The sequence below is a fragment of the Vibrio rhodolitus genome (genome assembly GCF_003350325.1).
Classification (GTDB): domain Bacteria; phylum Pseudomonadota; class Gammaproteobacteria; order Enterobacterales; family Vibrionaceae; genus Vibrio; species Vibrio rhodolitus.
In genome coordinates this window covers 230,687-288,357 of the sequence record NZ_QLYZ01000001.1, presented here as the reverse complement: position 1 = coordinate 288,357, position 57,671 = coordinate 230,687, and the positions used below count along the sequence as shown (strand labels likewise).

The following is a 57,671-nucleotide window of genomic DNA, read 5'->3' as shown; positions in this document are numbered from 1 at the left end:
GATTTATAAGGCTAAGAATCGCCTCACGGTCACAAATGTTAATTACGATAGGTTTGACATTATCCTTGCCCATAAACGCTTTCGAGAGTACCTCGGCATTCATGTCTAAGGCATAAACCATAGTCGCGCTTTGTGAAGCAAACCTTTCTACAACGGTACGTCCAATTCCTTGAGCTGCGCCTGTCACTACGCAGATTTTGTTGTTAAACATATCTGTTTCCTTGTTGGGCTTTGCAAAATAAATCATATCGATGACAACGAGTCATCGGGGTTAATTACTAGTTCAAATTGTGCTTTGAATATCGCTTCGTCCATCACCTTAAGATTTGGTGAAATATTAGGTGTAAACGACATCTGTTTGAGTACATCCGCTTGCAAGTCTATACCTGGCGCTATCTCGATAAGCTCAAGTCCGTCTAATGTCAGCCTGAATACTGCGCGTTCCGTAATGTAGAGAACTGGCTTGTTTGCTATGAGTGCTTGCTTAGCGCTAAATGTAATTTGTTCAACCGCTTCAATAAATTTGTGTTGTCTGCCTTCTTTGAGAATACGTAATCTTTGCTCTTTGACATCAATAGATAAGCCTTGCGCAGTGAAAGTTCCGCAAAAATATACATGCTTGGCATTTTGGGTAATGTTGATAAAACCACCACACCCCGCAATTTTGCTGCCAAAACGAGAGACATTGATATCCCCAAATTGATCGCATTGCGCGAGACCTAAAAATGCTTGGTCGACGCCACCACCATCGTAGAAGTCGAACATTTGATCCTGACTAATAATAGCCTGTGGTAGACGAGATGCACCGAAATCTAGACCGCTTTGTGGCTCACCACCTACTGCTCCGGGTTCAACGGTGAGCGTAAAGTGTTGCAGAACAGATGCTTGCTGAGCAACTTGAGCAATATATTCTGGTGCACCAATACCTAAATTTAGTATTGAACCCGGAATTAATTCCATTGCAGCTCGGCGCGCAATAATGGTTTTGGCGTCCAATCGTGCCGTTGAAGGCTGACAGCATGTTACCGCGTCACCTGTTGATTCTTTTCTACCGACAAATTCGGGATTCATCTGCGTGGCGAATGTCTGCATATGCTCATGCTCGCTGTCGCATACCACTACCGCATCGACAAAAATGCCTGGGATTTTCACCGCATGAGGGTCAAGCGTTCCCGAGCCGACCACACGCTTAACTTGCACAATGACTTTGCCACCGTTGTTACGAGCAGCTTGAGCCGCCGCGAGGCTTTCGACGATGAGGCACTCATCTTCCATGGTGACATTGCCATTTTCATCGGCAGTTGTGCCGCGCAGTATCGCCACATCAACCGGTAAACGGTGATAAAAGAGGTGTTCTTCGCCCGCAATATTGATAACTTCAACCCAGTCTTTGTCAGTGACTTGATTGATTTTGCCTCCCTCAATGCGAGGGTCGACAAAAGTACCGAGACCAACCTTACTAATTGTGCCCGGTTTACCTGCGGCAGTATCGCGTAATAAGTGAGAGATGATGCCTTGTGGGAGGTTGTAAGCTTGAATCAAGTTATCCACGGCAAGCTGCTGCAATTTTGGCACCAATCCCCAGTGACCACCAATTGCCATCTTAACCAAACCTTGTTGCGCCAAATGATTAATCGCACGAGATTTGCCATCGCCTTGCCCGGCAGCAAACAACAGTGTTAGATCTTTCGGGGCTTGTGTCCGGCTAAATCGCTCGCCAATCGCACGCTCAATCGCTTCAGGGACCACGCTACCAATAAATCCACCGAGCAATACAGCATCGCCATCATTTATCCAAAGTGCAGCTTGTTCTGGTGTAAGTTGCTTAACCACTTTTATCCCTCCATAGAATTCGCGATATGCGCCAATTATCTTAGGAAGAATTCACCGGCTTGTTAATTGCACAAATAGAGATTGTGAATTGCAGATCAGCAATTATCGGCAAGTGACTGAACACGATTAATCAAATACTGCTTAAACTGGCTACACCGCTCCGGCATTGGCGCTCTCGGGCGATAGTACATATCAATGTCAAAACTAGCGCATTGATATTCTGAGAAGATCTGTTTTAGCTCACCACTCGCCAATTGTTTGTGAACCAAAGAATGCGGCAAATAGGCAATACCAGCATGCTCTAAACAGAGATCGAGTAACATTTCGCTGTTGTCACACTCTAACGTGTCGCGAATGGTCACCACTTCTTGTCTACCTTCAATCTCAAAACTCCAGTGATTGCCACCCAGGAGCGTTCTTGCGTAAAGGCAGCGATGATCATTGAGAGATTGTGGTGAGCGAGGTGTGCCTTGCTGCGCTAAATAGGTTGGTGAAGCACATAGATAGAGCGGCTCTTGCAACAAACGACGACTAACTAATAAAGAATCGGGCTTATTTTGATCGTCAAAGTTACCACTGGCGCGAAAAGCAAAATCAATATTGAGTGGATCAAATTCACCCGCTTCAATAAAAATCCTAAAGTTGACGTTAGGATACATTTGAATGTATTCCGCCACCACTTTAGTTAGATACTGCCTAGCAAAAAGCGGCGTTGATGAAAGACGAATCTCACCCATTTGGCGCTCGGAGAGATTTTGTACTTCTTCGCATAAGCTACTGATATCGGGCAGCATGGGAGAGAATCGTTCATACAGCAGCAAGCCAGCCTGAGTCGCCACCAGCTGACGAGTGCTACGCTTGATAAGCTCAACACCCATAATTTCTTCTAGCTCTTTGATCCAGCGACTGCCTGCTGCAGGCGAAATACCCTGCTGGATTGAGGCTTCGCGAAAAGATCCTGTTTGGATCACCGCGCAAAACAAAACGATTTTATCCAATATTGGCTGACGGCTAGAGAGCAAATTATTGGTCATCAGTTTACAAGACCTTTTTGCAGCGCCAATTTGACCAAAGCAGCCGTCGAGGTAGCGCCGAGTTTCTTCTTAATTCTCAAGCGATGAGTCTCAACGGTTCGCACGCTGATGTGTAAGCTGTCAGCGATGTCTTTATTGCAAGCGCCATTAACAATCGCTTTTAGTACATCGGATTCGCGTTTTGACAAGGTATCGTCTTGCGGTTTCGGCTGTTCGGTGAGCTGTTCAAGTAAGCGATCGGATGCCTGAGGACAAAGATAAGAACGCCCCTCTGCCACTTGATTTATCGCCATCACCAACTCTTCAGAGCTAACATCTTTTAGTACATAACCTTTGGCTCCGGCTTTTACAGAGCGCACAACATAATCACGCAAGTCATGCATTGAAAGAATAATGACGGCTGTGTTGCAGCGGCTCTTTTCAAGCTTCTCCAATACTTCGATGCCATTTAAGTTAGGCATATTGATATCAAGGAGCAGCACATCAGGCTTTAGTGTCAGAGTACTTTTCAGCGCTTCTGTTCCGCTACCAACACAGTCCACAATATCGAGGTTATCTTCCATTTCAAGACGAGACTTTAAGCCGTCTTGCATAATCCGATGATCATCGGCCAAAACCAGCCTTATCATATAAACTCCATGTTTAACGTTACGCGCACTTCCGTTCCCTGTCCCTGCTCACTGGTTAAGGTAAATGTTCCACCAATAGCTTGAATGCGCTCTTTCATGTTTTGTAGTCCCATCTTGCCTTGTACCAGCTGATGCGATTTGTTGATACTGTTAGGAAAACCCACGCCATCATCACTAATGGTCAATATCAAGGTGTGTCCTTCTCGCTGCAAGATTACGTCCACGCCTTGCGCGTTAGCATGCTTTTCAACATTGTGAAGAGATTCTTGCACCACACGATATAAGGTTGTTTCCACCTCAGGGATAAACTCCTCACCATCAATATCATGTTCAAAAACCAGCTCTAACTGAGTTCGCTCTCTTAACCCATTAATATAGAAATCAATGGCAGCGACCAAACCAAGATCATCCAATTGTGGTGGTCTTAAATCTTGCGATATTCTTCTTAGCTCGACAATCGCCTGTTCCATCGCATCTCGACTGGCATCAAGTTCTTGCATCTTTTTCGTACTATTTTGTTCTTTCGTCACGTTATCAATACGGTATTTCGCAGCCACTAACAGTTGGTTCACCCCATCATGCAGATCTCGTGACACTCGCTGACGTTCATTTTCCTGTGAATCGATGATCTGCTGATTAAGCTCACTAAGTTGCTGGTTAGCCAGTCGACGTAAATTCAAGTTAAGTGATGCGCCAAGCCCAGCAATCACAGAGACCGCTACAAACATCACACCAAACAGTGCCGTACTGGTTTTTGCGATATTCTGGTCGAACCCTGTTTGCATATGAGAAACTTGCCGTTCAATATCGTCAAGGTATACCCCGGTACCAATCATCCACCGCCATTTATCCAAGGAGATGGCATAACTCAGTTTGGGCAAAGGTTCTTGTGCGGAAGGCTTTTGCCATAAATAATCAACAAATCCACCGCCTTCTCGACTAACGTTGATAAGCTCTTGCAGCAGTTTCTTTCCTTGGACATCTTCCACTTCCCACCAGTTTCTACCGATGCGTTCTTCCTGATATGGCAATACCAGCGCATCGCCTTCCCAAGTATAAGCAAAGAAGTATCCATCTTGCCCATAAGTGAGCTGGCTCAATTTTTGAGCAACAATTTGTTTGGCAAGCTGCGGGGTTAAACTCGGATCACCGTAGTAAGGCTCAATACTTTTGACTGCCATTTCTACGTATTGCTTCAGCTCTTGTTTTTTCACCGCCATGATGTTGTTGCGCGTCAGCGAAACTTGATCGTTAAGCAACTGTTTTGCCTGACTAAATAGAATTGTCGCAACAATGATAACCACAATAATCAGTGGCACGATCGAGAGCAATATGATGTTGATTGTCAGCCGTCTATTGCTTGCAAATCCCATATTCGCTCCCTTTTAACTACGTAGTATTACTGAATGCTGCCTGAGTAAGTTGCACTTACTACCGACACAATTTGCGCACTTATCCCAATAGAGACCAACTTCCCTCGCCTCTAGACTTAACTTCAAATGTAACATCGCATTAACATCAATTACCCTGCGACGTTCACATTTCTTGATATTAAAAAAGGAATCCCCTACAAGGAGTTAATCCAATGAAACTAAAGAAAGTTGTCCTCGCCTCTACCATCGCACTAGCTACGACTCTGTCTGTCTCAGCGCAAGCAGCTGATAAAAAAGTGCTGTTAAAAACCCCAATTGCCTTTGGTAGTCACTTACCAGCACTTGGAACGCCAATCAAATGGTATGCAGACCACATTACGCAAACCTCGGGCGGCACTATTAAGATGAAAATCTATGAGCCGGGTAAGTTGGTCAACCCTGCGGAGATCCTCGATGCGGTTTCTACCGGTAAAGTGAACTCAGGTTATGCGACCGCGGGTTATTGGCAAGGCAAGCTGCCGGCGTCTGCTCTTTTCTCAGCAGTACCTTTTGGTCCGGAAGCTGGCGAATACATGGCGTGGCTATTCTTTGGTAATGGTTTAAAGCTGTATCAAGAAATGTATGACCAAGGCGGTTACAACGTTAAAGTTATCCCTTGTGCCATCATCTCTCCTGAAACATCAGGCTGGTTCCGTAAACCAATTGAAAAGCCGGAAGATCTGAAAGGTCTAAACATGCGCTTCTTTGGCTTAGGCGCATCGGTAATGGAAAAACTGGGCGTGGGTACAGTACAACTGCCAGGCGGTGAAATCTTTGGTGCACTCGAAAAAGGTGCTATTGATGCATCTGAGTTTTCTCAGCCTGCCATTGATGAGCGCTTAGGTTTCCACAAAGTGGCGAAATACAACTACTTCCCTGGTTGGCACCAACAATCCACGGTATTTGAGCTACTGATCAACAAAGATACCTGGGGCAAAATGAGCCAAGCGCAACAATCTGCGGTAACGACTACATGTATGGCGACCATGACTTACTCGATTGCTGAAGGTGAGGCAATGCAGTATTCAGCAATGCAAAAAGCCAAAGAGAATGGTGTAGAGATCCGTTACTGGAACGAAGAAATGCTTAGTCTGTTTGAGAACACTTGGATGGAAGTGGTTGAAGAGAAGAAAAACTCTGATCCGTTCTTCGACAAAGTATGGAGCGACCTAAACGAATTCCGCAATGGTTATGCGCTCTGGGAAGCAAACGCCTTCTTACCTCGCGAAACTCAAAAACAATAATCCACGTCACATTGGAGTGGTCGGCACTGATATAAGTGCCGACCCTTGGCAGTAAGGAGTTGCCAATGAGTAAGGTTTTATATTCAACCCCAAGTACCCCATTCTATGCGCAAATTGATCGTGCCATTATCGGTGCCAGCAAAGCACTGGCATGGACAAATCTGGCATTGGTTGCGGTGATCATCATTCAAGTTGTGTTACGCAAAGTATTTTCTAATGGCCAAATCGCCTTAGAAGAGTTGCAATGGCATCTTTACGCCACCGCAGTGATGTTTGGCACCGCGTATGCGCAAGTTACCAACCTCCACGTGCGTGTCGACCTGTTCTTTCACAAATTTTCTGACCGCACCAAAGCTGCGGTTGACTCGTTTGGGCTGCTGTTCCTCGCCATGCCATTTGTGATAATTGTCATCTTGCACTCTTATGATTTTGCCTATGAATCATGGCGCGTTAACGAAAGCTCCGCATCACCTTCTGGCTTGCCTTTCCGCTGGCTAATAAAAAGTGTCATCCCGATCAGCTTCACCATGTTGCTGTTTTCGATGTTAGCGACACTACTAAAGAACCTAGATACCCTATTTAAAGGAGCAAACCATGGAAGCAAATGAGTGGATTGTCATTGCCATGTTTGGCTCATTTATCGCACTGCTGTTTACCGGTATTCCCGTCGCGTATGTGCTCGGCGGCATCGGCATTGTTTTCGCGGCAGTTGGGTACTTTGCAGATATTTACCTCGATACCTTTACCGGGCTTGATTACACCAGTCTTGGCTTAGTAGTAAACCGAATCTACAAGATCATGGACAACTGGATCTTGGTCGCCCTGCCAATGTTTATCTTTATGGGCAATATGCTCGATAAATCAGGCATCGCAGAAAAGCTAATGGCATCGATGCAGGCACTATTTGGCAAAGTGCATGGCGGTCTTGCCATCACCGTAATGGCAATTGGTATTATCCTCGCTGCATCAACAGGTATTATCGGCGCGTCTGTGGTGTTGCTCACCGTGATGTCGCTACCGAGTATGATGAGACAAGGTTATCACCTGCCTCTAGCACTCGGCACAGTTGCCTCAGCCGGTACACTGGGTATCTTGCTACCGCCGTCAATCATGCTGGTGATCATGGCAGACCAGCTTGGTCTCTCTGTCGGTGATCTATTTATGGGCGCAATTATTCCGGGACTACTACTAGGAAGCCTGTATATTTTGTATATCTTGGTGATTGGTAAAATGAACCCGCACCAAGCCCCTGTCCCTGAAGATGTTGAGCCAGTCGATTGGAATTTGATCCTGCAAGTGTTCAAAGATATCACTCCAACCGTTGTACTTATTTTTAGTGTTCTAGGGTCAATTTTTGCGGGTATTGCTACTCCGACCGAAGCCTCAGGTATTGGCGCGCTAGGGGCGACCTTACTTGCGGCTTACAATAAGAAGCTCAACTTAAAAGTACTGAAAGAAGTGCTGCTCGCCTCATATGGCACCACCGCCTATATCTTTATGATTTTCCTTGGCGCCTCATGTTTTGCATTGGTATTGCGCGAACTGGGTGGCGATGAAATGATTGAGTCGTTCTTAAGTGGCTTACCATTTGGACCTTACGGCATTATCGCCTTTATTCTGTTGATCGTATTCCTACTTGGCTTCTTCCTTGATTGGATTGAGATCACCCTTATTGCCCTACCTCTGCTAGCGCCGGTTATCGCCAGCTTAGGTATTGAGCTTGACGGACACGGTGTGGTGGATAATCCAAGCCTAGTTTGGTTTGTTATGTTGGTTGCAATGGCATTGCAGACCAGCTTCCTTACCCCGCCTGTTGGCTTTGCGCTGTTCTATTTAAAAGGAGTCTGCCCTGACGGTGTGGCGTTAAAAGACATCTACCGTGGTGTTATGCCGTTTATCATTATCCAGTTGGTGGCACTCGTGGCACTGGTGATGTGGCCGCAATTGGTTCTGTGGTTCCCAAGCGTTGCCTATGGCTAAAGCGATGCGCTAACCAATCACGTATCCAACCACGCAACCAACAGCGTCTTAAACACAAAAGGAGCCCAAAGGCTCCTTTTCTATTGTTAGGACTTCACTACTCTAACTTGTGGCCAACTGATATTTGTGTAGCATCGATTGCTGATCACTGGCAATTTGGGATACCTGCTGTGAGCTCTCCACCATAGATTCCAGCTGAGCTTTTGTATCATCACCTTGCTCGGAGACTTGCGATATTGAACGGCTTACATCGGCAGTGGCCCGCTCTTGCTGTTCTGTGGCAACTGATATCTGCTCAAAGCGGCTGCGGATCAGGCTAACCGAACGCTCAATGTCGACAAAGGCATGTTTCACTTGTTCGCTCGATTCCAAGACAAATGCCATTTCCTGTCTGGTATCTTCAACCGCACGGCGCGATTGTTCAGCCGACGCCACCAGCTCATTCATTCTCTCGCGAATATTAGTTGTTTGCTGCGTGGTATCACTAGCAAGCTTGCGGACTTCATCGGCAACCACAGCAAAGCCTCGCCCTTGATCGCCTGCTCGCGCAGCTTCTATCGCAGCATTTAATGCCAGTAAATTAGTGTTGTCAGCAATACCAGAGATCATGTCCACCATCTCACGGATCTGTTTAACGCGACCATCAAGTTCAATCATCGACTGCTCATTGGCATTAAAAGTGGCTTCTAGTGCCTCTAAACGGCTGCGACTTTCATCAACTACAACCACGCCTTGGGTTGACTGCTCCACGGCTTGTTTGGATTCATCAAAGGACTCACTAGTCACTTGCGCAATTTCACGTATCGACGCTTCTAGTTGGTTTATTGTCGTCGCCATATTTTCTAACGCTTGATTTTGCAGATCCAAACTTTCATTGGAGCATTCCGCGGCATCATGACTAATCTCGGCGGTTTGGTATAGGGTTTCACAATTACGCGTCACACTAACCAACGACTCACTGGTTGAGGCAATCAAGCGATTCAACCGCTCAGCGATTTGCTTCATCTCATCCGGACCTTGCAATGGAACGGTCGATGTTAAGTCATGTTCAGTGACGCGATTCAAATTAAGTAAAATTTTCTTCAAGCTCGACTTAATCCAACTGCGTAATACAAACCAAAGAAGCATCACCAATAGCGCGATAATCCCAGTCGCAACAACCAAAGTAGTATTAATCGATGAAATGGTGTTTTTAACCACCAATTCGCTGTGGCTAATTAGTGATTGCGCCGAATCTGACACCTGATTAAGGGTTGCTATCGTCTGATTGGCAAGCAATTGCACTTCTGCAACTTGGCGTTGCTGCTTTTCCATCAACTCCAATTTGGCAAGGATTTGTTTTAAGACGCCATCATCTTTAAAGCCCGCTTTGACCATTTCGTAGGGTGCGGTGAGGCTGGCAAATTCAACGATTTCTGGGTGCCAATGAAGAAAATCGTCGTATGCTAGATTAATACCTGCGATGCGGTTGCGCATCTCTTGATACTCTTGCTGAGCCTTCTCCAGATCATGCTGCATCATGAGCATTAAAAAGGTGCTTTCCATCGAACTTGCGCTGGCACTAAATCGGTTCGCCGCATCGGAAGACTCAGGGTTATCCAGCGAAAGAAATGAGCTAAGACGATTCATTTCCGGACCAATCGAGCTTATGCCATAGCGAAAACCTCCCACTTCAGCATCAATCGATTCTTGCATTTTTAGCAAGCGCGTTTGCGTTGCAAGAACGTGCTCTGTCAGTTGGTTTAGACGCGTTAGGTTCGTGTTTAAAAGCCCTTGCTGCTCCGGTGAAATCGCATCTGAATAATCTTGGGTGATATTCGCAACATCCTGCTGATATCGCTGAGTTTCCTCGATAACTTGTTCAATCTTGTCTACATTGTGCTGTAGCGCTTTGGCGCTGGTTACTTGCGTGGCATAACTTAGCTGCTTGGTCTGTTCTAACAAAGATTGTGTTAACTTGGCATTTGTTGCCGAAAGCGGTAAAGCTTTGTCTGATAAAGTAGTAAACTGCGTTCCTACTTGCTCTAAGCCTCGATTACTGAGCACAGACAGGCCAATCATCAAAATCAAGAAACAGAGAAATACTGCACTGATCGACTGAATAAGTGACACTGACAACTTGGTATTATTTGAATTTATCATGGCATCCTAGCACTGGGTCATACGAAAGTTTATCGCAGGCAGTTTAGGAAGTTTTTATTACAGTAAAATGTCAATAACAGGCAGAAAAATTCTATGATTTATAAGGAAATTCTGGCAAGTGGTTTGAAGACAGCAGCCTGCACAGCTTTGCTTGTTGGGCTTAGCGCCTGCAGCTCAAAACCAAGCACTAATGGCTATCAACAGCCAAAGCCTTTATCGGTTTACGAGCAAGATCAAAGAAATGCCTTTATTGGTTTTTATAACAAGTGGCAAGGCGTGCCTTATCGCTTGGGTGGCACTTCATTTAACGGCATCGACTGCTCAGCACTGGTGCAGATAGCGTACCAAGAAACAACGGCGTTAAATCTTCCGCGTACGACTGCATTACAATCAAACATCGGTTATGAAGTCGATTATGATGAAGCAAATGTCGGCGATCTGTTTTTTTTCAAAACATCACGTACCACCCGTCATGTAGGCATTTACTTAGGTAACAAGCAGTTTATGCACGCGTCTACATCGAAAGGTGTGGTGATTTCTAGAATTGATAACCCATACTGGGCGGATGTATTTTGGCAAATCAGGCGAGTTGATCCTCGCCTGTAATAAAGAACAGACCGAGGTTAATCGTACTTTGCTACCGCGGTGTCAAACAGGTTTTTTACCAGCGCAACATATTCATCAAGAAAGGCGATTTGCTCGTTGGTTGCGTGACGAGTCCACGCTCCAGCAAGAACCTCACCTAAATCGGCGACAACCGAATCTGCTTCTTTGAGCAGTTTAAAACGAACACTAGAATGCATTTCAGGGTTTTGTTCGAAGATCGCCATGATGTTTGAAGCCACCATATCGGTCACTACATCTTCAATACTCTCTTCACCCGTGTCGCCGTCTTCGCTAGAAAATACATCGAGATTGGATGCTAGATACTCGATTAGAGCCAAGTATCCTTCTGTCTCAACAACCATTTTCTCTCCAAATTCAAATGTGTTATTAACGCTATTTATACTAAGGTATTAGAGTCATAAATAACAACGCTTACGTTGGAAACTACCTATTATTGTTGCCTGTCCGACAAATTAACACGATTTTTCGCTCTAAAAGCTCTTCAAAGCACACCGGGTAAGCCGAACTCAGCCTTACGTGCCTACCTATTAGCCACGCGTTAAAACAAAGACGGTGTTCACAAAATCAACGATTATTAATTGTTGATCTAGCAAATGGTTGAAATCTTTGCTGTGACAATCGGAATTACGCTCTGCTATCTCCTACAATGAAATAAGAGTGTGACAACGTGCAAGGGGTTGGTTATGTGGCAAGCAATTACAGAGCAATTGTCAGAGACACTAATGTTCTCTTTCGTTATCCAAGAAAAAACCAAACTCACCGGAGGAGATATAAGCGAAAGCTATATGATCGGCGATGGTGAACAACGCTACTTTGTTAAGGTCAACTCGCGAGATTTCTTAGCTAATTTTGAAATCGAAGCAGAGAATATCCGTACCCTGCGCAACACTGGCACTGTTTTTGTCCCTGAACTCGTCGATATCGGTCATTCCAAGCACAACTCTTTCCTGATTCTTAACTACCTTTCCACCAAACCATTAGAAAATGCGGAAGCCAGTTACACCTTTGGTAGACAATTGGCTGAGCTGCACTTATGGGGTGAGCAGAAAGAGTATGGGTTTGATAACGACAATTTTATTGGTAACACCATTCAACCTAACCAATGGGATAGACGTTGGGGACGTTTTTTTGCTGAACAACGAATTGGCTGGCAACTTCAGTTGATTAAAGAAAAGGGTGTGACGCTAGTTGATATCCCTGAGTTTACCCAACTTATTCAAGAGCTCTTGTCTCACCATCAGCCACGCCCTGCGCTTCTTCATGGCGACCTATGGCATGGCAATGTAGCCAATACTGCATTTGGCCCGATTTGTTACGATCCTTCTTGCTACTGGGGTGACCGTGAATGTGATATCGCCATGACCGAACTGTTCGGTGGTTTCCAACCTGAGTTTTACCAAGGTTACGAAAGTATCGCCCCGCTACCTATTGGGTATGACGAGCGCAAACGCATCTACAACCTCTATCATGTATTAAACCACTATAATTTATTTGGAGGGCACTACTTGGATGAGGCGCAACAGCTCATAGAACAGATACAAGCTTATTAACTTTTAGTTACAATCACTTTAAATTACAAAAGGTTATACTAAAAATAAGATTGTCAGTTTGTGTGTTAGCGCATTGCATTTGGTTAATAAATGCGATCTTCACCCAAAATATCTGCCCACAGTCAAACTTTGTACTTAATTTACAACCATTACTAACTTCGACACTTAACATGAATATTGAACATCAATAAGTAACCGAAGTCTGTTGGTTACGAGAAGTAAAATACGAGGTAAGTCTATGCGCAATTACACAGATAAAATGGTTTCTTGTCCTCATTGTGGGCACTCCATCGGCATTACCCTCGACGCATCAAACGGCAATCAAGATTTCTATGACGATTGCCCTGCTTGTTGTAACGCCATCCATTTCAATATGGTGGTTAACGAACAAATGGATGCCATCGAACTGACGATCGATGCTGACGATGAGCAGATTTTCTGAACATCACTGACATATCGTTACTCGCCAAGTTAAAAAATCCGATATCGTGGTAAGCAATATCGGATTTTTTATCAGGTTTTTTCTACATCGCGTCGGGACACGCGCTCAGCGTTAAGCTGGTTCAGACTGCTTTAGATACTTGTCCAACTTCACTTCATCAATTTGGCTTGCAGGCAAAAACTCTCGCGCATAGCGCTCAAACCCACCACTGGTTAAAAACAGCATAAACAGATCGTAATCAATATGCTCATTCATCGCCATGCTATGCATGATATCAACAGCAACGCTGAGTGGTTTTGCTTTCTTGTAAGGTCTATCTGCGGCCGTTAATGCTTCAAAAATATCCGCAATCGCCAGAATGCGCTCTGGAATTGATAGATCCTTCGCGCTTAATTTACGCGGATAACCACGTCCATTTAATGTCTCATGGTGAGTCGAGGCATAACGTGGCACTTTGGCAAGCTCTGGTGGGAACGGCAATGCCTCGAGCATTTTGATACCGCTGGTCATATGCTCGTTGATTTTAAAGCGATCCTCTGCGGTCAATGTACCTCTAGAAATGGTTAAGTTGTAAATTTCGCCCTGGTTATATTGATGCTCTGGAATATCGATATTGAAGTTAAATGCAGGATCAAACTCAAGCGGACGCACGCGATGAATAATATGTTCTGGTTTGTCCGCCAACAGTTTCTCCGTTGTTGGCAGTTTTTCTTTCGCTGGCATCTTACTGAGTTCCTCGAAAGGAGAAAGTCCGAGTCGATTATCAAAGTGCCTTAACCAAGTCTGCTCAGCGATCTTTTTGACCCGTTCAATCTTGTCATCACTCATAAATTCTCCGCCGACATTGGCGGTCGCGATAAACTCATAATCCTGCTGCAGTTCAGCATGACGATTATGTAAGGTCTCAAACGCTTGGCTCTTAGACTCAGGGTTGTTGATAACCGTATTGAGATACTCTATCTCCGCATCTCGCCACAACACTTCAAATCGTGTACGGATCTCATGAATGCGGTTGTAGTTCGCCTCCAGTTTGGTTCCTTTATCAACGATATGCTCTGGCGTTGTGATCTTACCGCAATCATGAAGCCACGCTGCGATTCTAAACTCGCGTCTTTCATCATCGTTTTTAAACTTAAACTCTTTGAATTTCCCGCTATCGGTTTGCTCTGCGATTTCCGCCAACATGATGCCTAGCTCCGGTACACGATTACAGTGACCAGCGGTATATGGCGATTTATCATCGATCGCTTGCGCAATTACGTAGATGAAGGCATCAATAAACGCTTCGCGCTCTTTGTGGTATTTTTCAATTTCATCAACCATTTCGAGCATAGACTCTGACAGCTCGTGGACTTCTTTTATACGACTGTCGACCAGTTGAACTTTTGAAAACTTCCTTGCTTTAATAAGTTGCGTTTCGCTCCGGAGTGTCGTTATCGGTTTCACGATTGGCGTACCGAAGATCCAAGCGATTGGCAGAATAACGAACATCGCCAGCGCGGTAATCGCTATCGATGTCACCAAGCGGTCGAGCACTTGTGCGGTGATCACCTCTTCTGGGACCACAACCGCAAAGTATTCATTGCCGCCAATGCCCGAGACTGCTGAAACATAAAGATAACCATTGCCATCTTGAGTCGGCACCATCTGCTTTAGTTGCTCGCCACTTATCGCTAGTTTAAATAACTCCGGATAAGGGACAAAACCGCCTTTGGAGACATTTTCATCTAACCATTTTAGTTCTAACGCTTGATGCTGCTCAGGGGTAATCTGTCTTTGCGCAGCCAGTAAGATCGGCAGCAAATCGGCATGAGTTTGCTTGAGCATCAGGTGAAAAGGCACACTCTGTAGATCAACTAATGGCTCAACGGCAATATCCTCAGCACTACCTAGCCCTTTCATTTCATTAAGCGCTAAATAGCTATCAATAACGACATCGACCTGACGAGCTTTCAATTGCTGTTTAGCCTCGGCAAAACTCTCCAATAAGACTAGTTTCGCGTTAGGTAAAACTTCACGTACAAGCTCCGCTGTGCCTCGACCTGCGATGACGGCGACTTTCTCCTTACCTAATTGGTATAAATCTGCGGGTAACGTTCGCCCAGTTAAGCCTGCGATACCTATTGGCGCGGAGTAAAATCGCATATTCGTTTGACTATCGCGCTGCGCCACTTGGCTTGTCACCGAGTGTAAAATGTCAAGCTTGCCCTGCTTAAACATCTCGATCAGTGTTTGCGAGTCAAAGCCATTGACAAACTCCAGCTCCACTCCTGCCATTTGCGCAATCAGTTTAAGTTTGTCAATCGCATAGCCTTGCGGTTCACCCGCCTGAGCAAAATCATATGGTCCCCAGTTGTTTTGATTGGAAACAATAAGAGTTGCGGTGTTATCCACCACCGACTGTTGCTGCGCAGAGAGTTCCATTACATCGGCGGCAGGGATTGAAATCTGGGTACGCTCTGGCAAGTTTGAGGCAATCACTTCACCGTTTTGGTTGAAAAGGAAAGCCTCAACGTTATGCCCCTCACCAATACCAATGGCGTCGGCAGAAATTCGAGAGCTGACTGAAGAAAGAACAATATCAACGCCGATGACCGAGGTTTTACTGCGAGTTGAGTAGGTTTGACCGGTGATTTTAAGATGCTTAAACAGATATGGAGCGGTTTTGTATACCGAGTTTCGCTTCGCGGAATGATACCAAGGTCTTTGTGACGGGAAATAATTACTGCTCTCTGAGATTAACCTTGTCCGACTAAGGTTAGCGGTAAAGTATTCGGTGGTTCTTATTCTTTTGTTCGCTGCCCCGCGGATCTTTATCACTACCCAACGCTCTGTTTCATCGGCGCCAATACGCTCTCGAACAATGGGCGAAGATTCTAGATTAATGAGCTGATAAAAATCTTCCTGTTCATTCCCATAATAAAGGCTGTAAAACAGCGGATTATCTTTAAGAACCTGAACAAAAATATCGCGGATTTCGCGCTCGCTAAACTCTTGATTTGCCGCAGTGGAAACGCTGCGTAAAATCTGCGCGCTGCTGGTGGCATTGACTTCAATCTGTTGGATATATTCACTAATATCTGCGCTGGCTGCACTGAGTTTATTAAGCACATGCTCTTGAGACATTTGTTTAGTGAAAAAATACTGTAAGCCTATTGCAATCGCCGCAGTGAGCACGGTTGCAAAAATAAACATACTACCGACAGTAAAGCGAATTGAAAATTTCCTAGCCGACGTTAACGTTCCTGTCATCGTACTTTGCCCTCCTTTGGCAAGCTAAGCGGGAGGTGATTGAATTGCTAGTTTGATTTTATAGTTGTGGCAATATCTATTCTGCGCATCCCCCACAGAACAATCGTATTAAATACTAAGCCAGTATTTAACTTGATGCACAAAACTTCAATTCTGCATACCGTATAAAATCCTATGTTGTGAAATAACAAGCACTTTTGCGCAATTTTCAATTAGAGTATATACTCTAATTTATTATACTTCTGACCCAGTGACGCGACGCGTGATGAAAATTCGACCACTTTCACTACTTCTTAGCTGTCTGGCAGTTTCGCCAGTCGCATACAGTGCCGCCATCAGCTTTGATGAAGCTTGGCAGTTAGTACAGCAAGATAACAATTCCATTGCAGCATCACGCGCTAATGTTGAACGCTATCAACACCTTGAAAGCGCAAGTGACGCGTTAAATCTGCCAAAAGTTACCCTTGGAGCCAATTACACTCGGCTCGATCAAGATGTCACGGTTTCAGGAAAACAGTTGTTTGATAGTACAGGGGCTCATCTACCTGCTGTTCCCCCTCCTTTTGACCAACTAATTGCAGGACTAGGGTCTGTCACTTCCACCATTTCAGAAAGAGATATTTTTACCTCATCGATTCGTGCCGTTTGGCCAATCTTTACCGGCGGGCGCATCACTGCCGCGCAAAATGCTGCTGAAGGCAAAACGGATGAGGCTCGTAGCCAACTGGCTATGGAGACTCAAGCTCGCTACGAAGATTTAAGTAAGTACTATTTCAGCGTTGTGCTTGCTCAAGAAGTCGTTGCAACGCGCCAACTCGTCGAACAAGGCTTAACCAAGCACCGTAACAACGCACTAAAGCTTGAGCAACAAGGACAAATTGCCCGAGTCGAACGCTTACAAGCCGAAGCCGCTTTAGATAAAGCGATCGTTGAGCGCAAAAAGGCACAAAAAAGTGTCGAAATCGCACAAGCCGCTCTTAGCGAGATCCTGAACCAAACCACGACAGTTGAACCGCGCAGTGCGTTATTTATTAACCAAAATCTGCCAGCGCTTTCAGCTTTTGTTGAACAAACCCTTAATACTTATCCCGGGCTTGATCTGCTCGATGCCAAAGAAAAACAAGCATCTAGTCTTATCAAAGCGGAAAAAGGCAAATACTACCCAGAGGTTTACCTCTATGGTGATTACAGTTTGCATGAAGATGATTCACTAGCCAGCCAAATGAAGCCAGACTGGCTTGTCGGTTTAGGTGTCAGTGTGCCGCTGATAGATAACAGCGGTCGTAGTGAAAATGTCCAAGCAGCACATAGCGCAGTCAGCCAAGTTAGGTATCTAAAAGCACAAGCTAAGCAAGATCTTTCTGTGCTGGTAAAGAAAACCTATCTAGAGGCGCAACAAGCGCAAGAAGAGGTCACAGGGCTTGCTTCGAGTATCGAATTGGCACAAGAGAACTTACTGTTAAGACAAAAAGCCTTCTCACAAGGTCTTTCTACCTCAACTGACGTTGTGGATGCACAGCTCTATTTAGCAAGCGTACAAACGCAACGCGCTGCAGCTAGCTTTAACTATATAATTTCACTAGCGAAATTGCTTGCTCTCTCGGATCAAATGAACAGTTTCACTCAATATCAACACGATGCAATTGCAACTCACAGCCTGTAATAAGGAAACAACATGAAAAACAAAAAAACATTATTACTTTCGGCCACTGCAATTGCTCTTGCTTCTTGGGTGGGATACAGCTTTTACCAAGCGTATCAACCTAAGCCGCACCATCTGCAAGGACAAATTGAGTCACAACAATACACCATTTCCTCCAAAGTGGCTGGTCGTATCGATCAAGTCTTGGTGCGCAAAGGTGACGAGGTTAAGCAAAACCAACTGATTTTCACCATCCATAGCCCAGAAATTGAAGCCAAGCTAGAGCAAGCTAAAGCGGGAGAAAAAGCAGCTGACGCACTTGCTCAAGAAGCAGAAAAAGGCGCGCGTATTCAGCAGATCCAAGCCGCAAAAGACCAATGGCAAAAAGCACAAGCGGCTGCCGATTTAATGGAGAAGACCTACCTGCGTGTCAATAACCTCTACAATGATGGCGTGGTCGCTGAACAAAAACGTGACGAAGCTAAAACGCAGTGGCAAGCGGCTAAATACACTGAAAGTGCCGCGTTCCAAATGTACCAAATGGCAAAAGAAGGTGCGCGCTCTGAAACCAAACTGGCTGCGGCAGAAAAAGCACGTATGGCAGCAGGTGCGGTAGCAGAAGTGGAAGCCTTTGCGGCTGACACCCAAATCACGAGCTGGTTCAACGGTGAAGTTTCTCAAGTATTATTGCAAAGTGGTGAGTTAGCACCGCAAGGTTTCCCTGTGGTGACAGTTGTCGATACGCAAGATTCATGGGCGGTGCTCAATGTTCGTGAAGACTGGCTTAAGCATTTCAACAAAGGGGCAACGTTCAGCGCCTACTTACCTGCGCTAGACAAACACCTTGAGTTCAAAGTAACGCATGTGGCTGTAATGGGCGACTTTGCGACTTGGCGCTCAACTGACGCGTCACAGGGCTTTGATCTGCGTACTTTTGAGGTCGAAGCGCGCCCTGTCACTCCAGAGCCAGCACTGCGCATGGGGATGAGTTTGGTGGTTGAACTGTAATGAGTTCTGCGCCAAGCACTCGCGTGCACTCAAGTAGACAATGGCAAATTGTGAGACGAGATAAATGGCTGCTCTCTTGTCTCACATGGCTGCCTATTGCGCTCGCCATTTCAATTTGGGCAGTCTTTTCCCAAGGTATCGCGCGTGATATTCCGATTGCGGTGGTTGACCTATCACACAGCGAAATGTCACGTACACTAACGCGCTATTATGACGCCACTTCATCAATGGCAGTCACCAAACAATTGCAAAGCGCAAATCAAGCCGAGCAAGCGCTAATTGAAGGCGACATCTATGCCTATGCCGTGATCCCCCATAACTTCGAGCAAGACGTTTATAAAGGTCTCAACCCTCAAGTTTCCGTGTTCTATAACAGCCAATTTATCTTAATTGGTAAGCTGATTAATTCTGCGTTTGTTCAAGCGCAAGGCACTTTTAACGCTCAAGTTGCCACGCTAGCGAACCTCTCTCATGGCAATCAAACCTTCAGCAGTGCGATGGGAAAAGCGCTACCTATCCGAACGAAAATAACGCCGCTGTTTAACAAAAACAGTAACTATGCTCAGTTTCTCGTCTCGGCCATTATTCCTGCTCTTTGGCAGATTGTGATTGTGGTGAGCACAATTTTGATCTTAGCGGCGAATCATCGTCAACAAGGCTTAAATAAATGGCTCGTAAGTGAGCCTTTTGAACGCCTACTGGTGACATTGTCACCTTATATACCCATTTTCTTACTGCAAGGCTTTGCTTTTCTCTGCTGGTTTTATCTCGGCTTCGAGTGGCCAATGAATGGCAGCTTGTTCGTTCTGGTCGTCGCCCAACTATTTACCACCATTGCGTGTATGATCATGGGTAGTTTTTTCTTCTTTATGACTTTAGACCCAGCACGAGCGATGAGTTTTGCTGGTGCTTTTACTGCGCCCAGTTTTGCGTTTATGGGTATTACCTTCCCTGTCACCGATATGAATACCCTCGCCCAATTTTGGCGTAGTTTGCTGCCTATTAGTCACTATATTGAAGTGCAAGTTAGCCAAGTCAGTTACGGTGCTGATTGGCATGCTTCTATTCAAGAGTTGCTACCAGTGCTTGGTTATTTGTTACCGCTGGCACTCACAGTCCTGTTAATTAAGAAACACCTGCATGCAGCGAGCTTAACCGCACAGATTCAACAGCAGGAGCAGCAATCATGAACCTGTTCGACTTAATCAAAGCAGAGCTTAAAGCTTTGTTCACCAACCCAGTCGTCATGCTAACGGTGTTTGGCGGTGTGGTGTTTTACTCCTTTCTCTACCCGCTGCCATATAGCCATCAAACGCCGCGCGAGCAAAAAATCAGTGTGGTTAACTTAGATAATAGCCAAACCAGTTTTCGTTTAGAGCGTATGGTGGATGCTACGCCGCAAGTGCAGATCGTTCAGCGTGACTTTAGCATTGCTGCCGCAAAAGAAGCGTTCTTGGCTCGCGAGATCAGCGGCATCTTGGTGATCCCTGAACATTTCTATAAAGACTTATTAATGGGTAAAAGCCCTACGCTCTCTTACGCCGGTGACGCCTCTTACTTTCTCGTTTATGGCACCATCGTCGAAGGTTTAGCTCAAGCAGGTGGTACATTGGCGGCGCAAACTACCGTCAGTCGCTTAGTTATGGAAGGTATACCCATCGAAGAAGCGTCCAAGCAATATGCGCCAAGCCAATTGAATATGAAGCCAACATTTAACCCTCGCATGGGTTATGTGGACTATGTTGTGCCCGCAGTGTTTGTGCTTATCTTACAGCAAACATTAGCCATGGCATCCGGTCTGATGGGTGGCACACAAAAACATGGTAAAGGCTATTGGAATAGCGCGCCGACCTATCAACTTATCACTGTGCGCTGTTTGGTGTTAGTTGCGATCTACTACCTGCTTAGTATGTATTACTTTGGTTCCAGTTTTACCATGCACGGTATTAGCCAGTTAGCTCAAGCCAGTAGTTTGTTAACCATGTTGCTGCCATTCCTACTCGCATCCTGTGCAATTGGTATTTGGCTCGGGGCAATTTTACCTAGACGCGAACTTGTCACCCTAGTAGTACTGGTAAGCTCTATGCCATTGGTATTTAGTGCCGGCTTTATTTGGCCAACAGGCTCGATTCCAGAGATTATCGTGTGGATTGCCAACCTCTTTCCTAGTACACCCGGTATTCAAGGTTTTCTGGCATTAAACCAAATGGGCGCAAGTTGGCAACAAGCTGCGCCTTACTACACTCAGTTGTGGCTTCAAGCCATTGTATGGTTAGCCATTGCTGGTTGGACAGTGCAGCGCCAAAGCCCTCGCACGCAAGCATACTAGATGCTTGCATAAACAATCAGGGTGACAATCGTCACCCTAAAATTTCGCCGCAGTTTCTCTCGATTCTTAGAGTTCTTAGCTCTCTATTCTCTATTCTCTATTCTCTATTCTCAGCTCTTTGCCCTATACCCGCCACTCTTGCCATTTCGCGCGCATCTTTTCAATCACGCTCTGCTCGACGCCATGGATGCTACCAAACTCGCCTTTGCATTCGATGATTTCAAATTCTGCTTTGAGTTTTTTCGCCAGTTGGTAATACGGTTGGATTTCCCAGCGTCTAACAAACGTGTTCGCCACAACCACATCTTTACCCGCCTTTAAAGCTTGCTCGGTTTGTTGCTTACACCATGCGTGTGCTTGCTCGAGCTTGATCGGGTCAAACTGGTAAATACCTTGCGCATTAATGAAAAACATATCGGCTTCAAAATGCTCTGCGGTGTAAGTTTTTGCTAAGGTACTTTTTCCCGAGCCAGGTAGCCCACGAATTAGAGTGAGTTTTGCCATAAAACAGAATTTAGAGTGCGTTTACCCATTCGAAATAAAGATACAGAAGCTTTGTTCGCTCATCGCCCAACGGCGTCTTCATCTCTTTTGAGTATAAATTAAATTAGACAGCGCTAATTATACTGAATTTTGTTATCGACATCTCAATTTGATTAAGGTAAGTTTGGATGTATAGACGTCCGTAATTACAGCTTTAGGGAGAAAGCCGTGCCGATCAAGATCCCCGATCAATTACCCGCTTCTGACGTATTACGCCAAGAAAATATCTTCGTAATGTCGGAAACTCGTGCTTCGACGCAGAATATTCGTCCATTGAAAGTTTTGATCCTCAACCTAATGCCGAAGAAAATTGAGACGGAAACTCAGTTTTTGCGCCTGTTGTCTAACAGTCCATTGCAGGTTGATATTGAACTGCTGCGCATTGACAACCGACCAAGCAAAAACACACCAACTCAGCACCTTGATACCTTCTATCGTCAGTTCGAGATGGTGAAAGAACGCAACTTTGATGGCATGATCATTACTGGTGCACCGCTTGGCTTAGTGCAATTTGAAGATGTGATTTATTGGGAACACTTGCAAAGCATCATGACGTGGGCAAAGCAGCATGTCACCTCAACACTGTATGTTTGTTGGGCTGCGCAAGCAGGATTAAAGCTCTTGTACGATTTGCCTAAGCGTACCCGTAAAGAAAAGCTCTCGGGTGTATACAATCATCAAATATCTAACCAATATCACCCGTTACTGCGTGGTTTTGACGACGAGTTTTTAGCCCCACATTCGCGCTACGCCGATTTCTCCTCTGACTACTTAAGCGAGCACACTGATTTGGACATTCTCGCGACCTCTGACGTGGCGGGTGTTTACCTTGCTGCCACCAAAGATAAGCGAAATGTTTTCGTCACCGGTCACCCGGAGTATGACTCACACACTCTGCACAACGAGTATGTGCGTGATTTAAGTGAAGGTATGGAACCGAGCCTGCCAATCAATTACTACCCGAACAACAACCCGGACAATACCCCAAGAGCAAGTTGGCGCAGTCATGGACATTTACTGTTTTCAAACTGGCTGAACTACTGCGTTTACCAACAAACGCCATTTGACTTGGAGCACTTTAGCGAAGCCAATTTCACTAAAGATGACTAATCCCAAAGGCCAACCATGTTGGCCTTTATTATTTTTATTGAACCTCATCCAACCTGGTCATGCGATAGCGGTACTTACCAAATTCGAGATAGTTTTACACTACCCTTAAATCACTAGTGAGGGCTCGGTATTGAAGGTTCTTTTGGCATTGGTTACGTGTTGGTTTTTGGTAGGCTGCGTCTCTAAGCAAACGCCGCATTCGCTCTCTTCTCAACAGGCCAAAGCGCATGCACGAATTGCGTTAGCGGTAGGTTATTTGAAGCAAGGAAATTTCGACAAGGCACGAGCCAACATAGATAAAGCCGTTGAGCACGCACCGAGTTATTTTCATACCCAATTAACCCAGGCACACTACTTCGAATTGGTAGGTGAAGTCGATAAAGCCAAGCAGCTGTATCAAGATGCCATCACTAACCATCCCAATAATGGCGATGTGCTCAACAACTACGCTGCCTTTCTTTGCAAACAGCAAAAATACCCATTAGCCGATAAGTATTTCAACCAAGCGATCGCGCTACCCCGATATACCCACCTCGCCGACAGCTATGAAAATGCTGGGCTTTGCGCATTGAAAGCACAGCAGCTATCAAGCGCGACATATTATTTTGAGCGAGCGCTAGATTATCGACCGAACAGTGAAAAATCCTTGCTGCAACTGACCCAAATCCATCTATCACAACAAAGCTGCTTTCAAGCTCAATCACTTCTCACTCGCTATCAGCAACTTTACGGTGCGACGTCTTCTGCACTTGCACTAAGCGATGCTTTGGCATCCGAGTGTCACTAGCCAGTTAACTTCCTGAATTGGACCTAAAGCAAAGCCCGCTCATTGGCGGGCTATAAACTCTGGGTGGGTGTAAGGTAGTTAAGCGATCAGCTTGATTTGACTGCCAACCATTTTGCACGATCGGCTTTATCTTTAAAGCTCCACGCCACAAAGCGGCTAATCTTCTGCCCTTGGCTCATCTCGACAATCACTGCCTCTTTCGCACCGGCTTTTTCGAGATTTTTGCGCAACCAACGAACATTGTCTTTTTTCGAGATTAAGGTCGTAAACCAAAGTACCTGAGTAGCAAATTCTCGGCTTTCAAATGCCATGTTTTTCACAAATGCCGCTTCGCCGCCCGGGCACCATAGTTCTGCTTTTTGACCACCAAAGTTGAGGGTCGGCTTACTCGCTTTAGGCTGAGTGCCTTTTTCAACCTTCACCTGACCACGTTTGGCTTTGTGCGCATTGAGGTTATTCAGTTTGCGCTCTGTACCCTGCTGCGCTTCTTCAAGCGAGGCATGAAACGGTGGATTACAAGTCGTCACATCGTAAAATTCATTCGGCTCAATGATGCCCTTGAAGAAATGGCGACTATCGCTTTGTAAACGGCACGCCACTTTACCTGTCAGCATCGCATTGTTTTGCGCGATTTGGTTTGAGTTGTCTACCGAGATAGGATCAACATCACTGCCGATATACTCCCAGCCATATTGGCTTGCCCCGACAATTGGGTAAATACAGTTAGCGCCGACACCAATATCAAGCGCTTTAACTAAGCTATGGTTGAGTTTTGGCGCTTCATTGATTAGCAATTCCGCTAGGCGGTGAATATAATCCGCACGCCCAGGAATTGGCGGACAAAGGTAGCCTTGAGGAATATCCCATTGTGTGACACTGTAATGTTCAGCCAACAGTGCTTGGTTTAATAGCTTGACTGCCATAGGGTCATCAAAGCGAATGGTTTGCTCACCTTTGGGATTAAGTACCACATGCTTTTCAAGTGCTGGTAGTGCTTTTACCAAACGCTCAAAATCATAACGACCTTGGTGTAGGTTACGCTTATGCAGCCCTGTTTTTCCCGCCACGATCGTCACCAGCATAGCACTAGTCTGCGCTGGGCTACCCTGCTTAGGATTGCTCTGCTTCGCGGCACTCTTAGACTCTCTCGCTGGCTTAGTTCTCACTGGTTTGGCTTTCTCAGCACTTTTTTTTGCACTGACAGCGTTGCCTTTTGGCTTACGTGTCGGCTTATTTAGAGTGCTGTTGTGTGGCTTGTGCTTTGAGCGCGCCGTCTCTCTATTACTCATAAGGGTCGTTACTTAATATCTTGGTAAATCATAAACAGGCGAGCATCCAGCTCTAATTGATGATAGTCCGGTTCCATATGACAGCACAGTTGGTAAAAAGCTTTGTTATGATCTTTTTCTTTTAAATGCGCTAATTCGTGTACAACAAGCATGCGCAGCAAAGGCTCAGGCGCGTGTTTAAATACGCTGGCAATGCGGATTTCATTCTTCGATTTGATTTTTCCACCATGCACTTTGGCAGCGTAAGTGTGAAGCCCCAACGCATTGTTGATCAGATGGATCTTGTTATCGTAAATCACTTTACTCAAAGGCGCCGTTTTCTTCATATACTGGTTTTTCAGCGCCATGGTGTATTCATACAGCGCTTTTTCACTTTGAATCTCGTGACGCTGTGGGTAGCGCTTTTCAAACCACGCGCAAAAACGCCCCGCCTCAAGCATCTGCGAAACAGGAGTCAGAATATGTTCTGGGTAACCTTGGATATAACGAAGTACAGGATTTGAATTCATAACCGAACAACAAATAATAAAATCGCGCTAAGTCTACCTTAATCATGGCGTCGCTTCACGGGAATCGTTGTCGAAAGTGCCCTATTCGCCTATACTCCAGCCACTTTAAAGTTCCAAAGAGCCTAGACAGAGAATGAGACGACTAGTTTTATATGTAAAAGATAAGTGCCCGCACTGCAAAGATGCTCAGCGCTACCTTGATTCAAAAGGTTATCCATACCGTCTAACCAATGCAAAAATGCAACGTGGTCGCAAAGAGCTCGATGCGATTGGCGCACGTTCACTGCCGGTATTGAAGATTGGTGATCGCTATATGATTGGCTGGAATGCGGCTAACTTTGAGAAGATGTATAAGAGCTAAATCTCGCTGAAAATATTTGTCAAGAGCGTTTCTCGAACAACGTCACACAAATTTATTCCCTTTCGAGAATAGTTGGTATAGAGTTAATCCGTTGACAAGAAAAAACCTCTAACGTCTGCAAACGTTAGAGGTTCTATTTTTAAGACATCCTCGTTTTTATTCTGATAGGAAAAATGAAGATGGATGAATCTTGTAGCGCTTCTAACAGTGTTTTTAGATTAACGGACAAATCTGCTAGTATTGATACAAATTCAATCAGTAAATGAATTAACTCGAATATTTGTTCTGTATCTATAATACACCTCCACCTTGTGGTTTGATGATGCCCTGATAGGCTGCGCTCTATCGGGGCGTTTTCGTTTAATGTGATCCACTGATGAATCATCCATTTGATTTGATGCAATTTGCATATATATCTCCAGTTAGTATTTTCGCCGAGCACAACATATAGGCATGAAACTTACTCATACAATACTATATGTACTCAATGGCTCATTATCTGAGCGTATTAGACTCTAAAGCGCACCCTAAAAGTATTGATTTAAATCAAAAAAAACAGGTTAGATTACTATAACGAAACGATCTTGTCGGCATGGCTCTCAGATACAAATAAAACGGTGAAAATTATAGAAACGGTCCTTTTAAACTTGATTTTTCTCAAAGGCTTATCACGTATACCCTCAAAGTAGATAAAGAATCTAAGGGTGTTTTTAACGTACGCAAAACCTCTCATTTTAATATACATATTGGCATTGGCTGAGGTCCAAACACTGATATACATATTGTTCAAAACCTAAATACATTAATGAAATGTAAGTTTATTCCCTTAATCGTCACTAAACGCTGGAAGTTGTATATTTGCCAACGGCATTTAAGTAAAAAAACAGCCAAAGCATAATACTTTGACTGGCTAGCTATAGTGATTATGAGAACCATGTGGATTAAGCGCGATATCCCCACACCGCATCAATCAGTTTCAGCATTAACTGTTTAGATATGCCCTGCTCATCTAATTCTGGCATGTACTCGACAAAATCAATGCCAATGAACTTGTCATGGTTTGCCAAACCGTATATCAAATGAATCGCCTCTCTGGCACTTAATCCGCCAACATTTGGCGTACCGCAGGCGCGGAAGATACTGCCATCGAGTGCATCATAGTCAAATGACACATAAAATTGATCGTATTCATTGTCGATAGTTTTGAGTAATTGAGTTAGCACATGGTTGATACCAAGGCTCTCGATAGCTGACATGCCGTAGTTGATGATCGAGTGCTGTTTAATGATGGCATCTTCATTGGGCATCAAATCACGCACTGCGACATAGTAAAGATCATTAGGTTTTAGAAAAGCCTTAGGTTCACGACACTCCAACTTTTCATGAGAGTTGCCCATCAGCATAGTCACCGGTTTACCGTGTAAATTACCCACATTTGAGTCATTGCAATCGGCATGGGCGTCAATCCAAATTAGTGCAACCCGCTTGCCTTGACGCATCTGATAATGATCCAGCGCAGCTTGCACCGAGCCCACTGCGATGGAGTGGTCGCCACCAATGGTAATTGGGATTCGTCCCTTATCGTAACTTGCCAATACTTGCCGCTTAAGCTGTTCTGTATAGCTACTCAACCCTTGCGCTTGTTTTTTGGTTGCAATCAAATCAGCGATAGTTGGACTGAGCGCGATATCACCGCGATCGACAATATCCGCTCCCCATCGAGCATTGCGAACTTCGATCCATTCGCTCAGCCCAACTTCGCCATTGTCATCATTTTGGCGCAGACCATTAACAGTGTTTTGTTTTGTGGGTCTGCAGCCCAACAAATTAAACGGAGCGCCAATAATATCAAACGCTTTTGCCATACCGACTCCCTAATCGTAAATCCTGTAATCATTAGATTAAGTTAACGATTTTTAAGCGAAGAGGCAGTTAATATGGCTAACAATTCGACAGATCACACAGTTAACGCTCTGTTTGAAAAAGCTAAAGGATTATCACAGCGGACGCTGCATATAGACAAACTGCTCGGTTTCGGAGGTCACTTCAAAACCGTGACGACAATAAAGTTCACCGACACGGTTACCTTGCAGATAAAGCAGACGGATTGGTAGACGCATCCGTTGTGATAGCGTGATAATCTCGCGCATAATCGCGCTACCAATACCCTGACCTTGATACTGGGGTAAAATAAAAAAGCGCCCGAAGTAAATATCATCGCTATTTTGTTGAACCAAGTAACTGCCTATCGCTTGTCCATTGTGAGTAATAATGCTCGGTTTAGCTTCATCCCACTCCTCTTGATGCATCTGCCACTGCACGTTTTCGTCCCAACCGAATACCTGTTCAATGGGTCCCTTTTCAGCAGCCTTCTTTAGTTCAAACAGGAACTCGAAATCCGACTCCAGCGCTTCTCTAATACAAAATGTTATAGTCATTATTTTTATCATTCCATCTAGACGTATAGACTGCTGCGGAATATAAATGAGTTTATCAAATTTAGCGATAATAATTTTATTAATAAACAATAGTTGACAAGTGGTTGAGACCTCTTTAAAATCCGCCGCCAGCAAGTAAGGACAGGTTTGAAATTACTCGTTTTTACAATAAATTACGAGCATAAGTTCAGCTGATCTTGGTCAGTTGTCTTTCTATTTTTTTAAAGATAGAGACACAACATTTTGAGATTCGGCATGACAACACAATCTTCTACCGCGACCATCAACGCGACTGCTCCAATTAACAGCGAGACTTCATGGCAAAAGAAAGCCATTCTTAGCGTTGCCTTCCTAATGGCAACCACGTCTGTTGGTCCTGGCTTCCTAACTCAAACCGCCGTTTTCACTAATATCTACAAAGTAGATATGGCATTCCCTGTATTCGCTTCGATGTTTATCACTTTCGGTATCGTGATGAACCTATGGCGAATCGTTGGCGTATCTGGTCTACGCATCCAAGACATCGCAAACAAAGTGGCACCTGGCATGGGCTATGTGGTTGGTGTTCTACTGGCACTTGGTGCGGTAGCGTTTAACTTCGGTAACGTCAGTGGCTCAGCGCTGGGTATCAATGTGCTAACTGGCATCGACACCACTTGGGGCGCCCTATTTACCGGTCTTATTGGTAGCTTACTGTTCATTGTCCATAATGCTTCTAAACGCATGGACCAAATGGCGCGCTACCTTGGCTTGTTTATGATTGTTTTGATTGCTTATGTTGCAATGACAAGCCTTCCTCCAATGGGCGAAACGCTATCTGCAGCCGTTATGCCGAGTGATTTTGGTAGTCTGCTACTGCCAACACTTACCATCGTTGGTGGTGCTGTCGGTGGTTACTACACTGGTGCACAACGTCTAGTTGATATCGGCCTGCAAGGTAAAGAGAACGTTCCATCAATCAAAACGGCAGCTTGGGCGGGTATCTCAATTGCGGTTGTGATTCGAATCCTACTGTTCCTTGCGGTATTTGGCGTAATCTCAGCTGGCGCGGTACTGGACTCATCAAACCCAGCAGCCGATGCGTTCCGTCAAGGTGCAGGTGAAACGGGTTACTTCATCTTCGGTCTAGTACTGTTTGTTGCATCAATCACCTCTGTAGTTGGCAACTCATACATGGCTATCTCGCTTATCAAAACGCTGTTCCCTGTGGTAGCACGTAATGAAAAAGCATGGTGTGTGGCATTTATCCTAGTAACGAGCCTTGGCACAGTAACCATGAATATGCCAATCCTTCTGCTGATGCTAGCGGGTCTAGTAAACAGCATTATCCTACCTATCGTATTGGGTATGGTACTGGCGGCTACTCGTCGCAAAGACATCATCGGTGATTACAAACACCCGGTTTACCTAACAGCAATTGGTGCGGTAATCGTGGTAGTCATGGCAGCATCAAGCGTGACTAACATCAGCAACTTTATCGCCAAGTTTATCGGCTAAAGCCGCAGGTATATAAGCCGAACGATTAAGAGCCGCAACTAGCGGCTCTTTTTTATTACATTGATTTGGTATATCTCTCAATGAAAAGACTTAACGAACTCAATAAAGGTTCGATCCGCAATAGAGAGATAGCCTCCCTTTCGCCATGCCAACGCTAAATCGAGTTTTACCGGTTGTTCAAATGGCACACCGACGATATCCGCTTCATGGTGAGTCACCAAGTCGAGCAGAGCTGTAATCGCAAACTCGCGTCTTACAATACTTAATATTAAGGGCAGTAAGTTGGTCTCAAATGCGCACTCGAGCTCAAGCGCATTCTCCTTCGCCTTTGCTTCAATATAGTCACGATGAAAGTAGCCCTCTTTAAACATCACTAAGTCCTGCTCAAAGAATTCATCAAACCTTACCGATTGCTTACTGGCAAAGGGATGATCTTTTCCCACCACGGCGACCATTTCGGAATGCAGTAGGATGTCGGTCTCTAAGTCATCAGGCACCTGTTTATCAAGGTTGATGACCCCTATATCTAATTCACCATTAAGCAACATGGTGCGAATTGAACCGGTACCCGCATCTACTAAGGTAAGCTTTAGATCTGGATAACGGCTTTTAAATGCCATCAAAATTTGCGGAAAGAAATACGAGCCCATCATGCTTGGTGCGCCCAGCCTCACTTCCCCTTTTTCTAGCCCTTTAAGCTCATCCATTGCTAGCTTGGCATCATCAATTTGTTGTAGCACCCGCTTGGCATGTTTAAGCAACACCTTACCTTCATCGGTGAGCTCGACCTTGCGCTCAGTGCGACGAAACAACGTCATACCAAGTTGCTGCTCAAACTTTTTAATCGAGATACTTAACGCAGGCTGAGCGATGTGTAGCGCTTTAGCCGCTTGTGTGAAGTGACCATACTCGGCAACAGTGACAAAATGTTTGAGATGTTTAGAGTCCATACAAGTGTCCATTTTTGCAGCTAGAAATTACGACTATGATATAAAAAATATATTAGGTTGATATTTTTAATATATTTTATTAATTCGCATTCCACTGATAACTTGATCACATCTGTTATCTTTGCGTGCGTGAACCATGATTGAACTTGGCACATCCCAATACAAGCGCGTTACCTTGAGTTTAGCTTTAGGTTCATTCTTAGTATTTTGTAATCTTTATCTTTTTCAGCCAATGCTGCCATTTATGGCGGACTACTTCTCGGTGTCAGAAACCCAAGTTAACTGGATTTTTGCTGCTTCAACACTGGCGTTGTCTTTCTCATTATTACCATGGGCTATCAGTTCAGAAACGGTGGGACGACGAGCGATAATGCTCACCGGCTTATTCGCGATGCCCGTGATTGGCGCGCTAATGTTACTTAGCGAATCGCTATTGACGCTAGTCATTCTGCGCGCTCTGATGGGTGTTGCGCTGGCTGCCTTTGCTTCAGTGGCAGTGGCTTACATGGTCGAAGAATTAAGCGCCAAGGCGTTTCGCCAAGCGATTGGCACTTATATCGCCGCGAACTCTCTCGGTGGGATTTGTGGTCGAATCGTCGGCGGAACCCTAACTGACACCTTAGGCTGGCAGCAAGCGGTTCTCGCTATGGTGGTGTTTACCATTATTGGCGTGCTTTTAGTTGCTTGGTTACTCCCCGCACAACAACATTTTAAGCCGCAAAAGGGGTTGCTGCGCTATCACAACCGCGCAATAGTTTCTCATCTTAAAAACCGCACCATTTGGCTTGCGATGCTGATTGGCTGCTTGAACTTTGCCCTGTTCGTTAACCTCTACTCAGTTATGGGGTTCCGCTTAGTGTCAGCACCACATAGCTTGCCGATTGGGTTAGCATCACTTATCTTCCTGTGTTACCTAGCTGGGACACTAAGTTCAACCTTAACCTCTGCCTGGACCAACAAGCACAACGCAATTTCCGGTATGATGCTCGGCACAGCTATCAGTCTAGCCGGTATGCTGGTCGCCTACTTCGATCATCTATTGTGGATGACGCTAGGATTATTGTTGATTAGCTTTGGGGCGTTCTTCACTCACACCCTCGCCTATGGCTGGGTAAGTCAAAAAGCCAAACGCGCTAAAGCAACGGCGACAGCGCTCTATCTAGTGCATTATTATGTTGGCGGCAGTATTGGGGGGTTCTTCCTGATTTATTGCTGGCAGCACGGCGGTTGGCAAGCTGTGATCTTAGGTGGCAGCGTACTGTACATGGCGATTTTTGCCCTATGCATGCGCCTTGAAGCAAAAGACAAACTTCTCACTACAAACTCTGTTATTATTGACAGTAAAAAATAACACTTTTGTATCAATAAACAGCTTTTTGTTGTTCATTTGGGAAGCTCTATGAATTGTCCACGCTCAACTATGCAAGTGCCTGAAATCAAACAGCAAGTAAATCAATGGCTGAATGATGTTGTTATCGGACTTAACTTGTGTCCTTTTGCCGCCAAACCTCAGCGAAATAAACAGATTGAGATTTTTGTTAGCCAAGCAACCGATGATGAAGCACTGCTAGAAGATATTTTTAGCCAACTGCTTCACCTTGATCACACCCCAGTCAAAGAGCTTGAAACGACACTGGTTGTCGCACCTTACATGCTTGACGATTTTTGGGATTACAATATGTTTATCGACTGGGTTGAAGGCCTTATCCAACAGCAAGGCTGGGATGGTATCTACCAGGTTGCCACTTTCCATCCCGATTACTGTTTCGCTGACAGCGAACCGGATGACGCCTCTAACCTTACCAACCGTGCACCATACCCTGTGTTTCATTTGATCCGTGAAGAGAGTATGGAAAAAGTACTCAAGCACTACCCTAATCCAGAAGCGATCCCTGAAACCAATATTGCCCGTGTCGAATCGTTGACACCAGAAGAGCGCTTGAAGTTGTTCCCTTATCTTTTCGCTCAATGAGATTGAGTGAATAAGGTTTAAGCAACCACTTCACTATCTGTGATTTCTTACTCGAACAACAGACTAATTGGCGTGAATCCATAGCGAGCAAAGCTCGGCTTTGCTAGTATTGCGCGATATTTAAATTTGGCGGACACATTCCATGTACCTATCAAAACTGACTCAAGAAATTTTCGATCACCTATATCGTGACATTAACGAATTCCGTAGCACTTTCGACCTACCAGTGGCTTCACCAGAAAGCCTTGACGAGAAAGCGGACACGTTACATACATCACTGGCTATCGAAGAGTTGACTGAGCTTGCTGAAGCAGACAATAAAACTGAACAAGCTGATGCGATTGTCGACAGCGTTTACGTACTAATGGGTCGCCTAGTGCACTTAGGTCATGACAAAGTTGAAGATAACCTAGCGATTAGCTACCTAATCGACCTGCTACTTAATGTCGCGGTTAACCGTGGTATCGACTTTATTCCTTGCTGGGACGAAGTGCATTCAAGCAACATGAGCAAAGTATGTCGTAGCGAAAAAGAGTACGCAGACACTGAAGCGCACTACGCAGAGCAAGGCATCAAGCTAATGGCGGTACAAAAAGGCGATTACATCATCGCGAAATGTGCTGAAGATTTCGTCTCTGAAGCAAAAACTATTCGTCAAGGTAAGGTACTAAAATCTGTTTACTACCGCCCTGCCGATCTAGCGCCACTAACTCGCTAATTTAGTTGTTTTAAGACCGCCTGCTGGCGGTCTTTTTTTTGCCATAAGGATGTTGGCTTGAAACTTACCCCTTTAACGCTTGAGCATGCTCTGCCATTACTTCATTTTGAACTAGAAAACCGTGACTGGTTTGAACAAAACATCGAACCACGCGAGCAAGACTTTTACTCACTCACTGGCGTGCAAACCCACATCGCTGAGATGCTACTCGATAAAAGCTTAAACAAGGGGCTACCGCTACTCATCACAGACAGTAATGAACAGATCATTGGACGGATCAACTTACACAACATCACCTGTGGTAAAGCCTTTCTCGGCTATCGGTTGTCAGCGCGACATACTGGTAAAGGGGTCACTAAAAGCGCCATCATCAAACTGCTTCCTATGGCAAGAAAGCTCGGCATTAAACGCCTGGTCGCAATGGTGGCAACAGAGAATATCGCCTCACAAAAAGTCATTGAAAGCCAAAACTTTACTGCGGTAAAAAAACACCGCAACTTTGCTGTTGTACAAGGTAATCCACTCGACTGTATCGAGTATTGGCTTGAGCTAACCAGCGCAGAGAATTAATCAAACAGTAGAATCTCTTTACCGTTGACACTCACTCGTTCTACATGGGTGTTAAATACTTTTGTAAGTTTGCTTGGGGTTAGAACTTCATCGACCTTACCGACAGCCTGCATTACACCCTTATCGAGCAAAATAGCATGATCAGCATGTTTCAGCGTGCGGTTAAGATCGTGATTAGACATGATGACACATAACCCTTTAGCCGCAATCATATCAATGAGCTGATATAACATCGCTTCTTGCCCAATGTCGAGCGGAGCAGCAGGCTCATCAAGGATCAGCAGCTTGGCAAAAGGATTGAGCGTTGGCCAAACCTGTAAGCAAATCGCACACAAACGAACGCGTTGCCACTCTCCTCCTGAGAGTTGGTGCACGCTGCGATGAAGCTTATCGTTCACCTGCAAAATTGCAGTTAGTTGGCTAATCGCGTCTTCTATCTCTTGCTGAGCGTTCAGAGCATGTTTAGGAATAGATAACGCGAGATAATGGGCAACTTCAATATTGAATGCTGGTCTATCTGACTGAGATAAGAACGCGCGATGATCCGCCATTTCCGCAATCGAAACTTGTTTAAGACAAGTCCCTGCAAGTTCAACCTCGCCGGTGTAATCCAGCAGTCCTGCAATAGCGCTAAGCAGCGTGCTTTTACCACTGCCGTTAGGACCAATCACATGCACCACCTCGCCTGCTGAAGCCGAGAAAGAGAGTGGCAGAAGTCGAGAACCGACGCCAAGAGACTTAACGTGCATCATGATTTTTTACCAGCATCCATACAAAGATTGGGGCGCCAAGCGTGGTGGTCACCACACCAAGCGGTAACTCAGCGGCATCGAGTGCCGTGCGAGCGATAATGTCAGCTAACGCCAGCAAGGTTGCACCTGCAATAGCTGAAATTGGTAGTAAGTAACGGTTTTCGCTACCCAGAGCTAAGCGCAATAAATGCGGGACCACTAAACCAACAAAGCTTATAACTCCGCCAAGTGCCACTGCGCCTCCCACCAAAACAGACACGGCAAGAATTAACTTCCAGCGAATCGATTCGACATCCAGTCCTAATTGTTTGGCGTGGGTTTCTCCCATCATTAGCTTGTCTAAAATGGTTCCCTGACAGCAAAGCCAAATCACCACAGGAACAATCACTAATGTGAGAATATGTTGATACCAACTCGCACCACCAATACTCCCCATCAGCCAATACATCAAGATACGTAGACTCATGTCATCACTAAAATAGAATGCCCATGTGACGATAGAACTGGCCAAGATCCCAAGCGCCACGCCAATTAAGAGTAACCGTGTTGTGGTCAAGCGCAGTGCTTTGGTCAACGACACCAGCAGCAAGGTAAACAACATCGCCCCCGCAACCGCTGCCACCATAAAGCCGACTGGCGTAGCTAAGAGTGGAAAGAAAAAGAGTAAGATAACCATCATCACACTAGCGCCGCCGGAAATGCCCAGCACACCAGGTTCTGCAAGCACGTTGCCAAGCAGAACTTGTAGCACAGCTCCAGAAACGGCTAGTGAAGCCCCTATTGCCAAGGCTGCCAGTAAACGCGGTAAGCGTAATTGGGTGATCAATTGTTGTTGCAACGAACTAAGTTCACCAAACGGATTGATAAACAGTTCGCCAACCATAAGATAGACACTACTGACTATCAGTAAGGCGGCCAGCATCCATAAAATTGTTCGTTGCCAACGCTGATTTTTGCGAGCAATGAGCTGGGTAAAATCCATAAACGACTGTCTATCTTATAAATTGAAATTCAGATAAAAATAATGGCTCAACGATACCGTTAAGCCATTTGAATATAAAGAAAAATTAATCGACGACAAATCAATCGTACACGATTTGCCCATCTTCATAGCGGACTTGAACCGGACAAATCATCAAGGCCGCGCGCTGTCCAATTTCAACGTTTCGGTTTGGAAATACAATCGCCTCACCTTCGTTTTTCGCCATGAGTGGCTTATCCCCATCATGCCCAAACACTTCGCCGTGTTTGAACGAAGTAAAGTTGGCGATATCGTCATCAAACAAGAAATCAAAGTCTTCGTGAATACGCACAATCGTTCGGCTAACTCGATACATCAGCGGCTTGCGTGGCAAGTGCTCAGGCTCACTATTGGCGATCAAATCTCGCAGCGCCAAATCAAACGCCACCAGCTTGTTTAAATCGTTATCACCAAATTTGGCAACGCGTCCGAGCTCAATCGTCAACGCTTGAGCTGCAAATTGCTCGCCGGAATACCAACTGAATGTGCTCGACGGTGCATTAGAAAATAGAATCGCTTCCATTTGAGCACTTTGGACAAAGTTCATCAGCTCTTTGCTGCGCACTGGATGTCGGCTTTTAGGGCTAACCGCAAAAGTATAGAAGCGCGAGTCACGAATCGCGCTATGCAGATCGAAATGCCAACGCTGCGATGGCTGCGTTCCCAAAAAGAACTCAGTTAAACGTCGCTTAAGCATGTCAGCAATCTCAAGCTCTTTACTTGGTACATGCTCTTTTGCATCAAACAAACGATTAAGATTTTCTTCAATGAAACGTTGGTGTGCAATGGTTGCTTCTGGGTGTGCAACAATCAGTAATAAACGCTCTTTAACTGGCTGAAACCCTGTCTCGATATCGACCAAGATTTTCTCTAACAACTCCATAGGAGCGGTTTCATCACCATGGATCCCACATGAAATAACGATATGTTTGCTGTCGTCATTCAAATGGGCTGGGATCACTTCTAACACACCACGTTGATGAAGTTTCAAGCGTGTGCCTGAAGCCACCACGACCTCTTCGCCCTCAGGCATTTCTTGGCTAAGGTCTAAACTGTCCAAAAGAAAAGATTGGCGAAATAATTTTTTCGTCATGCGCTACTCCTTTATTGCACAGCGGTATGTTAATGAAATGTTCGGACAAATTTTGTTGTTATGATCGCACTTACGAATAGAAAATACGTGCTTCATTAAAAAGCCAAACCTTGTCACACTACGTAACCTATTGGTATTCGTAGGAAAGAAAGCAAGAGCTGTACAATTTACACCGAAAAAACTCGGAGACGCGATATTAGCATAAGATTCAATAAATGTTTTTTGATCTAGCACGAAATGACTAGTGACTTTGCTCATGGAGCGAGAGCAATGCCTCAAATTGTGCAAGTTTCTGTGCCAACATATCGATACTTTGCTGCCAAAATTCAGCTTCGCTCAGATCCATGCCTAAGTGTCGCTCAACCACATCTTCCGCCATCATGCAGCCTGTGTCGCGCAGAAGTTGTACATAATCACCGTAGAAGTTTTCACCTTTTGCTTCACGCTGTGCGTAGACGCCTTTACTGAATAAGTAACCAAACAAGTAGGGATAATTGTAAAAACTGATTTCTGAGATTGAGAAATGCAGCTTGCTCGCCCAAAAGTAAGGATCTGGCTCACTCATTGATTCGCCATACCACTCTTGCCATGTCTCGCTCATAAGCTGGCAAAGTTGCTCTGCGCTCAGTTCACCTTCTAAGCGACGTTGATAAAATGCTTTCTCAAACTCATAACGCACTGGGATATTAATCATCAACGCGTAAGCAGAAGAAAGCTCTTCCCATAACATTTCCAATTGCTCTTGGTCAGATTGTGCTTTGGAAAGTAGATAATCACGCACAATGTTTTCTGCAAAGATCGATGCGGTTTCAGCTAATGTCATTGGGTAGCGCGTTTGACAGAGTGGCATATCACGCATTACCCAGTTGTGGAAAGCATGCCCTAGCTCGTGCGCGAGCGTTAGCATATCCGAACGACTGCCGCCCCAAGTCATAAACACCAGCGGCGTACGCGTGGCTGCAAACTTGGTGCAATAGGCGCCCAAACGTCTGTTCGGTGTTGGCTCGGCATCAATCCAACCGTTTTCAACCATAAGAGTGACAAACTCCGCCATTTCTTGATCAACTTGAGCAAACGCCTCGCGAATCAAGCTTATCGCCTCTTCAAAGGTATACACCTTAGGCTCTTGTTCGGTCAGACTTGGCATCCCCGCCATATGATTCCACGGTTTCATTTCACTCAAACCATGTACGCGCGCCATGAGTTGACCGGCTTGCTGTCCAATGTGGCGGTTACGTTTAGTGGTCTCAATCATGGTATCGAGCGTACTCGCTTGGATACGGCTCTGATGAAGGCTGGAATCTAAAAAGTGCACATCACGGTGCAGCGAGCGTTTTTGGTATTCGCTATGACGCCAACCAGATAAGGCATTCAAAATCGCAGCGAAGCTTTCTTGATGAGTTGCCATCGCCTTTTGGATACCGCGCCAAGCCTGCTCTTGCTCGGTAAATTTAGTCCCGTAGAGCAAACTCGCGGCTTGTGAATAAGCGAGGGTTTCGCCACTCTCCAACTCTATTTGCAAAGAGCCAGTGATGTTGTCATACATACGTCCCCACGCATCACGACCATCAACCGACATCGCTGAAAGCAACTGTTCTTCTGCCACACTTAATTTGGTATCCGCGACTTTGCGCTCACAAGCAATTTGAAACGCTTGACCATAAACATCACCACTCTCGTGGTCGAGGATCTCCTGAATATCTTCAATTGGCGCAAACGCCAACGTTTCTTGATAAGGGGTGTAGGCTTGAGATAACTCTGAACGTAGCTTGGCAAGTTTGCCTATCAAAGCTTTGGCTTCACCATTGGTTGCATCACGCGAGGCATGGCACAGAGCAAATGTATCAATGGTCGAAAGCAGTTTGCCTGCCGCTTCTTTGGTTTGAATGGCATTTTGCATCACGCTAGTATTTTCACGACGCGTGACGTGCTGCTCCAATACCAAAATACACTGCTTAATTAACTCGATATCTTGCTCAATTTTGTCATCTCTAAGAGATTGGTAAGCAATTGATAGGTCCCAACTTGGTGCCGTCATAGTCTTTCCTTTAGCCAGGCTTAGATGGTTTCCAGCGGTGTGCCAATTGCGCACACTTGCGGATAAATAGTATCTAACTGAGTAATTTTAATATGGGTAAGTGATTGATTGCCAATCTGCAATACTGAAAATAGTTTCGCGTCAGCCCAGTTCAATCCTAATACATACGCGAGAATCATGCGAATCGTCCCCCCGTGGCAGATTAGCAGAGTATCGCCCTCAGCTTTCTCAACTAAAGTTTGCCACGCAGTTGAGATACGCTGATAAAACTGCGCCAATGGCTCTGCCTCTGGCAGAGGATGTTGCGCCGGATTTTGCCAAAATGCTTCAAGTAACGGCCATTGTTCCTGCAACTCTTCAAACGCAACACCGTCAAACTGGCCAAAATCTATTTCTTGAAAGCCCGGATTGGTTTGCACAGCTAAATCGGAGCAACGTTGGCTAACAAGATCTGCCAAATCCGCGCAACGTTTCAGTGGCGAAGTAACAACAAACTTGATATTCAGATCTTGCTTCAACAGCGCTTGGCATATTGCCTGCTGTTTTTCCGGTGCAACGCGCACGTCTGTTCGACCATAGAGCGCAGGCTCACCATTTACTTTGCCATGACGAAGTAGGTAAAAGTTGACTGTTCGCATCACTTAACCTTTTAAGCTCAGTGGAAGACCCGCTGCCACGAAGGTAACGCGATCGGCTATTTTTGCCAGCGCTTGATTCATCCACCCCGCATGGTCGACAAATAGTCGCGACACTTCTCCCATCGGCACAACGCCAAGCCCCACTTCATTGGAAACAAGAATCACCTCCGCAGCGCAATGTTGCAATGCTTCGATAAGCGCCTCAACGCGCAGATTGATCGCTTGCTCTGATGCGGTCTCACCACCTTCAAAAATGACGTTGCTCATCCAAAGCGTTAGACAGTCAATAAGCACCACATCTTTGTCAGACAAGCGAGCAAGTGCCGCACTCAATTCAAGCGGAACTTCGTGCAATTGCCAATGCTCATCACGTCTTGCTTGGTGATGGGCTATACGCTGCGCCATCTCATCATCGGTGACTGTCGCAGTTGCAATATAATGGCGAAAAGGCTTGTCACTCCCAAGAGCCAACGACTCAGCGTAGCTTGATTTACCTGAGCGTGCTCCGCCTAAGATAAGATGAATTGTCATAGTTAGTTAATCAACCAAGCGAGAATAATCAGGTAACTTATTAGTTCGAACAATTGCTGCGCAGCGCCTAAGCAATCACCAGTAAAACCGCCAATGCGCTTGATTAGCCAAGTTTTAAATGCGCTGCGAAAAACGATGGCAAAGAGTAATAGCATCACTGCTAACCCCGTTGGCATCAGTAAACTTACTACTACGGCAGTGGCAATCAGCACCGCGAGATCGCCTTTGGTTTGGCGGTTCGCAAGCGGCTTACTCTTGCTGCTGTCTAAGTCGCTAACATACGGCATATCGTAGATAAGTGATGCCGCCACACAGCGGCTCAATGTGTAAGCTACTACCAACACAGCAAGCATCTGCGTAACAGAAGCAAGTTCAGTTAAAAGTACATACTTGGCAAGTAGCGCCATTACCAAAGTCGCAGCGCCATAAGTGCCAATACGGCTATCTTTCATAATGGTTAAGCGACGCTCAAGCGTCATTCCACCACCTATTCCATCCGCCATATCGGTTAAACCATCTTCGTGAAATGCCCCAGTCAAGAGCAAGCTAAAGACCATGGTTAATATCACTGACACAGAGACGGGAAATAGCAAAGAGAAAAGAGAAAAAGAGCCTGCACACGCAAGCCCTAGAAGAAAACCAACCAAGCCAAAGTAACGTCCAGCTTGGTTCATCCGCTCTTCACTATAAGGGGTATTCTTAGGGATTGGCACGCGAGAGAAAAAACCTAACGCGAGCCAAAACAGTTCGAGTTGATATTGCGCGGACTTACGCATTACATCTCTACTCCAGCATCTTCAAAACTAGCCATGTTATTGTAAAACTCAGCGGCTGCCTTTAATAGCGGTACAGCCAAAACGGCGCCCGTTCCTTCTCCAAGGCGAAGCGAGAGATCAAACAGCGGTGTTGCGGCTAGTTCTTGCAGCATAAATTTATGACCGGACTCATGAGACTGATGAGCAAAAATCATATATTCGCGACAACTTGGGTCAATTTTAGTTGCAACATAGGCAGCAGCGGTTGCAATAAAGCCATCTACGATGACCGGCGTGTTGTATTTAGCTGCTCCAAGATACGCACCCACCATTTGCGCGATTTCAAAACCGCCCACTTGACGCAAGATCTCCTGAGCGTTGTGACCACGGCAACGATTAACGCCAAGTTGCACTAGTTGGCGTTTCTTGCGTAACTGCTGATCGTTAATTCCTGTACCAAGACCAACACATTTTTCCACACTACGACGTGACAATGCCGCTAAAATCGCTGCCGCACTGCTGGTGTTACCAATGCCCATCTCACCAAACATAATCAGGTTCGAACCTGCATCAACCGTTTGTTTTACGATCTTCTCACCTAGAGACAGACCTTGCTCAACCTGTTCTTTTGTCATTGCTGGCTTTTGCGCAAAGCTCTCGGTCGAATCGCCAAGGCGCTGGACAATTAACTGGCTAGAGTCTGATTTAATCGCTTGTAAGATGCCGCAATCAATAACTTTGATATCGACTTTGTTTACCTTGCAAAAGCAGTTTATCGCTGCGCCGCCAGCAAGGAAGTTGTACACCATTTGCTGAGTCACTTCTTGCGGGGCAATGCTGACCCCTTCACGAGCGATTCCATGATCGCCGGCAAAGACTAAAACGGCAGGTTTATTTAGCTTAATTTCGGTGACAGCATCACTTTTGCCTTGGCTTTGAATCAGTGCCAATTTGTGGGCAATGTGCTCAAGTTTGCCAAGCGATCCCAGAGGTTTAGTTTTTTGATTGATACGGTGCCAGATCGCTTCTGAATATTTTTTCTCTAACATGCTACTACTTACTTCGGTCTTGCTACGGAAAAGGTTTTGTCGAGCATGGCGTAATCAGAGCCACCTAGTCGACACAGAGGGTTAACTGCCATGGCGTTAACTTGCAATCGATCGTCGCGGGCATCTATCACTTGCGGATCGACATAGACTTGTTCAATTTCTGCAAAGACAAGTCTTTGCGGCGCATCACCAATCTCTTTCACTTCATACAAAGTACAGGCAAAAGCGATAGGACAACCTGCCACTCTTGGCAACGTAAAGCCATCCATTGGTTCCAAGCTAAGCTGTGCCGCTTCTACTTCAGAATCGCCATGAGGCAATGTCGCAGAGGTTTGAGTGACTTGCTCTGCAAAATCGACATTCGCGATATGGATAACCATCTTGCCCGTTTCTAAGACATTGCGCACTGTATCTTTCATCTCTCCTGTAGGTTTGTTGCCTACCGAGAACATCAATAATGGTGGATTACTCGACACTGCGGTGAAATAAGAAAAAGGAGCAAGGTTAAAGCTCTCTTTTGCTGATTCCGTCAATACCCATGCAACCGGTCTGGGTACAATGGTTTGCGTCATTAGATGATACGCTTGCGTTGGGGCAAGTGTACTCATTTTTATATTCATAAACTTCCTTGTGTTGAGATATTTAATCACTCTCCTTGAACGCTATAAGCCACTGAGTGCATTGATATATATGGTTCAAAAGTTTAGATTTGCCAAGAGTGTACCCCTAGTTCAAGTTGCTTTTCTAGTAACACTTCTCAGTTCGTGCTCTAACTGAATAAATATTGCAGTTTTATTGATCTTAGTAATGCTTAACTCACTGGAATGAGATCGTGTTGGTGTTTTGCTCAACAAAATTGGCTTATTTTGAAAAGAGCGTAGCATGTTACTTGTTAATCTCGGGTTCTAAATCGGCGGCTTTATGGAGGCTCTGGTAATGAAACAGCAAATTGTGATGATCGCGGGTGCCACTGGCTTAGTGGGTACTGAGCTCATCAAGCAACTTTTAGATGAAAATGCCATTGACCATATCTACTCTATCTCCCGTTCACCATTGGTATTCTCTCACCCAAAGCTGCAATCGCTGGTCGACTCGCAACTGAGAGTCCTTGATTGGGATGAGTCCCTGCCCGCCCCTGATAAAGGCTATATTTGTCTCGGCACAACCAAAAAACAGGCAGGTTCAAAGCAGGCACTGGAAGCAGTCGATTACCATCTGGTTTGTGACGTTGCCAAAACAATGAAATTAATCGGGGTAAAACACCTTTGTGTCGTTTCAAGTTATGGCGCGAACCCTCGTTCGCTCTCCCACTACTTACGCTGTAAAGGCAAGATGGAGATGGCGCTTGAAAAGATGGGCTTTGAAACGGTCTCTTTCTTTAGACCCGGTCCTTTAGTTGGGCTGCGAGATAAACCGCGCAATGATGAAGCGGTTGTTCAATGGATATTTAAGCTGCTGCGCCCACTGATGATCGGTCGCTTGGCTCGCTTTATCCCTATCCCTGCCGACCTTGTTGCAAGGAGTATGTTGTATACTTCCTTTGCTTCACAATCACGCCCGGTGCAATTTCTTGATAGTGTCGAGATCCGCGCATCGGTCAAAAAATATCAATAGCAGTGGCTCTTTCGACACTTTCTGCACACTTTACAGACAAGCATTTCATTTAAGAACTAAACGTCATAATTCATAGCCTTTTTTTATTTCATTTCGACATGCGAACTGATTAAGTTTGCAATCCACTTATGACCGTGACGCAGATCAAATATTTGTTTCACCTCTGCGCATTAGAAAATAAAAGAAGGTCTTCATTATGTCTTTAGCGGTTTTCGCTTCGCTTGCGATTTTTATCGGTATGCTCTTTATCTTGTACCGTCAGCAAAGCAAACAAGGTCCACTCTCACGTTCGGTATTGTGGGGACTGATCCTGGGTAGTACATTTGGTTTTGCGTTACAGCTGGCTTTTAGCCAACAAAGCCAGATTATTTCGCAAACTCTCGAGTGGGTGGATATCGTCGGTCAGGGGTACGTCAACCTGCTTAAGATGATCATTATGCCTTTGGTTTTGGTCTCAATGATCGCAGCCGTAGTCAAACTCGAAAAAGGTGGCTCACTAGGCAAAATTTCCACGGTAACCATTTCAATCTTGCTTCTCACCACGGCGATTGCGGCATTAATCGGTATCGCGGTTACCACGACACTTGGGCTATCTGCAGAAGGGTTAACCGAAGGTGCACGTGAAACCGCTCGCCTTGCGGATTTGCAATCACGCGCTTCAACAGTCAGCGATTTAAGCATTCCACAAATGCTGCTGAGCTTTATGCCAAGCAACCCTTTCGCCGATCTAACCGGTGCGCGCTCGACATCCATTATCGCAGTCGTGATCTTCGGTGTACTTGTCGGTATCGCTGCTCGCAAAGTGATGCTTGAAAAGCAAGATCTCGAAGCGCCAATCCGCAGCTTTGTTGAAGCGATTCAAGCGGTCGTTATGCGTCTGGTTAAGATGATCATGGCGCTGACACCTTACGGCATCGCGGCATTAATGACCAAGGTTGTAGCATCATCAAGCCCAGCTGACATCATCAAGTTACTTGGCTTTATCGTCGCTTCATACATGGCGATTGGTGCAATGTTCCTCGTACATGCGCTCTTGGTTTCTTTAGTTGGTATCAGCCCGAAAACTTACTTTAGCCGCATTTGGCCAGTGCTTACCTTTGCGTTCTCATCACGAAGCTCGGCAGCAACTATCCCACTAAACGTAGAAGCTCAGATCACCAAACTCGGTGTCCCTCCCGCCATTGCTAACTTATCAGCATCTTTTGGTGCGACCATTGGTCAAAATGGATGTGCGGGTATCTACCCTGCGATGCTGGCAGTGATGGTGGCACCAACCGTAGGCGTCAATCCGCTTGATCTGCACTTTATCGTGTCATTGGTGGCTATCATTACGGTGAGCTCGTTTGGTATCGCGGGCGTTGGCGGCGGCGCAACGTTTGCTGCGTTGATTGTACTCCCGGCTATGGGGTTGCCAGTTACTATCGCAGCGCTATTAATTTCCATTGAACCACTTATCGATATGGCAAGAACCGCCCTGAATGTTTCAGGTTCAATGACTGCTGGCACGCTAACTAGCCGCATCCTACAAAATAAAGACAAGGTAGAACCAAGCACCGAAGCGGCTTAGCTAAAGCTAGGTGGTCAACACTGCCCTTTCTTAACGTCAATAAAGCCAGCCTAGCTGGCTTTATTTATTCGGTGCAAACCTGATTTCGCCCTTGATTCTTGGCGCTATACAAACGTGTGTCAGCTAGTTTTATCGCCTGAGCAAGGTTACAAGATAAAGGGCAAACACCTGCAGAAACGGTCACCTTAGGCTGGCTATCAATCGTTTCAATATCACGACGTATACGCTCAAAAATGCGTTTTGCTACATCTGTTGAGTCGGTTTTTATCACCACCAAAAACTCCTCTCCTCCCATGCGAAAAGCATAGTCACTAAATCGGATGCGACTGCGTATCACACCTGCGACACGTTTGATGACCTGATCGCCAATATCATGCCCAAACTTATCGTTCACCGACTTAAAATGGTCAATGTCGAAGATGCCGACATAATACTGATTCGGATTGAGTGAGCTATTCAGCAGCTTGTTTAAGTAGTGTCGATTATGTAGCCCAGAAAGCTCGTCAACATAGGTGATCTTACTTAACTCTTGTTTGTCTCGGCGTGTTTTATACAGAAAGTAACTTACCCCTATGGTTAAGGCAGATAGCACCATTACCAAGTATATGTAACGTGGAATAAGTTCATCATCAGCCACCAGCTTAATTAAATAAGTAGTCTGATTGTTGACCGATATACTGCGCCGGTATACGCCAGTATAATCGCCGACTTCAATTTTCCCTGACGCTCTTTGTATCCGTTCAATTTGCTCTACCAGCCCACTGTATTGCATTGGCAGCGATTCAAACGCATTAATACCGGGCTTTGTGCTGGAATAGACATAACCATCACTACTGAGCATCACCATATTGTCACGCATGTTTTCAGAAAATTTGCTGAGGTTAACTTCAATCACCAAATAGCCAACTAAGTGGTCAGCATCAAAAATAGGTGCGATTTCGGTAAACAAGTCGAGGTCAGGGCGAAATACACTCTGGGTCATATCTCGGTTGGAAAGGTTGTGGTAGAACTCATTGTAAAATTGGATATGTTGTGAGTAGCGAAAACGCTTTGCCGGCTGAGTCGAAACGATCGTAATCGAGGAAAGTAAACTCTGCTCTTGCATCAAATGAGCAACGGTGTCGGTAAACAAGTGCGGGTTAGTAAAGTAGTGCTTTGCTATGGTCGAATCTGACAAGGAGAGATAGCTGCTCACCAAACTCTTTCTCAGTTTGTACGTCTCTTCTACTACATAAAGCTGTTTAGCAAGGGTGTCGACGCGCTCGTTTTTAATCATTCCAATCGGCGTGTTGACCGCAAAAACAACCACCAACATCAGTAGTAAACTTCGAATTTCTACCGTCGCTGATGAAGTTGACACCTTGGTGTAATGTAAAGCCATAGCTAACCGCAATTTCCTTGTTACACAACACTGATTCCCTAATACTTGTTTCACTTATGCAACAAGTGTGTAAGAAACAGTCTCCCATAACACTCTGTTTTATTGGGTTAATTTTTTATTACAACTATACTCGTGCAAACACTAGCTATCTTACTAGCTCATCAATTCACATAATAACGGATTGATTTTTAGTCAAAAAACTCGACTAAAGGTGACAGAACATACGATTTTGGTAAGAAAACCAAGAAAGTGAAAAATAACGTTTGTTATTCTTGCTGTTGAGTGTATAGTGTTCGCGGCTCATCGGATACGAGCTATTTATAAAGATTTAGAAAAAGTGTTCTCTCAGTCATCTTTCGATACCTATCGTTTAGCTCCTGCGATTGCTTATCTAGAAAATCAATACAATAGCTTTTGCCATCAGCTTTTATACATTACAAATTTATATAGGTATCTATCATGTCTAACAAAATGACTGGTTCAGTAAAATGGTTCAACGAAACTAAAGGTTTTGGTTTCATTTCTCAAGACAACGGCGGCGCAGACGTATTCGTTCACTTCCGTTCAATCGTTTCTGAAGGCTTCAAAACTCTTTCTGAAGGCCAAAAAGTTAGCTTCGAAGTAGAACAAGGCCAAAAAGGTCCTCAAGCTGCTAACGTTGTAGCTCTATAATTTAGTTTATCCGTAACACAGTTTGGGATTACCCATCTGTTAACGTATAAATATAAAAAGCGACCATTGGTCGCTTTTTTTGTACCTCTCGATTCGCGACTTCCTCATATTCCCCCTACCCTCATCGTTGTTTCGTTATCTGCACGAAAGTACTTCAAACTTCTGTCATGCCAAAAAATCGACTAATTTCATGTCGATGTAACACTTTTAAACCTATCAATTGCAACAATATTGACCAGTATATTTAACATAGCTAGAGTAATAACCATATAAAAAACACTGATAAAGGCTATTGCAGTGCAGTAGGTTGCGAACCCGAATGTTTAGCACCCGACGCTCTGCCTTTTTGACTTAAGCCAAAGCAATCATCGCTCCGGAGCCATCGATGCTGGATTTTCATAAGTTAGATTTAATCGCGAATAGAAATAAAAAGTTTACCTCCCTAACCAAAGATATCTTTGAGTACGTTAGAACAAGTTACCCATGTTTGGGTCGCGTCTCTTTGGTGGTCATTGATGGCAACAGCTTGTCGACTTACCACACAGAAGATATCACTAGAGATGAAATTCCACTCGAATTTGAAGAGATCGCGATTCGCCAAGGTTCTAGTATCGACCAAATTATTTCGCAATCTCAGTACCGCATTATCGATAACTTAAACAAACTACCGGAAACCCGCCATATTCAGATGCTCAAAGAGTCGGGTTACCTCAGCAGCCTTGCTTACCCAGTGGTGCATCGCGATAAGGTGATAGGCATTGTCTTTTTTAACTCAAAAACTCCTAACCTATTTCAAAGTGAACAAGTAAAGAAAGATTTCTTTTATGTCGCACATATCATCGCGACCTTGAAGATTATGGTTTTTGAACGCCAGAGCCACTTTAATAAGCTGCTGACCATCGCCTTGAAAATCGGACATGAACGCGATCCGGAAACCGCTCAGCATTTGGTGCGCATTGGTCGCTACAGTGAAGCTTTAGCAAGGTTACTGACTCGATATAAACCAGAGATCACCACTCAGTTTATTCATCGGATTAAGTGCTACGCTCCCTTCCACGATATTGGCAAGTACCGGATTCCAGATGAAATCTTATTCAGCACAAACACATTTACACCACAAGAAAGAGCGGTGATGAATCAGCACACCATTTATGGCGAAGAAATCATTACTAATGTCGTCAGCATGGCAGACCTCACCAATATTCCTTCCGAGGAAGTGACCTTCCTAAAAAATATTATTCGCCATCATCATGAAGCATTCGACGGCACAGGTCATCCGGATGGGCTAGCACACGCTCATATCCCATTAGAAGCACGTATCGTCACCCTTGCTGATGTTTTTGATGCTCTTCTGACAAAACGCCCTTATAAGGAGCCGTGGAGCGTAGAGGAAGTTGTGAGCTTTATTAAACAAAAGTCTGGCTCACTGTTTGATCCACTTTGTGTTGAGGTACTACTCAACAATCTCGATGAGATGATGCATATTCGCCAAACCTTTGCCGATGAGCCAAGCGAAGAGCATAAACTGGCAATGACAGTATAACCACCAGCGTGAACAAAACTCAGCTAGCGCTTAGCAATCGAACAAAGTATCGCTAAGCGCCTTAACGCCCAGCTTCAACCATTTGGACAATTTTTATTGCCTTCTCAAAGTGGTCAAGTTGGTGAGTTTCAATCCACCAGGTAGCGGCTTCCATTAGTAGCTCCGGGTTGTCATTCTTATTAGCAAAAAACGCATAAAACGATACGCCAACGTTGTCGCCTTTTTGCGCAATCTTTTTATTACAGACCGTAATTATCTTGGCGCGCAGGGAATTTCGCATCAAAACCTCTCCATGTGTTGTTTTACGTTCACAAGGTATCAGTTTTTACCATAACTGTATATGTGTACAGTTATGGTATTTTGGGGCACTTAGTCTCTTTGAAGGTGTGAAATTTAGGCTATTGATGCTTCCCCGCATTGCTTAGTAAAGGTTGCAGTGTTCTAATAGCTAACTAGTTTTCATGTATTTGGAATAATCAATGCAACAAGAGCACCAGCCTACGTTTTTCTTTTTTGACTATGAAACGTGGGGCACTAGCCCAGCCAAAGACCGCCCAAGCCAGTTTGCTGGTGTGCGCACCGATATGGACTTCAACATTATTGGCGAGCCTCTTGTTATCTATTGTCAGCCACCATCTGACTATTTACCTTCGCCAGAAGCGGCGTTAATTACCGGGATTACTCCGCAGCTTGCAGCGAGCAAAGGCTTACCAGAGCCTGAATTTATTGCCCAAATTCATCAGCAGCTTGCAACGCCTAATACTATTAGCCTTGGTTACAACAGTATCCGTTTTGACGATGAAGTGACGCGTTACACTTGTTACCGCAATTTTATCGATCCATATGCGTGGAGTTGGCAAAACGGTAACTCACGCTGGGATCTGCTTGATTTAATGCGTGCATGTTATGCGCTTCGACCTGAAGGCATTGAATGGCCAGAAAACGACGAAGGCTACATCAGTTTCAAGCTTGAACATCTGTCAGTGAAAAATGGCATTGAGCACAGTAATGCGCACGATGCGATGGCAGATGTTATTGCAACCATTGAAATGGCAAAAAAAGTTAAAGCGGCGCAGCCAAAGCTCTTTGATTACTTCTTAAATATGCGTCATAAACGCAAGCTCAATGAACTGATTGATATTGTTAATATGACACCACTTATGCATGTTTCAGGCATGCTAGGTAAAGAGTGTCATTACACCAGTTGGATTGTGCCTGTCGCTTGGCACCCTACCAATCAAAACGCGGTTATTGTGGTGGATCTAGCCAAAGATCCTCAAGCGATCTTGGAGCTGGATGCAGATACACTGCGCGAGCGCCTTTACACCAAACACTCGGACCTAGCAGAAGATGAGCTGCCTGTACCGGTTAAGCTGGTTCACATCAACAAGTGCCCGATTTTAGCGCCAGCAAAAACGCTTACGGCAGAAAACGCCGCCAAGATTGGTATTGATCGTGAACAGTGCCTGCAGAACCTACAAATTCTCCGTCAACATCCGGAGATCAGAGAAAAGCTAATTGGTGTCTTTGGTGTTGAGCGTGAGTTTGAAAACAACCAAGATGTTGATTGCCAACTGTATGATAATTTCTTCTCGCCAGCAGACCGCGCAGCGATGGATATTGTTCGCCAAACTCCGCCAGAGCAACTTGCCGACCTTGATATCAGCTTTAATGACTCTCGTATCGAACCTTTGCTCTTCCGCTATCGTGCGCGTAATTTCCCATGGACATTGAGCGAACAAGAACAACAGCGTTGGATGAACCATTCTCGTGACTACTTCCAAAGTCGCATAGACGACTACATGCTAAATCTTGAAAACTTAGTTCACGAACATGAGAGTGATACTAAGAAAATAGCACTATTAAAATCTGTCTATCAATATGTCGAGAAACTGGTCTCTTAAGCATGAGATAGCACTCGGCGTTTTTCGCTAATGGCGCAGTACAATGGCTAACAACTTACTTAAATACGCAGTCTCAATGGGGTTGATTTTGATCTGCCTCTGGGCTGGCGTAAATATTCAAAACCTTCTCGGTACTTCTATTCCCGGCAGTATCATCGGCATGCTGATCCTGTTTGGTTTAATGGCAAGCGGACTGGTCTCTGGCGATTGGGTCAAACCCAGCGCAACCTTGCTGATCCGTTACATGATTTTGCTGTTTGTCCCAATCAGTGTTGGTTTGATGGATCATTTCGACACCCTGATCAGCAACGCATTACCCATCCTCGCCGCTGCTGTGGGTGGTACCTTTGTGGTATTGGTCGCATTGGGTTTGCTGCTTGACCGATTATTGAAGCGAGGTAATAAGTAATGTGGATGCTCGCTACCATTGTGGCTTTCTTTATAGCACGCGCCATCAGCCGCAAGTTAAATACCCCGATCATGAACCCTTTGTTAATCTCAATCGGTATCCTGATCCCAATACTGACCTATTTCAAAGTCCCCTTTGAAACCTACTATGCGGAAAATGCGTGGTTAAGTTTTGCATTGCAACCTGCAGTCGTGGCGCTTGCTTATCCTCTGTATGAACAATTGCCACAAATTAAGTCTAATTGGCGCATTGTGATGCTTGCTTGTAGCGTGGGCAGTGTGATGTCGATGTTGACCAGTACACTTATCGCGGTTGCGCTGCATACAGACTTATCGTTGATTGCTAGCTTACTAGGTAAATCAGTGACTACCCCTATCGCGATGGAAGTTTCACGTAACCTAGGTGGTGAACCCGCAATTGCGGCAATCTTAGTGCTGTTAGTCGGTTTGTTTGGCGCAATACTCGCCTACCCGATTTACAACATGCTGAACATTACTCACCCTGTGGCTCGCGGTCTGACTATGGGGACCGTTTCTCACGCTTTGGGCACCGCAACTTGTGTTGAGAAAAATGCTGAGGATGGCGCGTTTAGTTCATTAGCTTTAGTACTTTGCGGCGTTATTACATCAATCATCGCTCCAAGTTTCTTCGCTTTTGCGCTGTGGCTCAATGCATAGGTGATAAATTCACCAACTGAACCTCTCGAGGTTACACAATCTGTGTGACCTCACTCTAACTATGTAATAATGTAATCTATTGCATTTTATATAATGATCTTCGTCACAGTTAATTCCTTAGACCATCATAGAATGTAAATTCAAAGACAACGATAGCTCACTCTCAAACTATCGCGTACGAATTACTGAAGGATTTCTTATGAGAAGCCGTATCGAGCAGGCACTACAAAACCTACCGTCCGACGTTGCCAATTATCTAAGCCCTATTGTAATGGCAGAAGGCTTTGATGCGACATTAAGCGCTGAGCAATACAACGAGCTTTTACAACTGTCTGGCATGCAAGACGCCGACTTGCGTGTTGCACTACTGCCGTTAGCCGCTGCTTATTCATACGCGCCTATTTCAAACTTCTATGTTGGTGCAATCGTGCGCGGCTTAACAGGTCGCCTATACTTTGGTGCAAACCTTGAGCTATCAGGTGCACAGCTTGGACAAACGGTTCATGCTGAACAGTCAGCGATCAGTCACGCGTGGATGAAAGGTGAACAAGGTCTTTCTGATATCACGATTAACTTCAGCCCTTGCGGTCACTGCCGCCAGTTTATGAATGAGCTAACCACAGCAGACAAACTGATCGTGCAGCTTCCTGAACGTGATGAAATGACGCTGCAACAATATCTGCCAGAATCATTTGGCCCGGCAGATCTTGGCATTGAATCGGGCTTAATGTCGACCGTTGACCACGGTAAAACCACCGACGATCAAGATGAACTGGTGAAATCAGCGCTAGCGGCACTAAATCGCAGCCATGCGCCATACACCAAGAACTTAAGTGGTGTGGCACTTAAGCTAAAAAGTGGCAACGTATATCTTGGCGGTTATGCAGAAAACGCAGCCTTCAACCCAAGCTTACCTCCACTGCAAGTGGCGCTGTGCCAAATTCGCCTTGCGGGCAAAGAATTTGATGCTATCGAATCAGCAGCTCTGGTTGAGATGCGTGATGGCAGTATCAGTCACCTAGCGGATACCCAAGCAACGCTTGAAGTGATCAACCCTGATATTCCGCTGACCTATTTGGCGGTTTAACAACGTTGGCGTTGTAGTAACGCTAACCTCTGGTGATTAAAAAGGCGCCAATGGCGCCTTTGTTATTCGTTACAAATCAAAAAATGGGGTTGGGTCAATTTCCAAATTATGCGGTGCGATTGCTTTATCAATTTTCAGCGCGCTATGTTTTAAATCCACGTAACTCACTTCAACATAGCGTTTGTATTTACGTGAATAGAAACACTTCACCTCGGGTTTAAGTGGCTCGTCTTGGTTCGATGACCAAACAATTCCCACCCGTCCATCACTAAGCTCAACAATTGAACCCACTGGATAAACACCAATACAGTTAATAAACTTATAAACCAGATCTTTATCTAAGTGATGCCCTGCTAGACTTAGCAAAATCTTAAATGCCTCAGCAGAGCTCATGCCACGTTTGTAACAACGATCTGCCGTCAAAGCATCATAGATATCGACAATGCTGCTCATTCTGCCATGCACAGGTAACTGCTGAGCGGTTAATCCTGAAGGATAGCCAGAACCATCCAACTTCTCATGGTGCATAAGGCACACATCGCGCGATACGTCACTGAGCCCTTTCACATTAGTGATGATTTGCTTTGCATACACCTGGTGCAGCTTCATATGCTCAAATTCTTCAGGCGTTAGTTTGGCTGGCTTGTGCAACACCTTATCATCGACTTTGATTTTACCCACATCGTGAATAATGCCACCTATCGCCATTTGTTTGAGCGTCTCTTTAGACAAACCTAAATGCTTGCCAAAGCTGACCAACAAACATGCGACGTTAACCGAGTGCTCAAGGAGATACTTGTCTTTATTGCGTAAAGCTGAAACGCAGTGAAGTGCGTCAGAGTCAACCAAAACCGATTCAATTACATCGTCTGCCCATTGCTCAATTTCATTGACATGGATGACCTTACCTTCAAACGTTTGGTTGATTAGCTTTTGTGCCAGTCCCTTTGCTTCTTGAATGATTTTTGACGCTCGTTTTTGCTGAGCATAGCGACTTTGTGTTTTTGGCTTTACTGTTGATGCGCCGAGCGTGTCTGTTGCGGGAGCAGGAACAGCCCCTTCATCGACCGGTTTAAAAATACATTCTTTGGCTGACAGTGATTGATCAACCCAAGCGTATTTAACACCACTACTTATAAGTTGTTTAAGCGCATTGTTATTAGATACACGCCCTGCATGAGAGAGATTGACGCGCTCACTGTGTTCGATTGCGGTAACAAACATACCGATCGTAAGCGTATCAATAGGAATTTTTATCGAATTTTTTGGATCGTACTGCATCGTGATAACAACTTCACATCCTTAAAGGCTGACGCGATTATATTATGCTTGAATGAGTATTTCCTTAACTCAAGTTTTAATTGCTTTATTTTTGTTCAAACCAAACCAAGTTAACCAATCTAGATCGAAATATTTTATTAAATTTGCCATTTTGATAGGTGTTATATAAACCCGAAATAACCTTAATTATTTTCAGGTTTATATATTCATAGCGTTGAACGTCGCTTTACGCCTATCTCAACCGCTCCAATACAACTTGCTGATCTAAGTATTGATGATATTGTTGATAATCCAAACCCGCATCGAAGATATACTCAGTAGCAAGACGAGTAATCGACTCTACTAATAAATCCGCCTGCCAAGGTTTTTCAAAATATTGATTAATTCCTGCAGTATTAATCGCTTGAATGGTGTCGGTATGCGTCGCTTGACCGGTTAAAAGCACCTTCTTAGTCAGCATAAAACGACGGTCTTTACTCACCTCAGTCAGAAGCTCAACGCCGGTTTTACCCGGCATCACATGGTCAGAGATTAGAACCGCAATAAACTCACCTTCCGCATCAAGTTCATCCATCAACGACAACACTTCATCTGCTGACTCACAATCTTCAATATTTAGCCAAGCGGTCAAAGGGTCTAAATCATGCAATACCGCACTAAGTACCTCTCGCTGGTCGTCGACACAAATAATATTTAGTTTGTCCATGTTAATCCTCGATAGGTAATTTAATTCTAAATATGGTTTGTTGAACATCGCTTTTAACCGCAATACTACCGCCGTAGCCAGCGACGATTCTTCTTACAATTGAAAGACCTAGTCCTAAACCAAACGATAAACCACCTTTTTTAGTGGTGAAATTTGGATCAAATATACGGCGTCTGGTTGCAGGTTCTATTTCTGGTCCATTATTGGTAATCGAAACTAAAATACGATTACGATTAAAACGTGTTTTTACCTCAATTTTCGCACCGTTACTGTCGATCATTGCGTCGCACGCATTTTTGATGATATTCACCCACACTTGCACCAATTCCGTTTGCGAACATTTGTAAAGAGGCATATCTCCGGGGCTGAATCTCACTTCGACAGGGCGTAAATCACTCTGTAATAGTGCTAAAGCGCGGTTAATACTTTCATTGATATCGACCCATTCCAACGTATCGACGTCTGCACGCCCAAGCTGTTTGACCGAACGGACAATACCAACGGTATGCTTTGAAGCTGAGCGTAGATCATGTAAATCACGCCCCATTTTCCAGTACTTGACCGCTTCTTGTGGATTACGTAACCAGTGTGAGGAAACCGTATCACTTGGAATGGCGCGAGCGAGATCTTTAGCGGTCGCTCTATCGATGCCATAACGCTTTTCAAACTCTTTTGCTCTCAAACGAACATCACTTGAGGAACTTTTCTGACCGTAAAGTAAGCCATGATCGAAAAACTGACTCGCCTCCGGATGAAGCTCTTCAAGCAGCGTAACAATGACATTTTCAAGCCGCTCTGATTTACTGCTCACCACACCGATGGCGTTATTTAGTTCGTGGGCAATGCCCGCCGCGAGTTGCCCAAGCGTTGTCATCTGCTCTGCTAAGTTCAGTTTTTGCAGAGCTTTCTCTTTTTCAATCGCCTCTTGAGATGCGCGCCACTGCCGGCGTGACAACTCATTGACAATCACTGGTGTAAACTGCGCCGTGAGCGGTCCAAAGGTTGACTCCTCAACCGCAGGTATATTGCGGTCGATCCACGCCAAACGTGCATCGGTTTTCGCGATAACTGTAGAAGAAGCAATCCACACACCTGAGAAAAAACTATGCACGCCAATAAAGGCACCTTGGCTGGCAGAAAACACTTTCGCCGTATTTTCGCCGTGCTCAGAAACATAACCTTCAAGTTCGCCTTCTAGCACATAGTAGAGGCGCTCATTACGCCCATTTTGTTCCAGTAGTGTCGCACCTGCTTCAACCAGCAGAGTACGCTCTGGCTGGCTAAAGTAACGGTTAATTAAACTGGTTAAATCCGGTTGATACATGCCTTAGCCAATATGCCCCACTGAATGAAGAACCCATACCAAAACGAAACTGAGCGCGACACCCACAATCCCAAGGATGACACCAACTTTAGCCATTTGATTGCTTTCTACATTGCCTGTGGCGTGAGCCAGCGCATTTGGCGGCGTACTGATTGGCAGTGACATCCCCAAAGAAGCGGCGAAGGTAACAACAAGGATAAGCGTTACTTCACCACCTAAAGGCGCCAGTGAAGTCATTGACGCACCTAGCGCTGCCATAATTGGCATCAGCAAGTTTGCCGTTGCGGTGTGTGACATAAAGTTCGCCATCAACAGACACAAGAATGCCGCACCAAAGAGCACCACATAAGGTGAATATTCATCAAACGGAATACTGTGCACGACTAAACTGGCAAGCCCTGTCTTGTCGAGTGCCAAACCTAATGCGATACCACCAGAGACGAGCCATAAAACATCCCAAGAGATCTTCTTTAAATCTTCTTTGTTGATAATGCCCGTTAGTGAGAACACCGCAACTGGAATAAGTGCGACAGTGTAAGAGTTCATGCCATGCGCAGAGCCCATCAACCAAAGTAATATGGTTAAGCCAAAGGTGATATACACCACGATCGCTTTTGGTGTTTTAAGGAACTTACCTTTGATCGATAAATCGATGCTCTTTTGTTCTGCGCTAAACAATGCATTAATCAAAAACCACGCAAGTGCCATCATCACAATCACAAACGGCACACCAAACGCCATCCACTCACCAAAAGAGATATAGTTATCGCCTACCAAGTATTTCAGCGCTATCGCGTTAGGCGGTGTACCAATCGGAGTACCAATGCCACCGATATTGGCAGCAACGGGAATACAGAGTGCAAACGCTACGCGCCCTGGGTCTTTAGGACCGAACACAGCAATAACCGGAGTTAAGATCGACAGCATCATTGCCGTGGTGGCCGTGTTTGACATAAACATAGAAAAGACGGCAGTGATCAGCATTAAGCCCAGCATCACGTATTTGGGATCATTGCCAAACGGCTTGAGCAATACGCGAGCTAAGTTGACATCCAAACGGTATTTGGTCGCGGCCATTGCAAGGAAGAAGCCACCCAGAAATAGCATGATGATTGGACTGGCGAAAGTCGCCATAATTTCGTTGTATTTAAGCAATTCGCCGAAATGCGCCTGACCTTGGTCTAGGCGGAAAAAGATCAAGCCTTTATCCGACAGCATCAAAAGCTCAAGTACAATTATCACCACCGACGTGGCATAAATCGGGATAGGTTCAAACACCCAGCATAGGGCTGCCAACAAAAAGATTGCGATAACCCTTTGTTGTAAAATCGTTATTCCTTCAAATGGAAACGCACTTAATGGCATTAAAAGAATCAGCAGTGGGATCACCACTGGTATGATGTATTTCAAATAAGGACGCATTACGCTACTACTCTTCCTGAGATTTCAAATTGTCTTCCGCAATCATCCTCCTGTTTTGCTTGCTAAATTTGGCGTTAGATCAATGAATTCACATTCACAGATCACGCTGTTAAGAAAATGTGCTTCATATCTTACTTTGTAACTATTAGTCAGTTATCACGCCCTTGCGCAAACGTTTGCTTTTTGTCTTTATTCCAGTATGATTCTTCGCAGTTTTCAATGTCTTTAGAGAAAAGGGTGTGTATGTTTGGTACAGCAACTAGTGAAAATTCTACTCGTGTTCTGTTGTTAGGTTCTGGCGAACTCGGCAAAGAAGTCGCGATTGAGTGTCAGCGTCTA

The 57,671-nt window shown here is 45.0% G+C and carries 56 protein-coding genes (2 of these 56 running past the window's edge); 27 read left to right on the top strand and 29 right to left on the bottom strand.

Features of this window, described 5'->3' with window-relative positions:
* The 5 genes from DPF93_RS01290 to DPF93_RS01270 form a co-directional block, all read right to left on the bottom strand.
* Positions 1–211, bottom strand: the 5' end (the start) of a protein-coding gene (locus DPF93_RS01290; protein WP_114764410.1) for a beta-ketoacyl-ACP reductase. It extends 524 nt beyond the left edge of the window; 211 of the gene's 735 nt are visible here — the first part of the coding sequence; it begins with the start codon at positions 209–211; the stop codon falls past the left edge of the window.
* A gap of 32 nt (positions 212–243) precedes the next feature.
* Positions 244–1,833: an acyl CoA:acetate/3-ketoacid CoA transferase gene (locus DPF93_RS01285; protein ID WP_114764409.1), complete on the bottom strand. Its 1,590-nt coding sequence runs from the start codon at positions 1,831–1,833 to the stop codon at positions 244–246.
* A 95-nt stretch (positions 1,834–1,928) separates the two neighbouring features.
* Positions 1,929–2,867 carry a LysR family transcriptional regulator gene (locus DPF93_RS01280; RefSeq protein ID WP_114764408.1) on the bottom strand — a complete coding sequence of 313 codons (939 nt, stop codon included), beginning with the start codon at positions 2,865–2,867 and terminating at the stop codon, positions 1,929–1,931.
* Positions 2,867–3,496, bottom strand: coding sequence for a response regulator (locus DPF93_RS01275; protein WP_114764407.1), 630 nt, complete (start codon positions 3,494–3,496; stop codon positions 2,867–2,869). Before DPF93_RS01275 ends, DPF93_RS01280 begins: the two co-directional genes overlap by 1 nt.
* Positions 3,493–4,869, bottom strand: coding sequence for a cache domain-containing protein (locus DPF93_RS01270; protein WP_114764406.1), 1,377 nt, complete (start codon positions 4,867–4,869; stop codon positions 3,493–3,495). The genes DPF93_RS01275 and DPF93_RS01270 overlap by 4 nt, the downstream gene beginning before the upstream one ends.
* A 212-nt stretch (positions 4,870–5,081) precedes the next feature.
* Here DPF93_RS01270 and DPF93_RS01265 point away from each other — a divergent pair, with 212 nt between their 5' ends.
* The 3 genes from DPF93_RS01265 (at position 5,082) to DPF93_RS01255 (ending at position 8,132) form a co-directional block, all read left to right on the top strand.
* Positions 5,082–6,152: a TRAP transporter substrate-binding protein gene (locus tag DPF93_RS01265; RefSeq protein WP_114764405.1), complete on the top strand. Its 1,071-nt coding sequence runs from the start codon at positions 5,082–5,084 to the stop codon at positions 6,150–6,152.
* Positions 6,153–6,217: 65 nt separating this feature from the next.
* Complete coding sequence (locus DPF93_RS01260) at positions 6,218–6,760, top strand: TRAP transporter small permease subunit (RefSeq protein WP_114764404.1); 543 nt, start codon at positions 6,218–6,220, stop codon at positions 6,758–6,760.
* Positions 6,747–8,132, top strand: a complete 1,386-nt coding sequence (locus DPF93_RS01255) for a TRAP transporter large permease (protein WP_114764403.1) — start codon at positions 6,747–6,749, stop codon at positions 8,130–8,132. The genes DPF93_RS01260 and DPF93_RS01255 overlap by 14 nt, the downstream gene beginning before the upstream one ends.
* Positions 8,133–8,234: 102 nt before the next feature.
* On the opposite strand, the gene DPF93_RS01250 is transcribed toward DPF93_RS01255, so the two are convergent.
* The gene (locus DPF93_RS01250) at positions 8,235–10,274 is read right to left on the bottom strand and encodes a methyl-accepting chemotaxis protein (RefSeq protein ID WP_114764402.1); all 2,040 of its coding nucleotides are present in this window, start codon (positions 10,272–10,274) and stop codon (positions 8,235–8,237) included.
* A gap of 93 nt (positions 10,275–10,367) precedes the next feature.
* Here DPF93_RS01250 and DPF93_RS01245 point away from each other — a divergent pair, with 93 nt between their 5' ends.
* Positions 10,368–10,880 (top strand): NlpC/P60 family protein, encoded by a 513-nt coding sequence (locus DPF93_RS01245; RefSeq protein ID WP_114764401.1) that lies wholly within the window; start codon positions 10,368–10,370, stop codon positions 10,878–10,880.
* Positions 10,881–10,897: 17 nt separating this feature from the next.
* On the opposite strand, the gene DPF93_RS01240 is transcribed toward DPF93_RS01245, so the two are convergent.
* Positions 10,898–11,242 (bottom strand): DUF3802 family protein, encoded by a 345-nt coding sequence (locus DPF93_RS01240; protein ID WP_114764400.1) that lies wholly within the window; start codon positions 11,240–11,242, stop codon positions 10,898–10,900.
* 342 nt (positions 11,243–11,584) lie between these two features.
* Between DPF93_RS01240 and DPF93_RS01235 the strand changes: the two genes are divergently transcribed.
* Both DPF93_RS01235 and DPF93_RS01230 read left to right on the top strand, forming a co-directional pair.
* Positions 11,585–12,451, top strand: a complete 867-nt coding sequence (locus tag DPF93_RS01235; protein WP_114764399.1) for a fructosamine kinase family protein — start codon at positions 11,585–11,587, stop codon at positions 12,449–12,451.
* A 238-nt stretch (positions 12,452–12,689) separates the two neighbouring features.
* Positions 12,690–12,893, top strand: a complete 204-nt coding sequence (locus DPF93_RS01230; RefSeq protein ID WP_114764398.1) for a CPXCG motif-containing cysteine-rich protein — start codon at positions 12,690–12,692, stop codon at positions 12,891–12,893.
* Positions 12,894–13,004: 111 nt separating this feature from the next.
* Here the strand turns inward: DPF93_RS01230 and DPF93_RS01225 are convergent, their stop codons facing one another.
* Positions 13,005–16,145: an HD domain-containing phosphohydrolase gene (locus DPF93_RS01225; protein WP_114764397.1), complete on the bottom strand. Its 3,141-nt coding sequence runs from the start codon at positions 16,143–16,145 to the stop codon at positions 13,005–13,007.
* Positions 16,146–16,410: 265 nt separating this feature from the next.
* On the opposite strand from DPF93_RS01225, the gene DPF93_RS01220 reads away from it, so the two are divergent.
* From DPF93_RS01220 to DPF93_RS01205, 4 genes are read left to right on the top strand one after another with little or no spacing between them, the layout of a single operon-like run.
* Positions 16,411–17,808: a TolC family protein gene (locus DPF93_RS01220; protein ID WP_114764556.1), complete on the top strand. Its 1,398-nt coding sequence runs from the start codon at positions 16,411–16,413 to the stop codon at positions 17,806–17,808.
* Between the two features lie 12 nt (positions 17,809–17,820).
* Positions 17,821–18,795: an HlyD family secretion protein gene (locus tag DPF93_RS01215; RefSeq protein ID WP_114764396.1), complete on the top strand. Its 975-nt coding sequence runs from the start codon at positions 17,821–17,823 to the stop codon at positions 18,793–18,795.
* Positions 18,795–19,985, top strand: a complete 1,191-nt coding sequence (locus DPF93_RS01210; protein ID WP_114764395.1) for an ABC transporter permease — start codon at positions 18,795–18,797, stop codon at positions 19,983–19,985. Before DPF93_RS01215 ends, DPF93_RS01210 begins: the two co-directional genes overlap by 1 nt.
* Positions 19,982–21,124 carry an ABC transporter permease gene (locus tag DPF93_RS01205; protein WP_114764394.1) on the top strand — a complete coding sequence of 381 codons (1,143 nt, stop codon included), beginning with the start codon at positions 19,982–19,984 and terminating at the stop codon, positions 21,122–21,124. The genes DPF93_RS01210 and DPF93_RS01205 overlap by 4 nt, the downstream gene beginning before the upstream one ends.
* A gap of 123 nt (positions 21,125–21,247) precedes the next feature.
* On the opposite strand, the gene DPF93_RS01200 is transcribed toward DPF93_RS01205, so the two are convergent.
* A complete protein-coding gene (locus tag DPF93_RS01200) occupies positions 21,248–21,628 on the bottom strand; it encodes an ATP-binding protein (protein WP_114764393.1) in 381 nt (126 codons plus the stop codon).
* A 207-nt stretch (positions 21,629–21,835) separates the two neighbouring features.
* Between DPF93_RS01200 and metA the strand changes: the two genes are divergently transcribed.
* Positions 21,836–22,777 carry a homoserine O-acetyltransferase MetA gene (metA, locus tag DPF93_RS01195; RefSeq protein ID WP_114764392.1) on the top strand — a complete coding sequence of 314 codons (942 nt, stop codon included), beginning with the start codon at positions 21,836–21,838 and terminating at the stop codon, positions 22,775–22,777.
* Between the two features lie 142 nt (positions 22,778–22,919).
* Positions 22,920–23,564: a type IV pilus biogenesis/stability protein PilW gene (gene pilW, locus DPF93_RS01190; RefSeq protein ID WP_164675280.1), complete on the top strand. Its 645-nt coding sequence runs from the start codon at positions 22,920–22,922 to the stop codon at positions 23,562–23,564.
* An 86-nt stretch (positions 23,565–23,650) separates the two neighbouring features.
* Here pilW and rlmF read toward each other — a convergent pair whose 3' ends face one another.
* Both rlmF and DPF93_RS01180 read right to left on the bottom strand, forming a co-directional pair.
* Entirely contained in the window at positions 23,651–24,853 is a 1,203-nt protein-coding gene (gene rlmF / locus DPF93_RS01185; protein WP_114764390.1) for a 23S rRNA (adenine(1618)-N(6))-methyltransferase RlmF, read from the bottom strand.
* Between the two features lie 8 nt (positions 24,854–24,861).
* The gene (locus DPF93_RS01180) at positions 24,862–25,362 is read right to left on the bottom strand and encodes a M48 metallopeptidase family protein (protein ID WP_114764389.1); all 501 of its coding nucleotides are present in this window, start codon (positions 25,360–25,362) and stop codon (positions 24,862–24,864) included.
* Positions 25,363–25,495: 133 nt separating this feature from the next.
* Here DPF93_RS01180 and DPF93_RS01175 point away from each other — a divergent pair, with 133 nt between their 5' ends.
* Positions 25,496–25,723 (top strand): glutaredoxin family protein, encoded by a 228-nt coding sequence (locus tag DPF93_RS01175; protein ID WP_114764388.1) that lies wholly within the window; start codon positions 25,496–25,498, stop codon positions 25,721–25,723.
* 941 nt (positions 25,724–26,664) lie between these two features.
* Here DPF93_RS01175 and DPF93_RS01165 read toward each other — a convergent pair.
* Positions 26,665–27,588, bottom strand: a complete 924-nt coding sequence (locus DPF93_RS01165; RefSeq protein WP_114764386.1) for an arginase family protein — start codon at positions 27,586–27,588, stop codon at positions 26,665–26,667.
* A gap of 132 nt (positions 27,589–27,720) precedes the next feature.
* Positions 27,721–28,155 (bottom strand): GNAT family N-acetyltransferase, encoded by a 435-nt coding sequence (locus DPF93_RS01160; protein ID WP_425275268.1) that lies wholly within the window; start codon positions 28,153–28,155, stop codon positions 27,721–27,723.
* A gap of 261 nt (positions 28,156–28,416) precedes the next feature.
* On the opposite strand from DPF93_RS01160, the gene DPF93_RS01155 reads away from it, so the two are divergent.
* On the top strand, positions 28,417–29,658 hold the full coding sequence (locus DPF93_RS01155) for an NRAMP family divalent metal transporter (RefSeq protein ID WP_114764384.1): 1,242 nt from the start codon (positions 28,417–28,419) through the stop codon (positions 29,656–29,658).
* Positions 29,659–29,735: 77 nt separating this feature from the next.
* Here the strand turns inward: DPF93_RS01155 and DPF93_RS01150 are convergent, their stop codons facing one another.
* Entirely contained in the window at positions 29,736–30,608 is an 873-nt protein-coding gene (locus DPF93_RS01150) for a LysR family transcriptional regulator (RefSeq protein ID WP_114764383.1), read from the bottom strand.
* A 136-nt stretch (positions 30,609–30,744) separates the two neighbouring features.
* On the opposite strand from DPF93_RS01150, the gene DPF93_RS01145 reads away from it, so the two are divergent.
* The 4 genes from DPF93_RS01145 to DPF93_RS01130 all read left to right on the top strand — a co-directional run bounded on the left by DPF93_RS01145 (position 30,745) and on the right by DPF93_RS01130 (position 33,868).
* On the top strand, positions 30,745–31,959 hold the full coding sequence (locus tag DPF93_RS01145) for an MFS transporter (protein WP_114764382.1): 1,215 nt from the start codon (positions 30,745–30,747) through the stop codon (positions 31,957–31,959).
* 48 nt (positions 31,960–32,007) lie between these two features.
* Positions 32,008–32,580, top strand: a complete 573-nt coding sequence (locus tag DPF93_RS01140; protein ID WP_114764381.1) for a DUF1415 domain-containing protein — start codon at positions 32,008–32,010, stop codon at positions 32,578–32,580.
* A gap of 142 nt (positions 32,581–32,722) precedes the next feature.
* A complete protein-coding gene (locus tag DPF93_RS01135) occupies positions 32,723–33,298 on the top strand; it encodes a nucleoside triphosphate pyrophosphohydrolase family protein (RefSeq protein WP_114764380.1) in 576 nt (191 codons plus the stop codon).
* Between the two features lie 57 nt (positions 33,299–33,355).
* On the top strand, positions 33,356–33,868 hold the full coding sequence (locus DPF93_RS01130; RefSeq protein ID WP_114764379.1) for a GNAT family N-acetyltransferase: 513 nt from the start codon (positions 33,356–33,358) through the stop codon (positions 33,866–33,868).
* Here the strand turns inward: DPF93_RS01130 and btuD are convergent.
* The 9 genes from btuD to DPF93_RS01085 all read right to left on the bottom strand — a co-directional run bounded on the left by btuD (position 33,865) and on the right by DPF93_RS01085 (position 42,365).
* Positions 33,865–34,620, bottom strand: a complete 756-nt coding sequence (btuD, locus tag DPF93_RS01125) for a vitamin B12 ABC transporter ATP-binding protein BtuD (RefSeq protein WP_114764378.1) — start codon at positions 34,618–34,620, stop codon at positions 33,865–33,867. The genes DPF93_RS01130 and btuD overlap by 4 nt on opposite strands.
* A complete protein-coding gene (btuC, locus tag DPF93_RS01120) occupies positions 34,607–35,602 on the bottom strand; it encodes a vitamin B12 ABC transporter permease BtuC (RefSeq protein ID WP_114764377.1) in 996 nt (331 codons plus the stop codon). Before btuC ends, btuD begins: the two co-directional genes overlap by 14 nt.
* A gap of 100 nt (positions 35,603–35,702) precedes the next feature.
* Complete coding sequence (locus tag DPF93_RS01115) at positions 35,703–36,734, bottom strand: succinylglutamate desuccinylase (RefSeq protein WP_114764376.1); 1,032 nt, start codon at positions 36,732–36,734, stop codon at positions 35,703–35,705.
* A gap of 241 nt (positions 36,735–36,975) precedes the next feature.
* A complete protein-coding gene (locus DPF93_RS01110) occupies positions 36,976–38,772 on the bottom strand; it encodes a M3 family oligoendopeptidase (RefSeq protein WP_114764375.1) in 1,797 nt (598 codons plus the stop codon).
* A gap of 20 nt (positions 38,773–38,792) precedes the next feature.
* Positions 38,793–39,410 carry a histidine phosphatase family protein gene (locus tag DPF93_RS01105; RefSeq protein WP_114764374.1) on the bottom strand — a complete coding sequence of 206 codons (618 nt, stop codon included), beginning with the start codon at positions 39,408–39,410 and terminating at the stop codon, positions 38,793–38,795.
* Positions 39,411–39,413: 3 nt separating this feature from the next.
* Entirely contained in the window at positions 39,414–39,941 is a 528-nt protein-coding gene (gene cobU, locus DPF93_RS01100; protein WP_114764373.1) for a bifunctional adenosylcobinamide kinase/adenosylcobinamide-phosphate guanylyltransferase, read from the bottom strand.
* A gap of 2 nt (positions 39,942–39,943) precedes the next feature.
* Positions 39,944–40,717 (bottom strand): adenosylcobinamide-GDP ribazoletransferase, encoded by a 774-nt coding sequence (locus DPF93_RS01095; RefSeq protein WP_114764372.1) that lies wholly within the window; start codon positions 40,715–40,717, stop codon positions 39,944–39,946.
* The gene (cobT, locus tag DPF93_RS01090; RefSeq protein ID WP_114764371.1) at positions 40,717–41,745 is read right to left on the bottom strand and encodes a nicotinate-nucleotide--dimethylbenzimidazole phosphoribosyltransferase; all 1,029 of its coding nucleotides are present in this window, start codon (positions 41,743–41,745) and stop codon (positions 40,717–40,719) included. The genes DPF93_RS01095 and cobT overlap by 1 nt, the downstream gene beginning before the upstream one ends.
* 8 nt (positions 41,746–41,753) lie before the next feature.
* The gene (locus DPF93_RS01085) at positions 41,754–42,365 is read right to left on the bottom strand and encodes a flavin reductase family protein (protein ID WP_114764370.1); all 612 of its coding nucleotides are present in this window, start codon (positions 42,363–42,365) and stop codon (positions 41,754–41,756) included.
* Between the two features lie 316 nt (positions 42,366–42,681).
* Between DPF93_RS01085 and DPF93_RS01080 the strand changes: the two genes are divergently transcribed.
* Positions 42,682–43,359, top strand: a complete 678-nt coding sequence (locus tag DPF93_RS01080; protein ID WP_244204652.1) for an NAD(P)H-binding protein — start codon at positions 42,682–42,684, stop codon at positions 43,357–43,359.
* 196 nt (positions 43,360–43,555) lie between these two features.
* The gene (locus tag DPF93_RS01075) at positions 43,556–44,926 is read left to right on the top strand and encodes an L-cystine transporter (RefSeq protein WP_114764368.1); all 1,371 of its coding nucleotides are present in this window, start codon (positions 43,556–43,558) and stop codon (positions 44,924–44,926) included.
* 64 nt (positions 44,927–44,990) lie between these two features.
* Here the strand turns inward: DPF93_RS01075 and DPF93_RS01070 are convergent, their stop codons facing one another.
* Positions 44,991–46,307: a GGDEF domain-containing protein gene (locus DPF93_RS01070; protein WP_114764367.1), complete on the bottom strand. Its 1,317-nt coding sequence runs from the start codon at positions 46,305–46,307 to the stop codon at positions 44,991–44,993.
* 459 nt (positions 46,308–46,766) lie between these two features.
* On the opposite strand from DPF93_RS01070, the gene cspE reads away from it, so the two are divergent.
* Positions 46,767–46,979: a transcription antiterminator/RNA stability regulator CspE gene (gene cspE / locus DPF93_RS01065; protein ID WP_114764366.1), complete on the top strand. Its 213-nt coding sequence runs from the start codon at positions 46,767–46,769 to the stop codon at positions 46,977–46,979.
* A gap of 385 nt (positions 46,980–47,364) precedes the next feature.
* A complete protein-coding gene (locus tag DPF93_RS01060) occupies positions 47,365–48,522 on the top strand; it encodes an HD-GYP domain-containing protein (RefSeq protein ID WP_114764365.1) in 1,158 nt (385 codons plus the stop codon).
* A gap of 61 nt (positions 48,523–48,583) precedes the next feature.
* On the opposite strand, the gene DPF93_RS01055 is transcribed toward DPF93_RS01060, so the two are convergent.
* On the bottom strand, positions 48,584–48,802 hold the full coding sequence (locus tag DPF93_RS01055; protein ID WP_114764364.1) for a DUF6500 family protein: 219 nt from the start codon (positions 48,800–48,802) through the stop codon (positions 48,584–48,586).
* Between the two features lie 199 nt (positions 48,803–49,001).
* Here DPF93_RS01055 and sbcB point away from each other — a divergent pair, with 199 nt between their 5' ends.
* The 4 genes from sbcB to cdd all read left to right on the top strand — a co-directional run bounded on the left by sbcB (position 49,002) and on the right by cdd (position 52,599).
* Positions 49,002–50,426 (top strand): exodeoxyribonuclease I, encoded by a 1,425-nt coding sequence (gene sbcB / locus DPF93_RS01050; protein ID WP_114764363.1) that lies wholly within the window; start codon positions 49,002–49,004, stop codon positions 50,424–50,426.
* A 43-nt stretch (positions 50,427–50,469) separates the two neighbouring features.
* Complete coding sequence (locus DPF93_RS01045) at positions 50,470–50,835, top strand: CidA/LrgA family protein (RefSeq protein ID WP_114764362.1); 366 nt, start codon at positions 50,470–50,472, stop codon at positions 50,833–50,835.
* On the top strand, positions 50,835–51,512 hold the full coding sequence (locus DPF93_RS01040) for a CidB/LrgB family autolysis modulator (protein WP_114764361.1): 678 nt from the start codon (positions 50,835–50,837) through the stop codon (positions 51,510–51,512). Before DPF93_RS01045 ends, DPF93_RS01040 begins: the two co-directional genes overlap by 1 nt.
* A 199-nt stretch (positions 51,513–51,711) precedes the next feature.
* The gene (gene cdd / locus DPF93_RS01035; RefSeq protein WP_114764360.1) at positions 51,712–52,599 is read left to right on the top strand and encodes a cytidine deaminase; all 888 of its coding nucleotides are present in this window, start codon (positions 51,712–51,714) and stop codon (positions 52,597–52,599) included.
* Positions 52,600–52,668: 69 nt separating this feature from the next.
* Here cdd and DPF93_RS01030 read toward each other — a convergent pair whose 3' ends face one another.
* The 4 genes from DPF93_RS01030 to DPF93_RS01015 all read right to left on the bottom strand — a co-directional run bounded on the left by DPF93_RS01030 (position 52,669) and on the right by DPF93_RS01015 (position 57,332).
* A complete protein-coding gene (locus DPF93_RS01030; protein WP_114764359.1) occupies positions 52,669–53,880 on the bottom strand; it encodes a cyclic di-GMP phosphodiesterase in 1,212 nt (403 codons plus the stop codon).
* 232 nt (positions 53,881–54,112) lie between these two features.
* Positions 54,113–54,586, bottom strand: a complete 474-nt coding sequence (locus tag DPF93_RS01025; RefSeq protein ID WP_114764358.1) for a response regulator — start codon at positions 54,584–54,586, stop codon at positions 54,113–54,115.
* A gap of 1 nt (position 54,587) precedes the next feature.
* A complete protein-coding gene (locus tag DPF93_RS01020; RefSeq protein ID WP_114764357.1) occupies positions 54,588–55,910 on the bottom strand; it encodes an ATP-binding protein in 1,323 nt (440 codons plus the stop codon).
* A gap of 3 nt (positions 55,911–55,913) precedes the next feature.
* Complete coding sequence (locus tag DPF93_RS01015) at positions 55,914–57,332, bottom strand: SLC13 family permease (RefSeq protein ID WP_114764356.1); 1,419 nt, start codon at positions 57,330–57,332, stop codon at positions 55,914–55,916.
* 243 nt (positions 57,333–57,575) lie between these two features.
* On the opposite strand from DPF93_RS01015, the gene purT reads away from it, so the two are divergent.
* Positions 57,576–57,671, top strand: the 5' end (the start) of a protein-coding gene (gene purT / locus DPF93_RS01010) for a formate-dependent phosphoribosylglycinamide formyltransferase (RefSeq protein ID WP_114764355.1). It continues 1,080 nt past the right edge of the window; the window shows 96 of its 1,176 coding nt (coding positions 1–96); its start codon is at positions 57,576–57,578; its stop codon lies off the right edge, out of view.

Excerpts from the sequence above, each read along its gene's own strand:
- DPF93_RS01280 (WP_114764408.1), bottom strand. The coding sequence starts at position 2,867 with ATGACCAATAATTTGCTCTCTAGCCGTCAGCCAATATTGGATAAAATC.
- DPF93_RS01275 (WP_114764407.1), bottom strand. The coding sequence starts at position 3,496 with ATGATAAGGCTGGTTTTGGCCGATGATCATCGGATTATGCAAGACGGC.
- DPF93_RS01270 (WP_114764406.1), bottom strand. The coding sequence starts at position 4,869 with ATGGGATTTGCAAGCAATAGACGGCTGACAATCAACATCATATTGCTC.
- DPF93_RS01265 (WP_114764405.1), top strand. The coding sequence starts at position 5,082 with ATGAAACTAAAGAAAGTTGTCCTCGCCTCTACCATCGCACTAGCTACG.
- DPF93_RS01260 (WP_114764404.1), top strand. The coding sequence starts at position 6,218 with ATGAGTAAGGTTTTATATTCAACCCCAAGTACCCCATTCTATGCGCAA.
- DPF93_RS01255 (WP_114764403.1), top strand. The coding sequence starts at position 6,747 with ATGGAAGCAAATGAGTGGATTGTCATTGCCATGTTTGGCTCATTTATC.
- DPF93_RS01250 (WP_114764402.1), bottom strand. The coding sequence starts at position 10,274 with ATGATAAATTCAAATAATACCAAGTTGTCAGTGTCACTTATTCAGTCG.
- DPF93_RS01245 (WP_114764401.1), top strand. The coding sequence starts at position 10,368 with ATGATTTATAAGGAAATTCTGGCAAGTGGTTTGAAGACAGCAGCCTGC.
- DPF93_RS01240 (WP_114764400.1), bottom strand. The coding sequence starts at position 11,242 with ATGGTTGTTGAGACAGAAGGATACTTGGCTCTAATCGAGTATCTAGCA.
- DPF93_RS01235 (WP_114764399.1), top strand. The coding sequence starts at position 11,585 with ATGTGGCAAGCAATTACAGAGCAATTGTCAGAGACACTAATGTTCTCT.
- DPF93_RS01230 (WP_114764398.1), top strand. The coding sequence starts at position 12,690 with ATGCGCAATTACACAGATAAAATGGTTTCTTGTCCTCATTGTGGGCAC.
- DPF93_RS01225 (WP_114764397.1), bottom strand. The coding sequence starts at position 16,145 with ATGACAGGAACGTTAACGTCGGCTAGGAAATTTTCAATTCGCTTTACT.
- DPF93_RS01220 (WP_114764556.1), top strand. The coding sequence starts at position 16,411 with ATGAAAATTCGACCACTTTCACTACTTCTTAGCTGTCTGGCAGTTTCG.
- DPF93_RS01215 (WP_114764396.1), top strand. The coding sequence starts at position 17,821 with ATGAAAAACAAAAAAACATTATTACTTTCGGCCACTGCAATTGCTCTT.
- DPF93_RS01210 (WP_114764395.1), top strand. The coding sequence starts at position 18,795 with ATGAGTTCTGCGCCAAGCACTCGCGTGCACTCAAGTAGACAATGGCAA.
- DPF93_RS01205 (WP_114764394.1), top strand. The coding sequence starts at position 19,982 with ATGAACCTGTTCGACTTAATCAAAGCAGAGCTTAAAGCTTTGTTCACC.
- DPF93_RS01200 (WP_114764393.1), bottom strand. The coding sequence starts at position 21,628 with ATGGCAAAACTCACTCTAATTCGTGGGCTACCTGGCTCGGGAAAAAGT.
- rlmF (WP_114764390.1), bottom strand. The coding sequence starts at position 24,853 with ATGAGTAATAGAGAGACGGCGCGCTCAAAGCACAAGCCACACAACAGC.
- DPF93_RS01180 (WP_114764389.1), bottom strand. The coding sequence starts at position 25,362 with ATGAATTCAAATCCTGTACTTCGTTATATCCAAGGTTACCCAGAACAT.
- DPF93_RS01175 (WP_114764388.1), top strand. The coding sequence starts at position 25,496 with ATGAGACGACTAGTTTTATATGTAAAAGATAAGTGCCCGCACTGCAAA.
- DPF93_RS01165 (WP_114764386.1), bottom strand. The coding sequence starts at position 27,588 with ATGGCAAAAGCGTTTGATATTATTGGCGCTCCGTTTAATTTGTTGGGC.
- DPF93_RS01155 (WP_114764384.1), top strand. The coding sequence starts at position 28,417 with ATGACAACACAATCTTCTACCGCGACCATCAACGCGACTGCTCCAATT.
- DPF93_RS01150 (WP_114764383.1), bottom strand. The coding sequence starts at position 30,608 with ATGGACTCTAAACATCTCAAACATTTTGTCACTGTTGCCGAGTATGGT.
- DPF93_RS01145 (WP_114764382.1), top strand. The coding sequence starts at position 30,745 with ATGATTGAACTTGGCACATCCCAATACAAGCGCGTTACCTTGAGTTTA.
- DPF93_RS01140 (WP_114764381.1), top strand. The coding sequence starts at position 32,008 with ATGAATTGTCCACGCTCAACTATGCAAGTGCCTGAAATCAAACAGCAA.
- DPF93_RS01135 (WP_114764380.1), top strand. The coding sequence starts at position 32,723 with ATGTACCTATCAAAACTGACTCAAGAAATTTTCGATCACCTATATCGT.
- btuD (WP_114764378.1), bottom strand. The coding sequence starts at position 34,620 with ATGATGCACGTTAAGTCTCTTGGCGTCGGTTCTCGACTTCTGCCACTC.
- btuC (WP_114764377.1), bottom strand. The coding sequence starts at position 35,602 with ATGGATTTTACCCAGCTCATTGCTCGCAAAAATCAGCGTTGGCAACGA.
- DPF93_RS01115 (WP_114764376.1), bottom strand. The coding sequence starts at position 36,734 with ATGACGAAAAAATTATTTCGCCAATCTTTTCTTTTGGACAGTTTAGAC.
- DPF93_RS01110 (WP_114764375.1), bottom strand. The coding sequence starts at position 38,772 with ATGACGGCACCAAGTTGGGACCTATCAATTGCTTACCAATCTCTTAGA.
- DPF93_RS01105 (WP_114764374.1), bottom strand. The coding sequence starts at position 39,410 with ATGCGAACAGTCAACTTTTACCTACTTCGTCATGGCAAAGTAAATGGT.
- cobU (WP_114764373.1), bottom strand. The coding sequence starts at position 39,941 with ATGACAATTCATCTTATCTTAGGCGGAGCACGCTCAGGTAAATCAAGC.
- DPF93_RS01095 (WP_114764372.1), bottom strand. The coding sequence starts at position 40,717 with ATGCGTAAGTCCGCGCAATATCAACTCGAACTGTTTTGGCTCGCGTTA.
- cobT (WP_114764371.1), bottom strand. The coding sequence starts at position 41,745 with ATGTTAGAGAAAAAATATTCAGAAGCGATCTGGCACCGTATCAATCAA.
- DPF93_RS01085 (WP_114764370.1), bottom strand. The coding sequence starts at position 42,365 with ATGAATATAAAAATGAGTACACTTGCCCCAACGCAAGCGTATCATCTA.
- DPF93_RS01080 (WP_244204652.1), top strand. The coding sequence starts at position 42,682 with ATGAAACAGCAAATTGTGATGATCGCGGGTGCCACTGGCTTAGTGGGT.
- DPF93_RS01075 (WP_114764368.1), top strand. The coding sequence starts at position 43,556 with ATGTCTTTAGCGGTTTTCGCTTCGCTTGCGATTTTTATCGGTATGCTC.
- DPF93_RS01070 (WP_114764367.1), bottom strand. The coding sequence starts at position 46,307 with ATGGCTTTACATTACACCAAGGTGTCAACTTCATCAGCGACGGTAGAA.
- cspE (WP_114764366.1), top strand. The coding sequence starts at position 46,767 with ATGTCTAACAAAATGACTGGTTCAGTAAAATGGTTCAACGAAACTAAA.
- DPF93_RS01060 (WP_114764365.1), top strand. The coding sequence starts at position 47,365 with ATGCTGGATTTTCATAAGTTAGATTTAATCGCGAATAGAAATAAAAAG.
- DPF93_RS01055 (WP_114764364.1), bottom strand. The coding sequence starts at position 48,802 with ATGCGAAATTCCCTGCGCGCCAAGATAATTACGGTCTGTAATAAAAAG.
- sbcB (WP_114764363.1), top strand. The coding sequence starts at position 49,002 with ATGCAACAAGAGCACCAGCCTACGTTTTTCTTTTTTGACTATGAAACG.
- DPF93_RS01045 (WP_114764362.1), top strand. The coding sequence starts at position 50,470 with ATGGCTAACAACTTACTTAAATACGCAGTCTCAATGGGGTTGATTTTG.
- DPF93_RS01040 (WP_114764361.1), top strand. The coding sequence starts at position 50,835 with ATGTGGATGCTCGCTACCATTGTGGCTTTCTTTATAGCACGCGCCATC.
- cdd (WP_114764360.1), top strand. The coding sequence starts at position 51,712 with ATGAGAAGCCGTATCGAGCAGGCACTACAAAACCTACCGTCCGACGTT.
- DPF93_RS01030 (WP_114764359.1), bottom strand. The coding sequence starts at position 53,880 with ATGCAGTACGATCCAAAAAATTCGATAAAAATTCCTATTGATACGCTT.
- DPF93_RS01025 (WP_114764358.1), bottom strand. The coding sequence starts at position 54,586 with ATGGACAAACTAAATATTATTTGTGTCGACGACCAGCGAGAGGTACTT.
- DPF93_RS01020 (WP_114764357.1), bottom strand. The coding sequence starts at position 55,910 with ATGTATCAACCGGATTTAACCAGTTTAATTAACCGTTACTTTAGCCAG.
- DPF93_RS01015 (WP_114764356.1), bottom strand. The coding sequence starts at position 57,332 with ATGCGTCCTTATTTGAAATACATCATACCAGTGGTGATCCCACTGCTG.